57 protein-coding genes (2 of these 57 cut by a window edge) are annotated in these 56,048 nt (G+C 68.0%); 35 read left to right on the top strand and 22 right to left on the bottom strand.

Annotation, left to right across the window (positions count from 1 at the left end):
* Positions 1–308 carry the beginning of a vWA domain-containing protein gene (locus ABFT43_RS14130; protein WP_347960992.1) on the bottom strand. 961 nt of this gene lie to the left of the window's left edge, so only the first 308 of its 1,269 coding nucleotides appear in the window; it begins with the start codon at positions 306–308; its stop codon lies beyond the left edge, outside the window.
* A gap of 97 nt (positions 309–405) precedes the next feature.
* Here ABFT43_RS14130 and ABFT43_RS14125 point away from each other — a divergent pair, with 97 nt between their 5' ends.
* Positions 406–1,128, top strand: coding sequence for an NUDIX hydrolase (locus tag ABFT43_RS14125; RefSeq protein WP_347960991.1), 723 nt, complete (start codon positions 406–408; stop codon positions 1,126–1,128).
* A 213-nt stretch (positions 1,129–1,341) separates the two neighbouring features.
* Positions 1,342–1,779 (top strand): hypothetical protein, encoded by a 438-nt coding sequence (locus ABFT43_RS14120; RefSeq protein WP_347960990.1) that lies wholly within the window; start codon positions 1,342–1,344, stop codon positions 1,777–1,779.
* 37 nt (positions 1,780–1,816) lie between these two features.
* Here the strand turns inward: ABFT43_RS14120 and ABFT43_RS14115 are convergent, their stop codons facing one another.
* A complete protein-coding gene (locus ABFT43_RS14115) occupies positions 1,817–2,479 on the bottom strand; it encodes a M23 family metallopeptidase (protein WP_347960989.1) in 663 nt (220 codons plus the stop codon).
* Positions 2,480–2,935: 456 nt separating this feature from the next.
* On the opposite strand from ABFT43_RS14115, the gene ABFT43_RS14110 reads away from it, so the two are divergent.
* Positions 2,936–3,241: a hypothetical protein gene (locus tag ABFT43_RS14110; RefSeq protein WP_347960988.1), complete on the top strand. Its 306-nt coding sequence runs from the start codon at positions 2,936–2,938 to the stop codon at positions 3,239–3,241.
* Positions 3,242–3,253: 12 nt separating this feature from the next.
* Here the strand turns inward: ABFT43_RS14110 and ABFT43_RS14105 are convergent, their stop codons facing one another.
* Complete coding sequence (locus ABFT43_RS14105) at positions 3,254–4,048, bottom strand: SDR family NAD(P)-dependent oxidoreductase (RefSeq protein WP_347960987.1); 795 nt, start codon at positions 4,046–4,048, stop codon at positions 3,254–3,256.
* 80 nt (positions 4,049–4,128) lie between these two features.
* Here ABFT43_RS14105 and ABFT43_RS14100 point away from each other — a divergent pair, with 80 nt between their 5' ends.
* A complete protein-coding gene (locus tag ABFT43_RS14100) occupies positions 4,129–4,626 on the top strand; it encodes a nuclear transport factor 2 family protein (protein WP_347960986.1) in 498 nt (165 codons plus the stop codon).
* A gap of 13 nt (positions 4,627–4,639) precedes the next feature.
* Complete coding sequence (locus ABFT43_RS14095) at positions 4,640–4,927, top strand: hypothetical protein (protein ID WP_347960985.1); 288 nt, start codon at positions 4,640–4,642, stop codon at positions 4,925–4,927.
* Between the two features lie 3 nt (positions 4,928–4,930).
* Here the strand turns inward: ABFT43_RS14095 and ABFT43_RS14090 are convergent, their stop codons facing one another.
* On the bottom strand, positions 4,931–5,536 hold the full coding sequence (locus ABFT43_RS14090; RefSeq protein WP_347960984.1) for a TetR/AcrR family transcriptional regulator: 606 nt from the start codon (positions 5,534–5,536) through the stop codon (positions 4,931–4,933).
* Between the two features lie 347 nt (positions 5,537–5,883).
* Between ABFT43_RS14090 and ABFT43_RS14085 the strand changes: the two genes are divergently transcribed.
* From ABFT43_RS14085 to ABFT43_RS14075, 3 genes are read left to right on the top strand one after another with little or no spacing between them, the layout of a single operon-like run.
* Positions 5,884–7,122, top strand: coding sequence for an ABC transporter substrate-binding protein (locus tag ABFT43_RS14085; protein WP_347960983.1), 1,239 nt, complete (start codon positions 5,884–5,886; stop codon positions 7,120–7,122).
* A 54-nt stretch (positions 7,123–7,176) separates the two neighbouring features.
* On the top strand, positions 7,177–9,942 hold the full coding sequence (locus ABFT43_RS14080; protein WP_347960982.1) for a branched-chain amino acid ABC transporter permease/ATP-binding protein: 2,766 nt from the start codon (positions 7,177–7,179) through the stop codon (positions 9,940–9,942).
* Positions 9,939–10,667: an ABC transporter ATP-binding protein gene (locus tag ABFT43_RS14075; RefSeq protein ID WP_347960981.1), complete on the top strand. Its 729-nt coding sequence runs from the start codon at positions 9,939–9,941 to the stop codon at positions 10,665–10,667. Before ABFT43_RS14080 ends, ABFT43_RS14075 begins: the two co-directional genes overlap by 4 nt.
* On the opposite strand, the gene ABFT43_RS14070 is transcribed toward ABFT43_RS14075, so the two are convergent.
* Positions 10,637–11,203 carry a TetR/AcrR family transcriptional regulator gene (locus ABFT43_RS14070; protein ID WP_347960980.1) on the bottom strand — a complete coding sequence of 189 codons (567 nt, stop codon included), beginning with the start codon at positions 11,201–11,203 and terminating at the stop codon, positions 10,637–10,639. The genes ABFT43_RS14075 and ABFT43_RS14070 overlap by 31 nt on opposite strands.
* Before the next feature lie 69 nt (positions 11,204–11,272).
* Here ABFT43_RS14070 and ABFT43_RS14065 point away from each other — a divergent pair, with 69 nt between their 5' ends.
* Positions 11,273–12,712, top strand: coding sequence for a carotenoid oxygenase family protein (locus tag ABFT43_RS14065; RefSeq protein ID WP_347960979.1), 1,440 nt, complete (start codon positions 11,273–11,275; stop codon positions 12,710–12,712).
* Between the two features lie 6 nt (positions 12,713–12,718).
* Here ABFT43_RS14065 and ABFT43_RS14060 read toward each other — a convergent pair whose 3' ends face one another.
* The 5 genes from ABFT43_RS14060 to ABFT43_RS14040 are packed head-to-tail and all read right to left on the bottom strand — an operon-like array spanning position 12,719 to position 17,925.
* Positions 12,719–12,964, bottom strand: a complete 246-nt coding sequence (locus tag ABFT43_RS14060; RefSeq protein WP_347960978.1) for a hypothetical protein — start codon at positions 12,962–12,964, stop codon at positions 12,719–12,721.
* On the bottom strand, positions 12,961–14,112 hold the full coding sequence (locus ABFT43_RS14055) for an amidohydrolase family protein (RefSeq protein ID WP_347960977.1): 1,152 nt from the start codon (positions 14,110–14,112) through the stop codon (positions 12,961–12,963). Before ABFT43_RS14055 ends, ABFT43_RS14060 begins: the two co-directional genes overlap by 4 nt.
* Before the next feature lie 15 nt (positions 14,113–14,127).
* Positions 14,128–14,736 (bottom strand): MarR family transcriptional regulator, encoded by a 609-nt coding sequence (locus ABFT43_RS14050; protein WP_347960976.1) that lies wholly within the window; start codon positions 14,734–14,736, stop codon positions 14,128–14,130.
* Between the two features lie 22 nt (positions 14,737–14,758).
* Entirely contained in the window at positions 14,759–16,429 is a 1,671-nt protein-coding gene (locus tag ABFT43_RS14045; RefSeq protein ID WP_347960975.1) for an AMP-binding protein, read from the bottom strand.
* The gene (locus tag ABFT43_RS14040) at positions 16,426–17,925 is read right to left on the bottom strand and encodes a pyruvate, phosphate dikinase (RefSeq protein ID WP_347960974.1); all 1,500 of its coding nucleotides are present in this window, start codon (positions 17,923–17,925) and stop codon (positions 16,426–16,428) included. The genes ABFT43_RS14045 and ABFT43_RS14040 overlap by 4 nt, the downstream gene beginning before the upstream one ends.
* A gap of 135 nt (positions 17,926–18,060) precedes the next feature.
* Here ABFT43_RS14040 and ABFT43_RS14035 point away from each other — a divergent pair, with 135 nt between their 5' ends.
* Positions 18,061–19,506, top strand: coding sequence for an aldehyde dehydrogenase family protein (locus tag ABFT43_RS14035; protein ID WP_347960973.1), 1,446 nt, complete (start codon positions 18,061–18,063; stop codon positions 19,504–19,506).
* A gap of 3 nt (positions 19,507–19,509) precedes the next feature.
* Here ABFT43_RS14035 and ABFT43_RS14030 read toward each other — a convergent pair whose 3' ends face one another.
* Positions 19,510–20,736 (bottom strand): cytochrome P450, encoded by a 1,227-nt coding sequence (locus ABFT43_RS14030; protein WP_347960972.1) that lies wholly within the window; start codon positions 20,734–20,736, stop codon positions 19,510–19,512.
* Positions 20,737–20,885: 149 nt separating this feature from the next.
* On the opposite strand from ABFT43_RS14030, the gene ABFT43_RS14025 reads away from it, so the two are divergent.
* The 4 genes from ABFT43_RS14025 to ABFT43_RS14010 all read left to right on the top strand — a co-directional run bounded on the left by ABFT43_RS14025 (position 20,886) and on the right by ABFT43_RS14010 (position 26,714).
* Positions 20,886–21,083: a ferredoxin gene (locus tag ABFT43_RS14025; protein WP_347960971.1), complete on the top strand. Its 198-nt coding sequence runs from the start codon at positions 20,886–20,888 to the stop codon at positions 21,081–21,083.
* On the top strand, positions 21,080–23,365 hold the full coding sequence (locus tag ABFT43_RS14020; protein ID WP_347960970.1) for an acyl-CoA dehydrogenase family protein: 2,286 nt from the start codon (positions 21,080–21,082) through the stop codon (positions 23,363–23,365). Before ABFT43_RS14025 ends, ABFT43_RS14020 begins: the two co-directional genes overlap by 4 nt.
* A 71-nt stretch (positions 23,366–23,436) precedes the next feature.
* Positions 23,437–26,109, top strand: a complete 2,673-nt coding sequence (locus ABFT43_RS14015; RefSeq protein WP_347960969.1) for an NAD-dependent epimerase/dehydratase family protein — start codon at positions 23,437–23,439, stop codon at positions 26,107–26,109.
* The gene (locus ABFT43_RS14010; protein ID WP_347960968.1) at positions 26,106–26,714 is read left to right on the top strand and encodes an HAD family hydrolase; all 609 of its coding nucleotides are present in this window, start codon (positions 26,106–26,108) and stop codon (positions 26,712–26,714) included. The genes ABFT43_RS14015 and ABFT43_RS14010 overlap by 4 nt, the downstream gene beginning before the upstream one ends.
* Positions 26,715–26,727: 13 nt before the next feature.
* On the opposite strand, the gene ABFT43_RS14005 is transcribed toward ABFT43_RS14010, so the two are convergent.
* Positions 26,728–27,510 carry a FadR/GntR family transcriptional regulator gene (locus ABFT43_RS14005; protein WP_347960967.1) on the bottom strand — a complete coding sequence of 261 codons (783 nt, stop codon included), beginning with the start codon at positions 27,508–27,510 and terminating at the stop codon, positions 26,728–26,730.
* Between the two features lie 70 nt (positions 27,511–27,580).
* A complete protein-coding gene (locus ABFT43_RS14000; RefSeq protein ID WP_347960966.1) occupies positions 27,581–28,585 on the bottom strand; it encodes an LLM class flavin-dependent oxidoreductase in 1,005 nt (334 codons plus the stop codon).
* A 130-nt stretch (positions 28,586–28,715) separates the two neighbouring features.
* Here ABFT43_RS14000 and ABFT43_RS13995 point away from each other — a divergent pair, with 130 nt between their 5' ends.
* Complete coding sequence (locus tag ABFT43_RS13995; protein ID WP_347960965.1) at positions 28,716–29,498, top strand: enoyl-CoA hydratase/isomerase family protein; 783 nt, start codon at positions 28,716–28,718, stop codon at positions 29,496–29,498.
* Positions 29,476–30,672: an acyl-CoA dehydrogenase family protein gene (locus tag ABFT43_RS13990; RefSeq protein WP_457590154.1), complete on the top strand. Its 1,197-nt coding sequence runs from the start codon at positions 29,476–29,478 to the stop codon at positions 30,670–30,672. The genes ABFT43_RS13995 and ABFT43_RS13990 overlap by 23 nt, the downstream gene beginning before the upstream one ends.
* Positions 30,673–30,696: 24 nt before the next feature.
* Here the strand turns inward: ABFT43_RS13990 and ABFT43_RS13985 are convergent, their stop codons facing one another.
* The 3 genes from ABFT43_RS13985 to ABFT43_RS13975 are packed head-to-tail and all read right to left on the bottom strand — an operon-like array spanning position 30,697 to position 31,713.
* Positions 30,697–31,080, bottom strand: coding sequence for an acyl-CoA dehydrogenase family protein (locus ABFT43_RS13985; RefSeq protein WP_347960963.1), 384 nt, complete (start codon positions 31,078–31,080; stop codon positions 30,697–30,699).
* On the bottom strand, positions 31,008–31,361 hold the full coding sequence (locus ABFT43_RS13980) for a hypothetical protein (protein WP_347960962.1): 354 nt from the start codon (positions 31,359–31,361) through the stop codon (positions 31,008–31,010). Before ABFT43_RS13980 ends, ABFT43_RS13985 begins: the two co-directional genes overlap by 73 nt.
* Positions 31,330–31,713 carry a hypothetical protein gene (locus ABFT43_RS13975; protein WP_347960961.1) on the bottom strand — a complete coding sequence of 128 codons (384 nt, stop codon included), beginning with the start codon at positions 31,711–31,713 and terminating at the stop codon, positions 31,330–31,332. The genes ABFT43_RS13980 and ABFT43_RS13975 overlap by 32 nt, the downstream gene beginning before the upstream one ends.
* A 114-nt stretch (positions 31,714–31,827) precedes the next feature.
* Between ABFT43_RS13975 and ABFT43_RS13970 the strand changes: the two genes are divergently transcribed.
* The 19 genes from ABFT43_RS13970 to fadD5 all read left to right on the top strand — a co-directional run bounded on the left by ABFT43_RS13970 (position 31,828) and on the right by fadD5 (position 51,720).
* Entirely contained in the window at positions 31,828–33,399 is a 1,572-nt protein-coding gene (locus ABFT43_RS13970; RefSeq protein ID WP_347960960.1) for a class I adenylate-forming enzyme family protein, read from the top strand.
* A 3-nt stretch (positions 33,400–33,402) separates the two neighbouring features.
* Positions 33,403–34,284, top strand: coding sequence for a mycofactocin-coupled SDR family oxidoreductase (locus tag ABFT43_RS13965; protein ID WP_347960959.1), 882 nt, complete (start codon positions 33,403–33,405; stop codon positions 34,282–34,284).
* Positions 34,284–35,579, top strand: coding sequence for an FAS1-like dehydratase domain-containing protein (locus ABFT43_RS13960; protein WP_347960958.1), 1,296 nt, complete (start codon positions 34,284–34,286; stop codon positions 35,577–35,579). The genes ABFT43_RS13965 and ABFT43_RS13960 overlap by 1 nt, the downstream gene beginning before the upstream one ends.
* Positions 35,580–35,627: 48 nt before the next feature.
* Positions 35,628–36,227 carry a TetR/AcrR family transcriptional regulator gene (locus ABFT43_RS13955; RefSeq protein WP_347960957.1) on the top strand — a complete coding sequence of 200 codons (600 nt, stop codon included), beginning with the start codon at positions 35,628–35,630 and terminating at the stop codon, positions 36,225–36,227.
* Between the two features lie 122 nt (positions 36,228–36,349).
* Complete coding sequence (locus ABFT43_RS13950; RefSeq protein ID WP_347960956.1) at positions 36,350–37,252, top strand: MlaE family ABC transporter permease; 903 nt, start codon at positions 36,350–36,352, stop codon at positions 37,250–37,252.
* The gene (locus ABFT43_RS13945; RefSeq protein ID WP_347960955.1) at positions 37,253–38,110 is read left to right on the top strand and encodes an ABC transporter permease; all 858 of its coding nucleotides are present in this window, start codon (positions 37,253–37,255) and stop codon (positions 38,108–38,110) included.
* 1 nt (position 38,111) lies between these two features.
* The gene (locus ABFT43_RS13940; protein WP_347960954.1) at positions 38,112–39,512 is read left to right on the top strand and encodes an MlaD family protein; all 1,401 of its coding nucleotides are present in this window, start codon (positions 38,112–38,114) and stop codon (positions 39,510–39,512) included.
* Positions 39,509–40,552 (top strand): MlaD family protein, encoded by a 1,044-nt coding sequence (locus ABFT43_RS13935; protein ID WP_347960953.1) that lies wholly within the window; start codon positions 39,509–39,511, stop codon positions 40,550–40,552. The genes ABFT43_RS13940 and ABFT43_RS13935 overlap by 4 nt, the downstream gene beginning before the upstream one ends.
* Before the next feature lie 14 nt (positions 40,553–40,566).
* Positions 40,567–41,649 carry an MCE family protein gene (locus ABFT43_RS13930; RefSeq protein WP_347960952.1) on the top strand — a complete coding sequence of 361 codons (1,083 nt, stop codon included), beginning with the start codon at positions 40,567–40,569 and terminating at the stop codon, positions 41,647–41,649.
* On the top strand, positions 41,649–42,764 hold the full coding sequence (locus ABFT43_RS13925) for an MlaD family protein (protein ID WP_347960951.1): 1,116 nt from the start codon (positions 41,649–41,651) through the stop codon (positions 42,762–42,764). The genes ABFT43_RS13930 and ABFT43_RS13925 overlap by 1 nt, the downstream gene beginning before the upstream one ends.
* The gene (locus ABFT43_RS13920) at positions 42,761–43,882 is read left to right on the top strand and encodes an MlaD family protein (RefSeq protein WP_347960950.1); all 1,122 of its coding nucleotides are present in this window, start codon (positions 42,761–42,763) and stop codon (positions 43,880–43,882) included. Before ABFT43_RS13925 ends, ABFT43_RS13920 begins: the two co-directional genes overlap by 4 nt.
* Entirely contained in the window at positions 43,882–45,156 is a 1,275-nt protein-coding gene (locus ABFT43_RS13915) for an MlaD family protein (RefSeq protein WP_347960949.1), read from the top strand. The genes ABFT43_RS13920 and ABFT43_RS13915 overlap by 1 nt, the downstream gene beginning before the upstream one ends.
* A gap of 51 nt (positions 45,157–45,207) precedes the next feature.
* Positions 45,208–46,044 carry a hypothetical protein gene (locus tag ABFT43_RS13910; RefSeq protein WP_347960948.1) on the top strand — a complete coding sequence of 279 codons (837 nt, stop codon included), beginning with the start codon at positions 45,208–45,210 and terminating at the stop codon, positions 46,042–46,044.
* A gap of 97 nt (positions 46,045–46,141) precedes the next feature.
* Entirely contained in the window at positions 46,142–47,290 is a 1,149-nt protein-coding gene (locus tag ABFT43_RS13905) for a phosphotransferase (RefSeq protein WP_347960947.1), read from the top strand.
* Between the two features lie 187 nt (positions 47,291–47,477).
* Positions 47,478–48,470 (top strand): oxygenase MpaB family protein, encoded by a 993-nt coding sequence (locus ABFT43_RS13900; protein ID WP_347960946.1) that lies wholly within the window; start codon positions 47,478–47,480, stop codon positions 48,468–48,470.
* Positions 48,471–48,590: 120 nt separating this feature from the next.
* On the top strand, positions 48,591–48,875 hold the full coding sequence (locus tag ABFT43_RS13895) for an ArsR/SmtB family transcription factor (protein ID WP_347960945.1): 285 nt from the start codon (positions 48,591–48,593) through the stop codon (positions 48,873–48,875).
* Entirely contained in the window at positions 48,872–49,273 is a 402-nt protein-coding gene (locus ABFT43_RS13890) for a VOC family protein (protein ID WP_347960944.1), read from the top strand. The genes ABFT43_RS13895 and ABFT43_RS13890 overlap by 4 nt, the downstream gene beginning before the upstream one ends.
* A 180-nt stretch (positions 49,274–49,453) precedes the next feature.
* Entirely contained in the window at positions 49,454–49,981 is a 528-nt protein-coding gene (locus ABFT43_RS13885; protein WP_347960943.1) for a M15 family metallopeptidase, read from the top strand.
* Between the two features lie 134 nt (positions 49,982–50,115).
* Positions 50,116–51,720, top strand: a complete 1,605-nt coding sequence (gene fadD5 / locus ABFT43_RS13880; protein ID WP_347960942.1) for a fatty-acid--CoA ligase FadD5 — start codon at positions 50,116–50,118, stop codon at positions 51,718–51,720.
* A 121-nt stretch (positions 51,721–51,841) separates the two neighbouring features.
* On the opposite strand, the gene ABFT43_RS13875 is transcribed toward fadD5, so the two are convergent.
* The 6 genes in view from ABFT43_RS13875 to ABFT43_RS13850 are tightly spaced (at most 46 nt apart) and all read right to left on the bottom strand, a layout consistent with a single transcriptional unit that may run on beyond the window.
* Complete coding sequence (locus ABFT43_RS13875) at positions 51,842–52,498, bottom strand: hypothetical protein (protein ID WP_347960941.1); 657 nt, start codon at positions 52,496–52,498, stop codon at positions 51,842–51,844.
* Positions 52,499–52,544: 46 nt separating this feature from the next.
* The gene (locus tag ABFT43_RS13870; protein ID WP_347960940.1) at positions 52,545–53,687 is read right to left on the bottom strand and encodes an FAD-dependent oxidoreductase; all 1,143 of its coding nucleotides are present in this window, start codon (positions 53,685–53,687) and stop codon (positions 52,545–52,547) included.
* The gene (locus ABFT43_RS13865) at positions 53,684–54,589 is read right to left on the bottom strand and encodes a DUF1295 domain-containing protein (protein ID WP_347960939.1); all 906 of its coding nucleotides are present in this window, start codon (positions 54,587–54,589) and stop codon (positions 53,684–53,686) included. Before ABFT43_RS13865 ends, ABFT43_RS13870 begins: the two co-directional genes overlap by 4 nt.
* A gap of 29 nt (positions 54,590–54,618) precedes the next feature.
* Positions 54,619–55,095, bottom strand: coding sequence for a glutathione peroxidase (locus ABFT43_RS13860; protein ID WP_347960938.1), 477 nt, complete (start codon positions 55,093–55,095; stop codon positions 54,619–54,621).
* Between the two features lie 15 nt (positions 55,096–55,110).
* On the bottom strand, positions 55,111–55,827 hold the full coding sequence (locus ABFT43_RS13855) for an FAD-binding oxidoreductase (RefSeq protein ID WP_347960937.1): 717 nt from the start codon (positions 55,825–55,827) through the stop codon (positions 55,111–55,113).
* A protein-coding gene (locus tag ABFT43_RS13850; RefSeq protein WP_347960936.1) for a sulfite oxidase-like oxidoreductase crosses the window boundary here: on the bottom strand, positions 55,824–56,048 show its end. Its footprint extends 372 nt past the window's final position; 225 of the gene's 597 nt are visible here — the last part of the coding sequence; its start codon lies beyond the right edge, outside the window; its stop codon occupies positions 55,824–55,826. Before ABFT43_RS13850 ends, ABFT43_RS13855 begins: the two co-directional genes overlap by 4 nt.

The raw sequence follows: 56,048 nt of genomic DNA, 5'->3' as shown, positions 1-56,048 counted from the left end.
GCAGCCAGCGCGGCCGCCTTGTTCGACAGGGGAGTGGCCGGTACGACGACCTGCGCGTCATCGTCGAAAGTGACCACACCGAGCACGTCGTTCGGGTCCAATTTCGCGACCACACCGGCAAGCGCCTTCTTCGCGCCCTCCAGGGGAGCGCCGTGCATCGAACCACTGCGGTCGAGGACGACCTGCAGGGCGGCGGGGGAGCGCTTGGACTCGGGGCCTGCGGGCGCCTGCAGCTCCAGCAGCACGGTCACCTCGTCGGCCGACTCGTGGGCCACCATCTCGACATCAAGAGCAGCGGAGAGTTTCATCGTCATTCCTTCCTCCGCCTCGACGCCTGAGCGAGACGGTGACTTTGCGCGATAGTGAGTTTAGTACTTTGCGCAGACATTCGCATAGTCTTTTCCCATGACCGACCGACCGAGGACGCTCGCCGACTATCCGCGGCCGAACGTGGCCGTCGACATCGCCGTGCTCACCGTCTCCGATGGCGCGCTGAACGTCGTGATCCAGCGCGACGCCAAGGGGCGGGCCGCGTTGCCAGGCCGGTTCGTCCGGGAACGGCATACCGTCGAGCAGACGGTGCGAGAGGTCCTCAAGCTCAAACTGGGGCTGTCGCCCGATCACGTCCGACCGCATCTGCTTGCGGTGTTCAGTGATCCAGATCGAGATCCCCGGGGGTGGACGATCTCGATCGCGCACGCGGTGGCCATGCCGAGCATCGAGCTGTCCGACGTTGTCGGCGAACTCGCCCCCGTGGCACCCGCCGGGCGGCTGGTGTCAGGGGAGGCGCTCCTGTACGACCACGCCGAGATCATTGCAGCCGCCACCGACAATCTGCGGGAGCGCTACGAGGACCAGCCCGATCCGGACAACCTTCTGCGGCCGCCGTACACGCTGTCGGAGCTGAGACAACTGCACGAGGCGGTCCTGGGTCGACGACTCATGCGTGACTCGTTCAACAGGAGGGTGCTGCCGCTCCTGGAACCGCAGTTCGACACCGACGGGAAGCCGGCGACCAAGGTCGGAGGGGGCCGGCCGGCGCGGTTGTACGTCAAGAACGCGCCGCCGTCGGCAACATTCGGGTGGAAGTTGCCGAGCCCGCGATCGGAGCAGGATCCCGGGTTCTAGAATCACCGGAACCCATGGGGGTTATGAGGGGGGTGCACGACACAGCGTGGAAGACATTCCGGTAGGTGTCACGCGGGCCGGCGATCGGCTCGCGCGGGGAGTCCGTCGTCGGTGATCACACGACCCCTCGCCTTCCTGATGGGCGTGCTCGCCATCCTCGCGTGCACCAGTGGCTGCCAGACCTCGTCGGACTCCGGAGAGAAGTAGCCCGCGGTGGAGATGCCGCTCGAGGTGGCGTGGCGGACGGTCAACGAGCATCTCCAGGTGATCTTCCCGGAATGGGATGTCGCGCAACCCTTTCCAGAGAATCCGTCGTGGCGCGTCGACGTGTTGTACGGGTGTTCGACCGGAAGCAACTCGCTCGTTGACGGCCCGCCGTGGAGTGTGCGCAACGAGAAAGACATCGACTACCTCGGTGACCCGACCCTGCGAGCGCAGGTCGACCGCGGTTTCGACGCCCTCGTCGAGCGTGGCTTCGAGCCGGTCGACATCGGACCCGGGAAGGCGCCCGAGGAACGCAGCGTCCGCAACGACGCGGGGTTCAGTGTGGTGCTGATGGTGTCGTGGCGCGGCAGCGACATGTGGACCGTCCGCTCCTCGTCGCCCTGCATAACTTTCCCCGGGGATGAGGAGTATTCGCAGAGCAGGTGATCGTTCGACCGTTATCGGTCTCAGGGGTGAATGCTGGTCACGGGTGGACGCCGCGCTTGTTCAGCCACACCTGGGGGTCGATCTTGTTGTCGTTCGCATCCCAGACCTCGTAATGCAGGTGAGGTCCGGTGGACTGGCCGCGGTTGCCGACGGTCGCGATCTGCTGACCGGCGGTCACGCGCTGACCGGCGTGGACGAAGCTCTGGTCGACGTGTCCGAAGACGCCGGTGGTGCCGTCGTCCTGCTTGACGCGGACCCACTGGCCGAAGCCGGACGCAGGGCCGGACTCGAGGACGACACCGTCGGTCACGGCATAGACAGGGGTGCCGATGCTGTTGGCGATGTCGACGCCGTTGTGGTTGGAGCCCCAGCGTGGGCCATAGCCCGACGTGACGGTGCCGCTGACGGGCTTCACGGCCTTGCGGACGCCCGGAGCACCGGGGGTGTCGAACACCGACGGGGGCAGGACGTCGCGAGCGAACTTGTCGAGCTCGGGAGGCAGGGTCACGCCGGCCGGCAACTTGACGTTCTCCGGCAGGGTGATCTGCGGGGCCGGCGGCTGAGGCGCGGGCTGGGCCGATGCCTGTGCCGCACTGCCGACCGTCAGGCCGGCGGCGCCTGCAAAGGCAGCGAGCGCGATTGCCCGCACCGCCTTTCGGGTGCTGGTCTGGGGCGAGTGATGAGCGTTCAGGAAATTCAAGGGCACAGCTTTTCTGTTTCGGTAACGATTAGATCTCGGATCGGACACGACCACGCTAACGGCGGCGACCTGAACGGAGCCTGAGAATCACGCGTCGAGACGCCGGTTTTCGCAGGTGAATCGTCATTGGCCCAGTTCACACGGCGTGCCCGGACTCACACCCCCGATTTCGAACCTGGGATGCGAGTGGTCTTCTGTGGATGATGTGACGGCGCTACGCCCTCCGACGGGTGCTGTCACCAGGAGTCCCGCGTTGTCGGCCGTCATCATTCACCGCCCGACCGCGAGAACCGGGGGCAGAGCCTGGAGCACGGCCCGTCGTCGACTCGATGAGTCGAGCCCGACAACCGTGCGATGGTCATCGCGGCAGGGGTGGCCCACGCTTCTCGCTGCATTCCTGCCGGTGAGCGCCTTGCGCTCGGGTGGGTGTCGCGTTGCTTGTCGCCGGTGCAGCGAATGACCCTGCTGGAAGACCTCATGTCCGCATGTGCGGCAGCGCGAGTCCGTGAAGCCGCCAACCTCGACGTGCTGCGCGCCGCCGACGAGGAACGCCGTACGGTGCCCCAAGCTCGGCGGGGACACGGACTCGCTGCCGAAGTCGGCTTGGCCGGCAAAGCGTCACCACAAAGGGTTGGCCGGTGTCTGGGTTTCGCGCGGGCGTCGGCCTACGAGATGCCGCACACCATGGCGGCCCCGCTCACCGACGCAACCCTGACCAGCGAAGGAGAGACCTTCGCCTTACAACTGCTCAGTAGCGCATAGGTGCAACGGTCCTCACGTGCCCGACTGACGCCGCCTTCCGATCCTGCGCATCGCTCCGATCAGTTCGAGGCCGACACTGGGCGCGAGATCTCCGGCACGGCTGATGATTCCTCGCCAGCGCGGCAGGACACGGAAGACCTGCCGGCTGTCCATGAGTTCCATGCCGGCGCGGACCACGGCTTCTTCGTCGAGCGGCTTGGGGCCGGCGAAGAGCATGGCTGCGCCCGGGTCGTTTGCGCGCGAGGTGACCATCTGGGTGTTGACGACGTCGGGGCACAACGCGCGGGCCCGAATGGGCAGTCCCGCATGCCGAAGGTCGCCTTCCAGTGACGTCGTGTAGGACAGCACCGCCGCCTTGGTGGCGGCGTACAGCGCCAGCCCGGGCACGGGTGTGAGCGCCGACAGTGACGCGATGTTGAGGATGACCCCGCCACCCGTGCTGCGCATCTGCGACACGGCGGCAGCCGAGCCCGCCATCACACCGCGCACGTTCACGTCGAGGATGGACGCGATCTGCTCGTCGGAATGCTCCCAGGCATCCCCGGCGAAGAGCACACCGGCGTTGTTCACCCATACGCTCAACCGGCCGAGGGCGGCCGCCTCTTCGGCGACCCGGCGATGGGACGCGATGTCCCGCACATCCTGCTCCATACCGACCACGTCACCGCCGATCTCGGCGGCCGCGCGTCGAGCGGCCTCGCCGTCGACGTCGGTGAGGATCACCCGATGCCCCTCCCGTGCGAGACGACGGGCGAAGGCCAGTCCGATACCTCGACCGGCGCCGGTGACAACTGCTGTGGTGGACATGCCCGGACTCTACTGCGCGGACCGCAGCGGCCACGATGCAGATCGCCCCGGCCCGGGAGTCCGGCCTCTACTGTGGGGACATGGACACCGGTGCCGCTCGCCGCCTCGAGGAACTCGCGAACATCGAAGCGATCAAGCAACTCAAGTACCGCTACTGGCGGGCCTGCGACGCGAAGGACGTCGAGGGGTTCCGCTGCTGCTTCATCCGGAAGGGTGCGCGCATCGACTACGGTCCGCTCGGCACGTTCGACGACGCCGCGCCGATGGTGAAGGTCTTCGAGCACGTCGCACTCCACAAGGTCGACGGCCAGTACGCGATCTTCGACATGCACCACGGCCACCACCCGTCCATCACGCTCACCTCGGACACCACGGCAACCGGCCGCTGGACACTCGAATTCCGGCAGATCAACCTGATCGACAGCAGCGAAACCGTGATGACGGGGGAATACGACGACGAGTACCTCGTCGAATCCGGCGAGTGGAAGATCAGCGCCAGCAGGCTCACCGTCCGCTGGACCCTGCGCCGCCCACTCGGCAGCGCCGAGCTCCGGCCCGGAACCTTCCGGGACAACTGACCACAGCGATCCCATGAGCGAACCCGAGCACACCGCCGACGGCCACCACATCGTGGTCAACGGCCGCAAGTGGCGCGCGACGGATCCGCTCATCCCCGATGCCCGCCGGTCAGAGCTGCAGTCGATCCTCATGGCCTGGCGTCGCGAGGTGAAGCGAACCGATGGGGCACCCGAGGCGCGCGCCGGCGTACAGGCGGCGAAGGTCGCACTGGGGGAGCGCGGAACCCCGTGGTGGGAGCAGACCGAGGACGAACGACGCCAACGGTGGGAGACCCCTGTCCCGCACCCCGACACCGGCTGAAGCTCACCGCGGCGCAATCGACTCCGCCGCGAAACACCCTGCGCGCTCGAAGGTCTCGCCGAGGTCGAGATCGGGGTCGATGCGCCAGTAGCGCATCGTCTGCATGTAGATCGCGCCCACCATCCGCGCGAGGAAGTCCACGGGATGATCGGTACGGACATCGCCCTGCGCCAACCCCGGCTCGATCAGTCGCCGCACCTCGACCGTGAACAGGTGGCTCAGTTCGCTCTGACTCTCCGACGCCGCGTAGATCCGCTCGATCTCGCCCGTCACCACACGCATGTACTCCGGCTGGTCGATCGACGACCGCGCGAAGTCCGTGAAGACCCCCACCACCCGTTCGTAGGTGCTTATCGGCTGGGCCAGCATCCGGTCCACCACCTGCGCGAACAGTCCCATCAGCTCCCCGTACAGTGCGGCGATCAGGTCATCCTTGCTCGGGAAGTAGTTGAAGAACGTCGCCCGGGACACCTCCGCGCGCTCGGCGATCTCCTCGACCGTCGCGTCGGCCCCGCGTGCTCCCAGCAACTCACGCGCCGCCGCGAGCAGTCGACGCCGCGTCTCGAGCTTGTTCTGTTGCCGGCGGCCGATGGGCGCGATCCCGCTCATGGGGACCAATTCTTGCATTCGGCTCCACATTTCTGGATGGTCGTCTAACTTTTCATCAGTCATGTGACGCACGACACGTTCGGCGTCACACGGCCCGAGGATGGTGAGTGCCATGCGAGTGGCGTGGTCCGGCGGGGCGGCCTGCATGCCGACACCGCGTTCGGTGTGACGTCCGGCGCGCAATGACCGGTGCGCGCCGGAAACTGAGTGCTGAACAGGTTGTGGCACAGCATGTTTCGCATTCGCGCGAATCGCAGGAAACCGCCCATTCCCGACACCGGCCGTGGTTACAGTCAGCTCGACACCGGCCGCGCCGGCTTTCGCATCTCCAATCGAAGGGATCGCAGTTGAAATCACCGACCACTCTCAAGCGCGCACTCCGCGCGACCATTGTCATGGGGTGTGCAGGCGTCCTCGCCCTCGGCGGACTGACTGCCTGCGCCGACGACAGTTCCGACAGTTCGAGCTCCGGCAGCACCAGCGCACTCCCGAGCAATGCCGCCACCGGCGACCCGGTCAAGCTCGGACTCATCGTCCCCGAAGGCGGCGCGGTCACGACCCCGATGGTGCGTGAGGGTGCGGAAGCCGCGGTCGACTACCTGAACAACAACGGCGGCGGCCTCAGCGGGCACAAGATCGACCTGGTCGTCTGCAAGCAGCAGGAGGAACCCGCCTCGGCGACCAAGTGCGCCAACCAGATGGTCGAGGAGAAGGTCGCCGTTGTCGTGTCGCCGATGGGCGCACAGGGTGCGGTGATGGTGCCGATCGTCACCGGGGCCGGAATCCCTTATGTCGCACAGGCGCCGGTGTCCCAGGCCGAGATGGCCACCCCCAAGGCGTTCATGTTGTCCGGCGGCATCGTCGCCGTCCTCGCGGGGCAGGCGGCCACCGCTGCGCAGGAAGGCCTCAAGAAGGTCACCGTCATCCTCGGCGACTCGGGCGACGCCGCGGCGTCGGTGAAGGCATTGGGTGAGCCGATGTTCCAGCGCGCCGGCGTCGCGCTCAATGTCGTGACCGTCCCGGTCAGCGCCGCCGACATGACGCCGCAGATCACCGCGGGCCTCGCCGACAACCCCGATGCCGTCGGCATCCTCGGTGACCAGCGCCAGTGCATCTCGATTCTCAAGACCCTCCAGACGGTCGCACCGGACGTGAAGAAGTTCCTGATCGCCAGCTGCCTCGACAAGGCCGTGGTCGAGGCCACCGGCACCGAGGCGGTCGACGGCGCCAAGGCGTTCACCACGGTCAACGTCGATTCCGACGATCCGAGCGTCGAGCTCTACCGCAGCATCATGGCGGAGTACGCGCCCGACACCGACCCGGCCGGCCTCGCCTACATCGGCTACCAGTCGGTCGCCGCACTCGGTGAGCTCGAGGGGCTCGACGGCCCGGTCGACGCCGCGGCGTTCACCAAGGCGCTGTCGGGGTCGAAGAACGTCCCGCTGCCCGCCGCACCGGGAATCACGTTCACCTGCAACGGAACCGCGTTCCCGCCGCTGACCTCGCTGTGCAGCAAGGCCGTTCTCGTCAGCGACGTCAACGCCGAGGGCAAGCTCGAGAACACCACCGCCGTCAACAACAACTGACACTTCGAGGAGATCGGGGGTCGCGCACGCCGCGGCCCCCGATCGAGGAGTTCCATGACCGACCATCTCGCGTTCCTCGTCCTCGGCCTCGGCAACGGGGCCGTCTTCGCCGCACTCGGTCTCGCCCTGGTGATGACCTTCAAGAGCTCCGGCGTCGTCAACTTCGCCACCGGCGCCGTCGCGCTCTACGCCGCGTACACCTACGCATTCCTGCGCAAGGGCGAACTCCTCAATCCGATCCCGGGGTTCCCGACCACCATCGACCTCGGATCCGACGTCGGGGTCGCGGTCGCCCTGATCAGCTCCGTCATCGTCGCCGCGATCCTGGGTGTCATCCTCTACATCGTCGTCTTCCGGCCGATGCGCACCGCACCGGCGCTCGCGAAAGCCGTCGCGGCCATCGGCATCATGCTCGTCATCCAGGCGCTCATCGCCCTGCGGGTGGGGGAGAACGCCCCGAGCGTCGGCCCCATCTTCAAGATCTCGACGTTCAAGATCGGTACCAGCGCCGTCCCCACCGACCGCCTCCTGCTGGCCGTCGTCATCGTGGGCCTGTCGATCTGTGCCGCGCTCGTGCTGCGCTACACCAGGTTCGGCGTCGCCACCGAGGCCGCCGCCGAGTCCGAGAAGGGCGCCCTCGTCACCGGCCTGTCTCCCGACCGGATCGCGATCGCCAACTGGGCGCTGTCGTCGGCCACCGCCGGCCTCGGCGGCGTCCTCATCGCTCCGATCGTGCCGCTCAACCCGGTCGCCTACACGATGTTCATCGTCCCCGCGCTCGCCGCCGCGCTGGTCGGCAACTTCACCGCGATCTCGGTGACCGTCGCCGCGGGTCTGGTCATCGGCATGCTGCAGTCCGAGGCCACCAACCTGCAGTCCACCTGGGACTGGATGCCCGACGCCGGTGTCGCCGAGGCGGTTCCGCTGATCCTCATCATCGGCTTCCTCCTCGTCCGCGGCCAGCCCCTGCCCGGACGCGGCGCGGTGGTCCGCCAGGACCTCGGCCGGTCACCACGTCCGGAACGCCTGCTCGTCCCCGGGATCGTCGGCGTGATCATCGCGGTGGTCGCCCTCTTCGCCACATCGGGCAGCATGCGTCTCGCGGTCATCGCGTCGATGATCTACGGGATCATCGCGCTGTCCCAGGTGGTCGTCACCGGCTATGCGGGACAGGTGTCCCTCGCGCAGCTCACGCTCGCCGGGGTGGGCGCCTACTCGCTGAGTCGATTCACCGAGGACCTGAATCTGCCGTTCCCGGTCGCGCCGCTGCTCGCCGCATGTGCCGCCACGGTCATCGGCGTGATCGTCGGCCTGCCCGCCCTGCGTGTGCGCGGTCTCCCGCTGATGGTCGCGACGCTGGCGCTCGCCGTGTTCTGCGAGGCGTTCTGGTTCCGCAATCCGTCACTCAACGGCGGCCTGCAGGGCGCCCCCGTCGACCCGCCGGCGCTGTTCGGCCTCGACCTCGGAATCGGTGCGGGCGAGGGGTATCCGCGTCTCGCGTTCGGCATCCTCTGCCTGATCGTGCTCGTGATCGTCGCATATGGCGTCGCCGTGCTGCGCCGCAGCGGACTGGGTGCGTCGATGCTGGCCGTGCGTGCCAACGAGCGGTCGGCGGCCGCCGCCGGCATCAACGTCGGCGTCGTCAAACTCGTCGCGTTCGCGATCGCGTCGTTCCTGGCGGGCCTCGGCGGTGCACTGCTGGCATACCAGCAGACCCTGGCCACCGCCGGCACCTACGCGGTGTTCGCCGGCATCGGCCTGTTCGCCGTCACGTACGTGGCGGGCGTGACGTCGATCTCCGGCGCCCTGCTGGCCGGCGTCATCGCGCCGGGCGGCGTCATGTACTTCGTGGTCGACAAGTATGCCTCGTTCGGCGACTACTACATGCTCGTCAGCGGAATCCTGTTGGTGCTCACCGTCGTCACCAACCCCGACGGGCTGGTCGGCTACCTGCACAAGCTGCCGTACCCGGGCCGGCGCTCGACTCCGAAATCGGATCCCGCGCACGAGGCCACGACCACGACTCCGTCCGTCACGCCCACCACCGGACCGGTCGTCCTCACGGTCCGCGACGTCACGGTCCGCTACGGCGCGGTCACCGCGGTCCGCGACGTCGGGTTCAACGTCCGGGAGGGCGAGATCGTCGGACTCATCGGTCCCAACGGCGCCGGGAAGACCACGCTCATCGACGCGATCAGCGGGTTCGCCCGAGCAGACGGCACCGTCGATCTCGGCGGGACGACACTCGACGGTCTCGCCCCGCATCGCAGGAGCCGGGCCGGACTCGGACGCACCTTCCAGGACATCGAGCTCTACGGCGAACTGTCGGTCGCCGAGAACCTGGCCATCGCGGCCCGACGCGCTCCCGGCGAAACCTCGCAAAACGTCCGGAAGGTGCTGCGGATGCTCGAGATCGAGCACCTCGAGCACACCGCGGCCGCCGACCTCTCGCAGGGCCGGCGCCAACTGGTCGCCGTCGCCAGGGTCCTCGCCGGACAACCGAAGGTGGCGCTGCTCGACGAACCGGCCGCAGGCCTCGACAGCACCGAGAGCCGCTGGCTCGGCGACCGGCTGAGAGCCGCTCGCGCACACGGGGTGTCGATGGTCCTCGTCGACCACGACATGGACCTCGTGCTCAGCCTGTGCGACCGCGTGATCGTCCTCGACCTCGGCGCGGTCATCGCCGACGGCACACCCGAGGAGATCCGCACCTCCCCGGCGGTGGTGGGCGCCTACCTCGGGACGCCCGCATCGACCGTGGCCGGATCGGAACCGGGTGCAGCGCAGCAGAAGCCGGGTGTCCTGGAGGAGATGTCGTGACCGTTCTCGAATGTCGCAACCTCGACGCCGGGTACAGCCGAGGCGCCCCGTGCGTGCACGGCCTGGACTTCTCGGTGGACGCGGGCGAGGTCATCGCCCTGCTCGGTCCCAACGGCGCCGGGAAGACGACGCTGCTCACCACCCTCGCCGGCCTGCTCCCGCGTCTCGGCGGGGAGGTGACACTGGCCGGCAAGCAGCTCAAGTCCGGCGACGCCCGTGCCGCCGTACGTGCCGGGCTCGTCCTCGTGCCCGACGACCGGGCGCTCTTCCGACGCCTCACCACACGCCAGAACCTGCACCTCGCGACGCGCCTGCGCGGGAAGGCGCGTGCGACGGCCGTCGACGCGGTACTCGGCCACTTCCCATCGCTGACCAGGAGGCTGTCGGTGGCCGCGGGGGATCTGTCGGGCGGCGAGCAGCAGATGCTTGCGATCGCACGTGCCCTGCTGCAGAACCCGAAGGTGCTGCTCATCGACGAGCTCAGCATGGGGCTGGCGCCGATCGTCGTCGAGACGATCCTGCCGGTGCTCCGCGACGTCGCCGACACCGATCGGACCGCCGTCGTGCTGGTCGAACAGCACGTGCGGCTCGCCCTCGACGTCGCCGATCGCGCCGTCGTCCTGGCACATGGCGAGATGGTGCTCGAGGACTCCGCAGCGGCGCTCGCGTCCGACATCGGACGGGTCGAGGAGGCCTACCTGGGAGCGGTGGGGTCCGCCCGATAGATCGCATCCGTGATGCGGTTGGCGATGTCGGCGTGGGTCAGGTATCTCGCCGGCGACAGCAATTCGGCACAGACCGCGCTCACCATGAACTCGACCGCGGCCTCGGGATTCGGGGTCAGGTACCCGACGATCGGCGACTCCTTGATGAACGCCAGCGCACGGTCGGTGACGATGTCGATCAGCGTCGGATGACCCTCCCGCCGGATCAGCCATGGCGTGAGCGAGCCGGCGTCATGGCGGAGTGCGGCCTGCACGAGATCGTTGTGGGCGTTGTAGTCGAGCACCTCGCGCACCATCATGTAGATGGTGTCCCGCGGGTCATCGGCGAATCGCAAGCGGCCCACCATGACCCGTTCGAGTTCGTCGAGCTCCGACGCAACGATCGACGAGATCAACTGGTCCCGGGAGGCATATCGCCGGTAGATGGTGGCGCGGCTGATGCCGGCCTCCTTGGCCACGGCCGCGAGCGTGAGCGCACCGACACCGACGCGACGGGCCACCGCCCGAGCTGCATTGGTCAGGTCCTCGCTCGACATTCCGTCATCGTAGAACACCCGCATGCGACACTCTTGCGCGATTTGTCTCACTCGTGAGACGCTGCGGGCATGACTGTTGCAGACGTCGCCCGAACCTCCATCCGCGACACCGGCGGCGAGAATCCGTGGGACTCGCAGCACGAGGAGTTCGACTACGTCGTCGACGAGATCGACGGCCGGGTCCCCGACTCCCTGAGAGGCGTCCTCTACCGCATCGGACCCGGCCGCTTCGAGGTCGGCGGTCACCCGATGACCCACATCTTCGACGGCGACGGCATGGTGTCGCGCTTCGACCTCTCGTCCGAAGGCATCCACTACCGCAACCGTTACGTCCGAACCCGTGCGTTCCGGCGGTCCAACGAGACACAGCGGCCGCCCAAGGGGTTCAACACCCAGCGGGTCGGGGGACCGCTCGCCAACGTCCTGCGGTTCCCGGAGAACCTGTCGAACACCAGCGTCCTCGTCCATGACGACGTGCTCTACACACTGTGGGAGGGTGGCCGGCCACACAAGCTGGACGCCGAGACCCTCGAAACCTACGGCAGCGAGTCGTTCGGCGGTGCGCTCAAGGGGATCGGTGCGTTCTCCGCCCACCCGAAGGTCGACCCGCACACCGGTGACGTCTTCAACTTCGGCCTGGACTTTCTCCCGCGGCCGATGATCCGCTGCTATCGCCTCGACAGGTCCCGCCGCCTGCACACCGTCGGCACCGTCCCGATTCCCAAACTGGGTTTCGTCCACGACTTCGCGCTGACCAACCGCCACCTCGTGTTCGTCCTCGGTCCGCTGGTCGTCCACCGGCCCATCCCGGTCGCGCTCGGCCTCCGACCATTCGGCGAGGCGCTGTCGTACAAACCGGAGCTCGGCACCACGATCGTCCTGTTGCCGCGCGACGGCGGCAAGGCCATCCGCCTCGAGTACGAGTCGCTGTTCATGTTCCATGTCTCGAACGCGTTCGAGGACGGCCACGAGACCGTCGTCGACATCGTCGCGCACGACCCGTCCGGAGGGTGGTCCACGTGGAACGGCTACCTGTGCAACTACCGCGAGAACGCCGGACCCGCGTTCGGCGGCACGCTGACCCGGCTACGGATCAACCGCAACACCCGCGGGGTGCGGCGGGCGGAACTCAGTGAACGCGGATGCGAGTTCCCGCAGGTGGATCCGCGCGTCGTCACCGGCACACACCGGTTCACCTACATCGCCGAGGCCTCCGAACCCGGCGGTGACCCCGACTCGATCACCACGGTCGACACCGAGACCGGCGCCCAGGACCGCTACACGGTGAAGGGACACACGGTCTGCGAGCCGCTGTTCGCCGCCGACCCCGAACGCCCGGGTGAGGGCAGGGGATGGTTGCTCAGCCTCCAGCACCTGCCCGCCGAGAAGCGGTCGCAACTGCTCATCCTCGACGCCGAGCGCCCGAGTGCCGGGCCGGTCGCGACAGCGAGGTTGCGCCATCACGTCCCGATGACGTTCCACGGGGGATATCGGCAGGTCCGGGGATAGACCGCGCTACTCGCCCAGGTAACTCGCCCGCGCCGCCTTCATCGCCTCGATACGCCGGCGGATCATCTCGTCGGACGCCTTGCGATCCGACTCCGACAGCTCGCTGTGCGCCAGTCCGGCGAGACGCCGCTCCTCGGCCGCGATCTCGTCGCGCAGCAGGTCCGCGGACATCTCGCGGGTGAGCAGGTCCTGGTCCACCCAGTCCGCGGCCGGGATCTGCTCGACGAATTCGGGTTCGCGACGCCCGGTCATGACGCCCGCTCGAACCGGAAGAGCCTGCGGGCATTGAGTTCCACCATCTTGTGCACGTCCTCGTCGGGGACGTTGCGCATCTGCTCGGCGACCACCTTGCGACTGTTCGGCCAGTTGGAGTCGCTGTGTGGGTAGTCGCACTCCCAGGTGATGTTGTCGATGCCGACCGCGTGCCGGTTGTCGATGCCGTGCTGGTCCTCGATGAAGCACCCGAACATGTGCTCGCGGAACAGATCCGACGGCCGCACCGTCTGGTTGATGTTCTGGTAGTAGCGATGCTTCTCCCACGTGGCGTCGATGCGTTCGAGCATGTAGGGCACCCAGCCGATGCCGCCCTCGCTCAGCGCGAACCTCAGCTTCGGATGCTTGTGGAAGACCGGCGAGAAGAGCAGGTCGGCGGTGGCGTACATCGAGTTGCAGCCGAACAGCGCGATCATCACCGCCATCGGCGCCTCGGGCGCGGTGATCGGCGGTTTGCCCGATGTGCCGAAGTGGATCGACAGCACCTGCTCGTACTCCTCGCACGCCGAGAAGAAGCGGTCCCAGTGGTCGGTGTGGAACGACGGAAGACCCAGCGGGACGGGATTTTCCACGAACGAGATCGCCCGTGCACCCCGGTCGATGGTCCGTTCGATCTCCTTGATGCACAGGTCCACATCCCACAGCGGCATGATCGTCATGGGGATGTAACGATCCGGGGCGGTCGGGCACCATTCGTCGAGGACGTAGTCGTTCCACGCCTGCACACACAGGTGCGCCAACTCCTTGTCCTCGCCCTGGAGGAACACGGTGCCCGCGAACTTCGGGAACGACGGGAAGCACAGGGCCGCATGCACACCGTCGATGTCCATGTCGGCGAGACGCGCCTTCGGGTCGTAACAGCCGGGCAGCATGTCGTCGTAACGGACCGGTTCGGCGCCGTACTCCTCGGGCTTCTTGCCGGCCACCGCGTTGAGGCCGATGTATGGGTAGATCCGGCCCTCCCACTGCCACACCTGCGCCGGCGGGTTGCCCTCGTTCATGACCTTCTCGACGATCCGCGGCCCGCTCTCGCGGTATTTCGACGGCAATCGATCCTGCCAGAGCATCGGATGTTCGATCAGGTGATCGTCGGTCGAGATCAGCTGCATGTGGTCCTGCAACGGCATGGTGGATGCCACTCCTCACTGAGCGTGTCCCGCTTTGGCCTCGGCGTCACGGGTCAGGCCCGCGGCCACGATGAGTTCTTCGTGCAACTCGAACCACACCGTGTGGTAGGAGTCCGCGACCGGCTTCGCCAGCCAGGTGGTGTCACCGGCGTTGAGCTTGGCCAGCGCGTCGTCGAGCTTGGCGCCGTAGCGTGCCAGCCGCGGCACCTGCCGCGACGCCTCGGTGACCACGACCGATACGCGCTCGTGGATGCCGGGTAGTCGGGCCAGGACGCCGGCGTCGTACTCGGTGTCCTCATGGGTGTTCGGCTCCCCGTCCTTGAGTTGCCAGTCGGTGATGAGCGTCTTGAAGTCCGCGTTGACCTCCCGGAACGACGCATAGGTCGCGGCGAACGCGTCGGCGTCGATGTCCGCGCGCTCGGCGGCCAGCAACTCGGCGAGGCGATCACGACCGGTGTCGCTGATCCGCACCAGCGGCCCCTTCGCGATCACGTGCCCGGTTTCGGCCAGGTGGTCCAGCGTCGCGCGCAGATCGTCGCCGGGAATCCCGGTGGTGGCGCTCAACTGATCGGCCGTCACCCGCCCCTTGAGTCGAACCGCTTGCAGCACATCGAGTTCGGTCATGGTGAGTGGATTCTCCTCGGGTTCAGCGTTTGGCGATCCGGAGATCGGACGAGTCGATGACCCACGTGGCCGGGGTGACGCCCTCTTCGCGGAGCTGGTACTTGAGGACCTTGCCGGTCGCGTTCTTGGGCAGCTCGGAACGGAACTCAATGTAGCGAGGGACCGCGAAGTAGGGGAGCTTGTCGAGACACCAGGCGCACAATTGCTCCTCGGTGAGAGTCGACCCCTCGACGAGGATCGCGGTCACCTTGATGTCATCCTCGGTGAACTCCGACGGCACCGCGTGTACCGCGACCTCGGAGACGTCCGGATGGCTCCGGAAGGTCCGCTCGAGTTCGAAGCTCGAGATGTTCTCACCGCGGCGGCGCAGGTAGTCCTTCTTGCGGTCCACGAACCACAGCCAGCCGTCCTCGTCGAACCGCCCGACGTCACCGGTGTGAAACCACAGATTCCGGTAGACGGCCGTCGTCGCCTCGGGACGGCGCCAGTAGCCCTCGAACATGATGTGCGGGCGGCGCGGACGCAGGACGATCTCGCCCGGTTGGCCGTCGGGCACCTCGTTGTCCTCGTCGTCGACGATCCGCACGTCGAAGTCGGCATTCCGGCGGCCGGCGCAGCCCAGCGGTGCGGTCATCCCGGGCGGGGTGCTGGTGATGTAGGTGGCCTCGGTGAGGCCGAACACCGCACTGCCGGCGGACTTCACGCCGAAACGCGTCCGCCACGTCTCGATCAGTTCGGGCGTCCACGGCGCACCGCCGACCTGTTCGATCTGCCCGTGGCAGCGCTTCATCTCGGGGGTGTCCGGCATCGACGCGATGAGCGAGATCATCACGCCGAGGATCGAGACGCGCCGGGCGCCGGTGCGCTCCACCTCGGGCCAGAACCTCGACAGCGAGAACCGCGGCGCGATCGCCAGCATCGACTGGTTGACCGCGGTCGCCAGCACCGACGTCGCAGCGGCGTTCAGGTGGAACAGGGGGAGCGGGGTCCACAACGTGTGGGACCGATCGCGTTTCGCGGCGCTCGTGGCCGCCAGGTTGGCCGCGTAGTTGTGGCTGATCATGCAGCCCTTCGACGCCCCGGTGGTGCCGGAGGTGTAGATCAGCATGGACAGGTCCCGGTGGCCGACCGGGGTGGGGCTGAACCCGGCGACGTCGCCGGCGGCGTCCAACTCGGTGAGCGACAAGGCATTCAGGCGGCGGAACGACGGCCCGGTCTCACTGCGGTGGACCAGATGCACCAGTTCCGGCAACCCGTCCTCGATCTCGACGAATCGATCGGCGTAGTCGGCTTCGACGATCGCCACCGCGGCACCGGAGTCGGCCGCCTGATGTCGCAGGAACTCGGCTTTGAGTGCGGTGTTGACCGGCACCCAGATCGCGCCGAGCGCGTTTGCGGCGAACCACGAGACCAGCGCGTCGGCGTTGTTGTCCAGCACGCACAGCACCGTGTCACCGTGGCCTACCCCCAGCGAACGCAATCCGGCCGCACGCCGCAGCGAACGCTCCCAGACCTCGCGGTAGGTGAGTCGCTCACCGGAGAAGTCGAGAAACACCGTGTCGCCCGATTCGCGAACCGCACGTTCGATGATGTTCACCACGGTGTCGGTGCGCCCCGGTCCCCAGACGGTGAACCCGTCATCCGACGACGTCGCGCGGCCGGTGTAATCGGCGGGCTCGGTCACTGCGGTCATCGGGCATCCCCCTGGTTCTCGGCGTCGAGCGCGGCACGGGCTGCGGCCAGTTTGTCGACCAGTGGAATGCCCGGCTCCGACGGATGAACGGCGTCGACGATGTTCTCCAGTTCGATCAGTTCGGGGCTGTCGGAGATGTTCCAGGCCGACAGGTGGAGCTCCCCGGCCCGGACCTCGCCGGTGTTGCCGTCGACCGTCACCACCTGACCGGCGAACGACTCGATTGCGCCCTCACCGACACCCACCACCGCGGGCCGGCCGATCTCGCGGCTCACCACCGCGGCATGACTCGTCGCGCCGCCGAGTTCGGTCACGATCGCGGCGGCGGCGAGCATGCCGTGGATGTCGTCCGGACTCGTCGTCGCGCGGGCGAGCACCACGTCCCGCTCGTCGGCGGCCTCGACCACCTCGTCGGGGTCGGTGATGACCACTCCGCTGGCGACGCCGGGGCAGGCCGGCAGCCCTTTGGCGAGGAGCGTTGCGGCGAACCGGGTTTCGGGTTGTAGCGCAGGCTTGAGGAGGGTCTCGATGTGGCCGGGCTCGACGCGCCGGATCACCTCGCGGTCATCGATGACCCCCTCGGAACGCAGCGACAACGCGAACCGGACGGCCGCGGCCGCCGACCGCTTGGCGTTACGGGTCTGCAGGATCCAGAGCTTGCCGTCCTGCACCGTGAACTCGATGTCCTGGACGTCGGTACCGAGTCCCTCGAGGGTGCGTGCGCTGTGCAGCAGTTGACGATGGACGTCGGGAAGGGTCTCGCCGAGCGCGGCGATCGGCTCGCAGTCGTGGGTGCCGGCGACGACGTCCTCCCCCTGGCTCCGGGCGAGCCACTCGCCGAACGGTTCGGGCGCGCCGGTCATGGGGTTGCGACTGAACAGGACCCCGCTACCGGACCGATCGTTGAGGTTGCCGAACACCATGGCCTGCACGACGACTGCGGTGCCGGCGGCGTCGTCGAGGTCGTGATGGCGCCGGTATGCCCTGGCTCGGGCGGTGTTCCACGATTCGAAGACGGCTTCGATCGCGCCGCGGAGCTGATCCCACGGATCCGAGGGGACGTCCCCGGACCCGTCGAGCACGATCTCGGCGTACATCTCCCGGAAGCGACGGTGGGTGTCCGCGGCGAAGGCAGCACCGCACTCGGCGGCGAGGGCGGCGTGGACGTCGTCGTCGATGCCGAGGTCGAGGATCGTGTCCATCATGCCGGGCATGGACTGGGCTGCACCGCTGCGGACGCTGACCAGCAGCGGATGCGGTCCCCGGGCGAAGGTCCGCCCGGTCTCGGCCTCGAGCCACTTCAGCGCCTCGCCGACGTGCGGCCAGATGCCCGCCATGACGGTGTCCCGGTCCTGTTGCCAGGCACGGCAGGCGGCGGTGGTGAGGGCAAACGCCGGCGGAACCGGCAAACCGTGCCGACGCATCGCGTCGAGGCCGTACCCTTTGTTACCCACGACCGCGCGATCGAGCTGCACCGAGCCGTCGAGTCGGATCACGTGCGCCGATCCACTGTCACGGCGGTCCACTGTCGCGGTAAGTATCGTCCTCGCCTCCTTGAGTACCTGTATAACTATGTCATACAGGTGTGGCCGGTGTCACGAAGTCGATCACAGTGTGAGGCAGGAGTTTCGATGACCTTCAGTCCCTTCGTCGACGGCTGTTGGGTCGACACCGACGGCCCCGTCAACGAGGTCCTCGACCCGGCGAGCGGGGAGGTCATCGCGTGCGGACGGGACGGCACGGCCCGCGATGTCGACGCCGCGATCGGTGCCGCCCGTACCGCCTTCGACGACGGCCCCTGGGGACGGATGGCGCCGTCGGACCGCAAACGCCTCCTCATCCGGTTCGCCGACGCACTCGACAAGCGGCGCGCCGAGATCGCCGGCCTGGTCACCGACGAGACCGGCGCCATCCCGGTGTTGGCCGAACGTCTGCACGTCGGGGTCGCGCTCGACCATTTCGCCTGGGCGGTCGAACAGTCCGACGTCGACCGCACCCGGTCGCTACCCCCACTGCCCGGACACGCCCTCGGCTCAGGCGTGGTCGTCAAGGAGCCGTGCGGCGTCGTCGGCGCGATCAGCGCATACAACTTCCCGTTCTTCCTCAACATGGCCAAGCTCGGTGGGGCGCTGGCCACCGGTAACACCGTGGTGCTCAAGCCCTCGCCGATGACGCCGCTCGAGGCGTTCGTGCTGGTCGGCGCCGCACAAGAGGCCGACCTCCCGCCCGGTGTGCTCAACATCGTCTCCGGTGACGTCGAGGTCAGCCGGGCACTCACCGCCGATCCCCGCGTCGATGTCATCACCTTCACCGGATCCGAGCGGGTCGGGGGACTGGTGTGCGCCCAGGCCGCCCCGAACATCAGCCGGGTCCTGCTCGAACTCGGCGGCAAGTCCGCGCTCATCGTCCGTTCCGATGCGGATCTCGCCGACGCCGTCGGGTATGGACTCCGGCAGATCATCACCCAGGCCGGCCAGGGCTGTGCACTGTCGACCCGGCACCTTGTCCACCGGGACGTGTACCGGCAGTATGTGGACATGCTGGTCGTGGCCGCCGAACGGGTGAAGGTCGGGCCGCCGCGGGACGACGGCGTCGGGATGGGGCCGCTCATCCGCGAGCACCAGGTGCGACGGGTCGAGCACTACGTGGATCTGGCCCGTCGGGCCGGCGGCGTCGTCGAGACCGGCGGCACCCGCACCGCAGGCCTCGACCGCGGCTACTTCTACGACCCGACCGTCATCACCGGACTCGCCAACTCGGCGACGACCGCGCGGGAGGAGATCTTCGGACCGGTGGCCGTGGTAATGCCCTTCGACGATGACGACGAAGCGGTGCGGATCGCCAACGACAGCCCGTACGGACTCGGCGGGCACGTCTACAGCGCCGACACCGCAAGGGCATTCGAGATGTGCCGGCGAATCCGCTCCGGCTATCTCGCCATCAACGGCGGCGCCGGCGGAATGCACCCGGCGGCGCCGTTCGGGGGTTTCAAGCGAAGCGGACTCGGAAGGGAGTACGGGGAAGAGGGCCTGGAGGCATTCCTGGAGACGAAGTTCATCGGCTTCCATGCGGGGTGAGGGTCAGTCCGCGACATCCCACTCCAGCGGCAGGGACGCCAGACCAGACACCGACCCGACGTGATCGGTGATGACGGTGTCGCCGGGGATGCGGTAATCGGGGATGCGCTTGTGCCATTCGTCGACGACGATCTCCAACTCCAGTCGTGCGAGATGCGAACCGAGGCACCGGTGCCGCCCGGCCCCGAACGCGATGTGCCGATTGGGGGTTCGGCCGAACACGACCTCGTCGGCGTCCTCGAACTCGCCGCGATCCCGGTTCGCGGCCGCGGTCGAGAGGATCACGCGGTCACCGGCCCTGATCGGACAGCCGCCGAGTTCGGTGTCCGCCTTGACGACCCGGCTGGTGTTCACGACCGACCGTGCGCGCAGCATCTCCTCGGTGACCTCGCGCGGCGCGACCGTGCCGTCGACCACCAGCGCGCGTTGCCCCGGGTGTTCGGCCAGGTACCGGAACGTGTACCCGAGGGCGTTGGCGACGGTGTCGAGACCGGCCATCCAGAGCTGAAAGGTCATCGACAGCGCTTCCTCGTCGGTCATCGTGCGCCCGCTCTTCAGCGGTGCGGTCACGATGACCGACATCAGGTCGTCCCGCGGATTCGCCCGGCGGTCGGCGAGCATCCCGGCGAGATAGCCCATGACCTTCCTGCGTACGCCGAGTCGAATCGTGTGGTCGGGGTCGTCCTCCGGCTTGGTGTGCATGAGGGAGTCGATCCAGGCCAGCAGCATCGGCGCGTCGTCGACGGGCAGGCCCATGATGTCCAGGAACACCCGGGTGGGCAGGTCCTTGGCGAACTCGGCGACGAATTCGATCCGCCCCTTCGGGGCGAGCGCATCGATGAGGTCGCAGGCGAGTGCACGGATGTCGTCGGCGCGGTCGGCGACCGCCTTGGGGCCGAAGTGCGGCGAGATCAGCGCCCGGTACTCCGTGTGCATGGGCGGGTCGATCTCGACGGGGATCCAGCGCTTCTTCTTCTCGTACGCCTCGTCGGGTTCGAATGCCTCCACCGAATCGCTCGAAAACGTCTCCCAGTCCTGGAAGGCCGAGAGAACCTCGTCGTACCCGAGCACGTACCAGACCGGCCGCGCGGCCGCGGTGCGGTTGACCTGCACAGGGCAGGAATCGCGGAGCTCATCCCACCGGGCGAACTGGTCCTCGCGGACGGACTCGTCGGTGCGGTGGTCGAAGGTGGTCTCGAAGGTGCTGCCGGTCGGCGCGATCTCGGACATCGGTGATTGCCTCGCTGTCTCGTGGCACTCGTGCTGGCTGCCCCAAAGCTACCATCGGGATCGCTAACTTAGTTACCCTTCTCGCAACTGGTCGCGAATCCGTCCGCGCCATTTCGAGCCCGACCCCCGCGCCCGGAGGGAGCAACGCCGTGAGACTCCGACTCGACCGAGACCTGTGTGTCGGCCACGCCCGGTGCCACGCCACCGACCCCGAGCTCTTTCCGATCGACGACGAGGGTTTCAGCCTGGTCGACGACGTCGAGGTGCCCGACGATCGCCTCGCCGCGGCTCGTGCGGGAATCGCCGCGTGCCCCGAACGCGCACTGCGCCTCGAGGACGATCGATGAGCGACGACTGGCGCACCCGGCTCACCGCGCTCATCGCCGACTACAGGTCCCGCACCCCGGACCCGTCCAAGGATCGCTATCAGCGCGCCCGGGACTGGCAGGCCGAACTCGACGACCACGGGCTCGCCGCCCCGGCGTGGCCCAAGGAGGTCGGCGGGCTCGACCTGCCGCTCGAGGACCTGTTGGACTACTACCGCATCACCTCGGCCGCCAAGGTGCCGCCGCATCCGTGTCCGCTGTCGATGATCCTGGCGCCGACCCTCATCGCGCACGGCACGCCCGAACAGCAGGACCGCTTCCTCAAGCCGTTGTTGCGAGCGGACGAGCTGTGGTGCCAGGGGTTCTCCGAGCCCGGCGCCGGCAGCGATCTCGCCTCGCTGACCACCCGCGCGGTTCGCGAGGGCGACGAGTACGTGGTCACCGGCCAGAAGATCTGGACCAGCCAGGCCGACCGCGCGGACTGGATGTTCGCCCTCGTCCGCACCACACCGCTCGAACCGGGCAGCAAACGCTCCACGGCGGGGATCAGCTACCTCCTCATCCCGATGACCGGTGCGGGGATCACGGTGCGCCCGCTGCGCGACATCAGCGGCGCGGCACACTTCGCCGAGGTCTTCCTCGACGAGGTGCGCGTCCCGGTGTCCAACCGGGTCGGCGCCGAGGGGCAGGGCTGGTCGATCATGCGGACCTCTCTCGGCCACGAACGCGCCACCGCGTTTCTCGCCGACGAGTTCCGCTACCGCAACACCGTGGACCGCGTCTTCGCCCTCATCACCCGTCAGGGACTCGATGACGATCCGCTGATCCGTCAGGAGGTCGCCGCCCTCGAGATCGGGGTGCAGGCGGTCGCCCAGAACGGCGCCCGTGCTCTCGCCGCCGTGTTGCGCGGCCAGGACCCGGGGGCGGTCGCGTCCGTGAACCGCCTGGTCAAATCCGAGTTCGAACAGCGCCTGCATGCCCTGGCGCTGCGCGTGGCCGGCGAAGCCGCAGTGCTGGATTCACGTGCCGACGACGCCTTCGACGGCGGTCGCTGGACCTACGGCTACCTGATGAGCCGGGCCACCACGATCGGTGCCGGCACCGCCGAGATCCAGCGGAACACGATCGCCGAGAAGGTGCTCGGGCTGCCGTCGTCCCGCGGGGAGTCGGGTGAGGAGACCTCGGTCGTGACCGCCGGCGAACCGATGGCGGTCCCCGATTCCGACGAACGCGAGCTGCGTGAGGCGCTCTCGGGCGCGTTGAAGTCCGCGGTCGATGTCGCGCAGCTGCTGGACCGTGCTCGCCCGGCCGACGCCGTCGACCACCGGCTGTGGTCGGATCTCGTCGGGTTCGGCCTGCCCGCCCTGCACATTCCCGCCGAACGTGGTGGCGCCGGCGCCGATGTCCGCCTGTTGTGTGCCGCCATCGAGGAATGCGCGAAGGTCATCGCGCCCGTCCCGTTGATCCCGGCCGTGATCGCCGTATCGTTACTGCACGCCGCGGATGCGTCGGATGTGTTGCAGGACACGGGCTCCGGGCACATCGTGGTGTCCACGAGACCACCATGGGATCCGGCCTGGCGCAACGGCGGCCCCGCCCTGCCGAGCTGGCACCGGAACACGCTGCACGGACGACAGGACCTCGTCCAGGGGGCTCCGGCCGCGGCGTCGTTCCTCGTGCTCGCCGACCACGACGGCACACCGGTGCTGGTCCTCGCGGACGCGGCGAGGGAATCGGTCACCGTGACCGCCCGGCAGGCGTTCGACCGCAGCGCCACCGTCGGGACCGTCGCCTTCGACGGCACCCCCGGGACCGTCCTCGCCGAGGGGCGGGCCGCGACCGACATCGCGGCGGCCGCCCGGTCGACGGCACTGCTCGCACTCGGCGCCGACGCGGTCGGGGTCGCCGCCCGTGCCGTGCAACTCGCCGTCGAGTGGGCCGCTCAGCGCGAGCAGTTCGCCAGGCCGATCGGCTCGTTCCAGGCCGTCTCGCACCGCATCGCCGATGCGGCCGTGGCCCTCGAGGGGGCCCGCAACCAGATCCTCGGTGTGGCGGCCTCGACGGGTGACGGTCTCCGGGGCGAGGATCTCGACGCCGCCGTCGACCTCGCGGTGGCCTCGGCGCTCGACGCCGCGATCACCGCGACCGAGGGCGGCATCCAGGTGCTCGGCGGCATCGGGTTCACCTGGGAGCACCCTGCCCACCTCCTCTTACGCCGGGCCCGGGCGGATGCGGTCGTCGCGGGCGGTTCGGACGCGCTGCGTGATCGCGCGGCGCGGCATCTGCTCTCGCCGAAAACATGATCGCGACAACACCTTACGAAGTACACTTGGTAAACCTTGTGGGTTCGCCGCTGTGACGAGAGGGGCGCGTAGTGCGCGTATTGATCACCGGAGTCAGCGGTCTGGTCGGCCGGACCACGGCCGCCAGACTGGTCGGGGCCGGTTACGACGTCGTCGGGCTGAGCCGCAGCGCGCCGCAGGAGCCTCCGCCCGAGGTGACCCACGTCCGCGGGGACATCAACGGCGACGCCGTCCTGGCCGAGGCGCTCGAGGGCGTCGACGCGGTCATCCACTGCGCGTTCATGCTCGACGCGCGCGAAGGACTCGAGCTCATGGAACGCACCAACGTCGGCGGCACCCGCAAGCTCATCGCCGCCGCCGAGAAGGCCGGCACCCGCCGTGCGATCTTCCTGTCGTCGGTGACCGTGTACGGGCCTCGCTCGCGCCCGGACGAACCGCCACGCACCGAGGCAAGCGGTGCCACACCCCACCCGGATCAGCCGTACGCGGTGCACAAGGCCGAGTGCGAGAGGCTCTTCGAGCAGTCGTCGCTGTCGTCGGTCCTGGTGCGCGCCGCGATCATCCTGGGCCGCGGTACCGACAACCGCCTGCAGGAGAACCTGGCCGGACCCGCGCACATCGGCGCGAGCGGACCCGAATACCCCTGGCAGGTCATCCATCACGACGACGTCGCGGCCTTCCTGCAGCTCGCGCTCGAGTCGGAACACGAGGGCGTGGTGAACCTCGGGGCCGACGAACCGGTCAGCCAGAAGCGCATCGCCGAGATCCTCGACCGCAGGTTGCTTGCCCTGCCGCACGACGCGATGGTGAACGCCGCCAAGGTCGCCGGCGGGATGCTGCACATCACCGCGGGCGAGGTCGCGGCGGCGCTGCGGATGCCGATGGGCGACCTCACCGAACTGCACCGGAAATGGGGCTTCACCGCCGTGTGGAACGGTCCGGAGACCGTGCGGGACACCCGCCTCGCCGTCGTCGGCCGCACCACCAGGAAGGGCCGGGTCGTCGCGGCGAGCGGTCGCGTCCCGTACCTGCATCAGATCATCCCGGCCGACGCGCCCCCGCCGGACGGCGCGCCGCTGGGGCACTCGGGTCCACCGGACCTGCGCGGCGAGTTCGACACCCCGATCGACCGCCGGTTCCCGGTGTATTCGCAGACCAATCTCGCCGAGGCGCTGCCCGGTCCGTCGACCGCGCTCACCCTCGACGTGCAGGGCCGGGCACTGCGCGGCACCACCTCGGCGGTCGCCGAATTGCTCGGCCTTCCAGGCGTATTGAAGACCGAGGCGTCCGCACGGCTGCAGGCCGTCCACGCCCACCGCATGTACATCAACGCGTCGGCGACCTACCATGTGTCGCTCGCCATGCCGGGCACCAACCCGGACGAGCTCGCGGCGCAGTTCACCGGCACCCATGCCGACGAACTCCCCGGTGGACGGAAGGCGATCGAGGGCACCTATACGCCGCCGGCCCGATCCGCGGTGGGCAAGGCGAAGACCGCGGCCGCGGTCGGCAGGCGGGTCCTGTCGCTCGTGCGGTCGGTCGGCAAGGACGTCGACGAGGTGCGCGCGCAGACCGACCGTCTCGAATCGTTCCTCGCCGAACTCGACACCATGTCCGACGCCAGGCTCAAGCAGGTGCTCCTGCTGGCCGGCGACCTCCTCGCCTACGCGTGGACGGTACAGGGCGTGGTCAACCTCCTCGGTGGCGCCGCGCTCACCGTCGCGTCGAAGGGATCCGACGAGAACCTCGATCTCGGCGACGATCTCGAGAGTGGCGCCACGCTGCGCGGCGTGCGCGAGCTCGCCCGGGCCGCCGCAGCCGATCCCGCCCTACTCGAGTTGCTGTCGGACCGCTCGCCCGGCCTGCCCGACCGGGTCGCCGAGCACGCCCCGGCGTTCTGGGCCGAGGTCCGCAACGCACTCGACCGCTTCGGACACCGTGGACCCGCCGAATCGGAGTTCGACGCCAAGTCGTTCTCCGATGACGTGCACAGCTTCCTGGTCACCGTCGGGCGTGCGGCAGCCACCGTCGACACCACCTCGACGCACAACGGGACCGCGCGGGATCTGTCCATGCCCCAGAAGGTCGCCGCCAAGCTGCTGCGGCAGCGCGAACGGAACCGCGACCGGTGCGTCCGCCTGACCTGGATCATGCGACGCCTGGTCCGCGAGCAGGGCCGGCGTCTCGTCGAGCAGGGACGCATCGACGCGCCCGACGATCTGTTCCACCTGACCCTCGGCGTGCTCATCGACCCGCCCGCCGGGGTCAGGGAGACCATTACGCGCCGCAAGGCCGAGCGCGCGAAGCTCGCAGGCCTGCACATGCCGCCGATCTTCGCCGAGAAGTGGAAGGCCGCCGAGGTGCTCAAGCCCCTGGAGGCAGGGGAGAAGCTCGACGGCATCGGGATCTGCGGCGGCAAGGTCGTGGGCCGTGCCCGCATCGTCGAACCGCACACCATCGATCACGTCGAACCGGGTGAGGTGATGATCGCCCATGTCACCGACATCGGCTACACCGCGCTGTTCGGTCACGTCGCCGCGGTCGTCACCGACATCGGCGGCGTCATGTCGCACGCCGCGGTGGTCGCGCGTGAGTTCGACGTGCCCTGCGTGGTCGACACCCAGGTCGCCGCGTCCCGCATCCCCGACGGCGCGCTGGTCGAGGTCGACGGAACCGCGGGCACCATCACGGTTCTCGAGGTCGGGTCCGCGGATCAAGCCGCGCTCGTGTCGAACCCGGGATGAGGGTGCGCGCGGTCGTCTTCGACTGGTCGGGAGTCCTCACCGAGTCGCCGCTGTCCGGATTGCACCGGTACGCCGCAGAATCGGATCTCGAAGAGAACGCTCTCGACCGGTACGTGCGCGGCGACGAGGAGTTCGCGAAGGTCGAGCGGGGAGAGTCGTCCGTCAAGGACTTCCTCAGGGGAACCTGCATCAGGATCCGCGAGGACCACGGTGTCGAGGTCGACATCCGGCGGCTGGCCGCGGCCATGGCCGACACCCGCACGCTGCGGCCCGCAATGATCGAACTGATCGAGGAGCTCAGCGGCCGGTACACCCTCGCCGTGCTCACCAACAACGTCGTCGAGAACCGCGACCACCTCGCGACGACCCTGCCGCTCGAGCACTTCGCATTCATCCTCAACTCGGCGGATGTGGGTGTGCGCAAACCGGATCCGGAGATCTATCGGGAGCTGTTGCGGCGCCTCGACTGTGCCGGGTCCGAGGTCGTCTACATCGACGATTTCGCCGAGAACCTGGCGCCCGCAGCCGATCTCGGGATGACGACGATCGAGTTCACCGAGCCGGCGGAACTACGCGAGCGACTGGCCGAACTGGGCGTCGCCTAGTCCATCACGTCGCCTAGTCCATCACGTCACGGACGCGGGTGTTCTCGTGTCCGGCGAGCAACGCCTGGTTGGAGTTCTTCATGTGCCGCTGCCAGTGTGCCGCCGCCCCGGGGCCGTCGCCGGCGCGGACGAGGTCTACGAGCTTCTGATACGAGCGGATCAGCTTGGTGAACTGCGACCGCGGCATCGGCCCCTCGTGGATCGTGCTGGCGATGTGCCGCTCCGCGATCTCGTGGAGCATCCCGGCGATCATGGCCATCGCCGAATTGCCCGACAACTCGATCATGCGCCGGTGGAAGGAGACCGTGGCCTGCGCCAGGGTGTCGTTCTCGTAGGCGTCCTTCAGGTCCACGTCGATGATCTTCTGCAGCTCGTCGAAGGCCTCGGTGTTGCCGGTCTCGGCGAGCATCTCGGCGGCGGCCGGCTCGATCACCTCGCGGGCCTGCATGACCTCCTTGAGCGAGGTGCCCGACAGTTCCAGCAGCAACCCGGCGGGCCGGGCGACGATCTCGGGACCCGGGATTCGGATGCGCGCCCCGGTCCGGGACCCGCGCCGCACCTCCACGAGACGCTCGGACTCCAGGACGCGCACCGCCTCGCGCAATGTCGGTCGGCTGACCTGGAAATGCGCCATGAGCTCGGCCTCGTGCGGCAGGAAGTCGCCCTCTTTGAGCTGGCCGTCGACGATCATCCGGCGCAAGGTGCGTGCCACCAGTTCGGCGGTCTTGGGGGACCGGATCGCTCCCGAGGTCGTCGTGGGCACCATCATGGGAGCCAGGTTGACGGGTTTGGTCATCGTAACCGTCCTCAGGTTTCGCCGGGCATCTGATACACACAGTTGTCAAACCGAGTGATACAAGTGCAGTTTACCGAATCGCCGCGAGCCGGTCGGCGGCGAAGCCGATCGCCGTCTCGGTGAAGCGTGCCCGGGCCCTGCGTCCGACGAGGAAGCTCGGACACGAGAGGAAACCGACCTCGGGCAATTCGCTTCGGGTGGCGAGCATCTCGCGCGCCTGTGCGGTGTCGCCGCAGATCGCGATTGACCACAGCATCTCGTCGGACACGTGATCACCGATGGTGGCCGGAGACTCGCGGAAGGTCCGGCGGATCGCGGCGACCTCATCCTGCCATCCGTGCAGTTCGACCAGCGGGTCGTAGGTCTTGACCGTGAGATAGAAGGCGATCTGCCGCCGTGCGGCCGCGATCGCGCCCTCGGGATCGTCGTCGTCGACGGCGGTGATGATCCATCCCCAGCGCTTGAGGTCCGCGACGGACCGGCCGGCGTCGGCGGCCCCGATCGCGAGGCCGGGAGCCACGGACTCCGACCACCAGCGGTCGGTGAAGATGCCATGGCCGAGGATTCCGTCGGCGTCGCGGCCGACGACGCGAACCATGTGTTCGTTGAACGCACCGATGAGAATCGGGACATCGAGCCGCCCGAAGACCGGGGCGCGGACGTCGGCGTCGATCGAGTAGAAGCGGCCCCCGAAAGCGATACGTTCGCCGTTGTCCGCCGCGAGGAATGCGCGGATCGCACGGATGAGCTCGGACATGCGCGGCGCGGCATGCGACGAATCCACTCCGAACCAGTCACGATTCATGCGGAAACTACCCGCACCCAGGCCGAGGAACACCCGGTCCGGGGCGAGACGATGGAGGTGTCGCAATGCCGACGCGTGGACGAACGGGGAGCGGGCGAAGGCATACGCGATCCCCGGCCCCACGGCCGCCGACGATGTGCCCAGCGCCATCTCGGCGGAGGTGACGTACGCGTCGACGTCGGCGAACTCACCCGTGCAGAAGGCGACCGCTCCGGCCGACTCGGCGGTTCGGGCGAGTTCGGCGCCCGGCCAGGGAAGACCCCACTCCATCGCATCCTCCGCACGTCGCTGGGCCGGGCTGTTCGATCGAACCAACCCGTCGGTCAGTTACATGCAGGATAACTTAGTAATACAGGTAAAGTGCCAAATGGTGTCGATCCGTGAGACAGCGAGGAGAGGTATGGGCGTCGAAGGTTTCGAGACGGTGGAGGTGGCGCTGTCCGACCACGTCCTGACGATCACCCTGAACCGCCCCGAGGCGCTCAACTCGTTCAACGGGGCCATGCTCGACGAGTTCAAGCGACTGTGGGACTTCGCGGCCACCACCGATGACGTCCACGTGATGGTGTTGCGCGCCAACGGCGATCGGGCGTTCTCCACGGGAGTCGACGTCAAGGAGGGGTTCGAACTCCACCAGAATCCGTTCAGCCGCGTCGATCCCGGGGTCTACCTGTCCCCGAAGCTCAACCGCTGCTGGAAACCGCTCATCTGCGCGGTGCACGGTATGGTCGCCGGCGGCGCGTTGTACTGGCTCAACGAGGCCGACATCATCATCGCGGCCGATGACGCACAGTTCTTCGACCCGCACGTCTCCTACGGCCTCGTCGCCGCCCTCGAACCCATCGGTCTGGTGCGCCGCATCCCGATCGGCGAGGTGTTGCGGATGACGCTGCTCGGGCTCGACGAACGCATGTCGGCGCGTCGCGCACACGAGATCGGATTCGTCACCGAAGTCCTGCCGCGCGACCGGCTCTGGGGTCGCGCCGCCCAGCTCGCGGAGCGGATCGCGGCGAAACCGCCGGTCGCGGTCCAGGGTTCGGTGCGTGCGATCTGGGAATCGCTGGACGCGACGCGCTCGCACGCCCTCGCGACCGGCCTCTCCTACACCGACATCGGCAATCCGATCTCCACACAACAGGTCTCACGAGGCGAGGTTCGTCATGACGGTTTCGATGTCCGCTGAGCTGGAGGCCGTCACCGACGCCTCGTCCGACGAGGACTTCCGTCGGCGCGTCCGCGAGTTCATCGCCGCGCACGCACCGAGGATCCCGCGGCGGGCAGGGGTGCGCAGCGCCGAGAACGAGCAGGAGCTCGCCGAACTCAAGGCGTGGACCGCCGAGCTCTACGGCGCGGGCCTCGCCGGTGCCGACTGGCCCGTCGAATACGGCGGCAGCGAGGACTATTCGCCGCGCCGAGACATCATCGTGGGGGAGGAACTCGCACGGGCGGGCGTCCCCGGGGCCCCGAGTGCCGGCACCCTCGTCGCGCATGCCCTGATCGGACACGGAACCGACGACCAGCGTCGCCGGCATCTGCCCGCCATCCGCTCGGGCCGCGAACTGTGGTGTCAGCTGTTCAGCGAACCGGGCGCCGGCAGCGACCTCGCCTCACTGCGCACCCGCGCCACGAGGGTCGACGGCGGCTACCGGATCAGCGGCCAGAAGGTCTGGACGACCGACGGGCACTGGGCCGACCACGGCTATCTGCTGGCCCGCACGAATCCCGATGCGCCCAAACACCACGGCATCACGGCGTTCATCCTCGACATGTCCGCGCCGGGCGTCTCGGTCCGCCCGCTGCGGGAGATCACCGGCACGACGGACTTCAACGAGGTCTTCTTCGACGACGTGTTCGTTCCCGAGGACGCGATCATCGGCGAGGAGGGGCAGGGCTGGCGCATAGCGTCGGAGACCCTGAGCCGCGAACGCACGAACGTCGGCGCGATCGTGGTGAGGCTCGAAATGAATCTCGCCGCAATCACCGAACTCGCACGCACGGTCGAGATCGACGGCGCACCGGCCATCTCCGACGGCGCTGTACGGGAGCGCCTCGGGGCGTTCACCGCCGAGGCGACCGCGCTCGCCGCCCTCACCACCGCGACCATCGAACGCTGGCTGTCCGGCGCGGAACGGATCCACGACGCCGCGATGGGCAAACTCATGTTCTCCGAACTGAACCTGGCGATGGCCGAGTTCGCGCTCGACCTGTGCGGCGCCGCCGGTCTGGAGATCATGCCGGAGATGCACCGCTGGCAGGACGAGTGGCTCTATGCTCGCGCGTTCACCATCGCCGGCGGGACGTCGGAGATCATGCGGTCGATGATCGCCGAGCGCGGACTCGGAATGCCCCGTAGCTGAGAACGCCCCGTAGCCGAGCGGTCCTCACACGACGAGCGCGCGGCGCCGGGCGCGCACGGTGCCGTCGATGTTGCCGTTCACCTTGATCCGCCGCAGGAACAGGTGCAGGTCGTGTTCCCAGGTGAACCCGATGCCACCGTGGACCTGCTGCGCCAGCCCCGCAACCGAGTTCGCCGCATCCGCGGCATACGCCACGGCGGCGTCGACGGGCCGACGACGGTCCGCCTCGTTCGTCGACGACAGCGCGCGAACCGCGGCGTCGAGCGTCGCCTGCGCCGCGGACACCTTCACGGCCATCGTCGCGCAGTGATGCTTGACCGCCTGGAACGAGCCGATCACACTGCCGAACTGCTCACGCTGAGCGGCGTATTCGACGGTGCGATCGAGCAGTTCCGTGGCGGCCGCCACCGAGTCGAGGCCCGGTGCACGGCGACGGCATCGCGGTAGCGCGACGCCGTTCCCCCCGGCAGCGGAGCCCGGGCGGCCGAGTCGTCGATGTCGACACGGGCGCGGGCCCACGGCCGGGTCAGGTCGAGCGTGCGGATCGCCTCGACCTCGACACCGGCACCCTCGGGGGTAACCACGAGGCGGTCGTCGTCGCCGAGGATGACCACCGCACCCGCGACGGAGCCGGGAAGCGCGACGAAAGCGGCGGTGTCACCGGCGATCCGGCCGCCGCCGAAGGTCACGCGATAGGGGGGCGGTCAGGACCGTCACGTACCGTTCGCCCCTTGTGTGAGAGGCGACGAGCTCGTCGAGTCCCGCCGCCTCGAGCAGCCATGCGCCGAGTGCGAGGTCGGCCACCGGCAACGACGAGGCGGCACGGCCGTGTCGGACGGTCAGCACCGCGACATCGGCCTGGCAACCACCGGCGTCCGCGGTGAGGATCGAGGCCAAGCCGGACTCCGCGACGTGGACGAGCACACGCGGATCGATGGACTCCAGACCCTCCGGCGCGTTCGTGCGCAGATACTCGATGGGGTTGTTGCGCACCAGCCAGGCGCGTTCGGACTCGGCGAGGTCGCGCTGTTCCGCGGTCATCATCGGACCATTCCGTCTCACACTTTCTACGCTCACCTAGTAAACTATGTAATCTACCTAGGCGGCCACGCTACGCGGTGCTTCACAGGTTCTCACCCGAATAGGACTCACTCGATGACTTCGAAGAACGCGACGGCCGGGATCCCGCACTCGCTCGACCGGTTGTGGGAGGCCCCGGACGACGCCCGCATGGTGCACGCCGACGGCCGATGGTTCACCTGGGGGCAGATGCGTCGACTCGTCGAGGACATCGAGAAGGCGCTCGACGCCGACGGACTCGGCACCGGAGCCCGCATCGGGGTCGTGTCCGGCAACTGGCTCGAGTCCGTCGCCGCGGTCATCGCGGTGCTCCGCACCGAACGCACACTGGTCACGCTCAGCCCATTGCAGCCGACCGCTCGCCTCACCGCCGATCTGCGTCAGAGCGCCCCGGATGCGGTCCTCGCCCTACCGCGCCACTGGGACGAACCCGCGTTCGCCGCCGCGGCGAGCGACGCCAAGGCATTCGGCCACGTCCTCGCGTTCGACGCCCCGGTGGTCACCCGCCTGACGGGCACCGCGCCCGCAGCAGCCGAGCGCCGCGGCGTCGCGATCGAGATGCGAACCTCCGGAACCACCGGCACTCCCAAGCGAATTCCGCTGACCTACAAGCAGATCAACGCATCGCTGCACTCGGCGGTGGCCCATGCGGGTGTACGCGCTTCGCTGGTCCCGCCGTTCACCGGACAGCCGACGCTGATCACGTTGTCCATCGTGCACATCGGGGGCATGTTCGCACTGCTGCAGGGACTGGTGCAGGCCCGGCCGCTGGCGATTCTCGAGCGGTTCACGGTGGACGGCTGGACGGCCGCGATCCGTGACCACCGCCCGATCGTGGCGGGCCTGCCGGGCGCCGCGATCGGGACCGTCCTCGACGCCGACGTGCCTCCGGCCGACCTGTCGAGCCTACGGGCGCTCAACGTCGGCACCAGCCCGGTCGATCCCGCGCTGGTCGACCGGTTCTACGAGAAGTACGGCATCGCGATCCTCATCGTGTACGGCGCGACCGAGTTCTCCGGCGCGGTCGCCGGCTGGACGATCACGGACTTCCGGGAGTCGTGGTCGCAGAAGCGGGGAAGTGTCGGCCGGGCGTTCCCCGGTGTCGAGCTCGGCGTCGTCGACGAGGTCGGGAACGAGCTGCCGGTCGGCCGCACCGGCCGACTTCGCGTCCGCTCGGTCCAGTCCGGGCGTGAGGGGGAGTGGCTGACCACCAGCGACCTCGCCCACCTCGATCCCGACGGCTTCCTCTACATCGACGGCCGCGCCGACGACGTCATCATCCGTGGGGGCTTCAAGGTCTCGCCCGATGTGGTCGCCCGGGCGCTGAGGACCCATGAGAGCGTCGCCGACGCCGCGGTGGCCGGCGTGGACGACCCCCGGCTCGGGCAGGTGCCGGTGGCGGGCGTCGAACTCCGCCGGGACGCACCGCCGCCCACCGGAGACGAGCTGCGCGACCACTGCCGAACCCATCTCACCCCCTACGAGGTCCCGGTCGCCGTGCACGTCCTCGACGAGCTGCCACGCAGTCCCTCGCTCAAGGTCGACCGGCGACGCCTGCTCGAACTGTTCGAAAACGCCCGGCGCAATGGCGAACTCGCCGCGAACACGTCCACCCGGGACCTACAGTCGTCGATGGGAAAGGACTAGACGATGACCGACTCATGCACTGCATCCACACCGGCCGGCCGTGTCGCCGGAAAGGTCGCCCTCGTCACCGGCGCCGCGCGCGGACAGGGACGCGGCCATGCGATCCGCCTCGCCGAGGAGGGCGCCGACATCATCCTGTTCGATCTCTGCCACGACATCGACACCAACGGCTACCCGCTCGCCACGTCTCGCGATCTCAAGGAGGCCGCCCTCGAGGTGGAGAAGACCGGCCGTCGCGCGATCGCGACCGAGGTCGACGTGCGCGATCGCGCCGGCCTGGACACGGCCGTCGCCGCCGCGGTCGCCGAGTACGGCCGGCTCGACGTCGTCGTCGCCAATGCCGGCATCTGTCCGCTCGGCGACGGCCCGGTCGAGGCGTTCGCCGACGCGTTCGACGTCGATCTCGTGGGCGCCACCAACACCATCCACGCCTGCATTCCATACCTTCGGGAGGGTGCGTCGATCATCGCCACCGGCTCGGTCGCGGCCCTGCTGGCCGCGGGGTCGCAGGGCGGTCCGTCGGGTGCCGGCGGTGCGGGGTATGTCCTGGCCAAGCAGATGCTGACCACCTACATCCACACCCTCGCGAAGGTACTTGCACCGAAGTCCATCCGCGCCAACATCATCCACCCGACGAACGTGAACACCCCGATGCTGCAGAGCGCGCCCATGTACCGCCAGTTCCGGCCCGACCTCGCCGACCCGGGACCCGATGACGTCACGGCGGCGTTCGCGTCGCTGCAACAGATGCCCGGCGTGCCGTGGATCGAACCGGGTGACGTCAGTGAGGCGGTCGTCTATCTCGCCTCGCCCGAGTCCCGTTACGTCACCGGCCTCGACCTGACCGTCGACGCCGACGCGACCCTGGGCCGAGGAGTCCGCTGATGACCACCACCGAGAGGCCCGACACGACGGGCAGGATCACCGACGAGGACATCGAGCGGGCCAAGGCCCAGATCGGGATTCCGGTCCGCCAGCGCGACATCCCGTGGAACAAGGTCCCGCAATCGGATTCGATCAGCCACTTCGCGTTCGGCTGCGGCGACGACAATCCGCTCTTCCACGATCCCGAGTACGGTCGGAACACGCGCTGGCACGGACAGATCGCACCGCCGACCTTCCCGATCACCACCGGTATCGACCAGACGCCGCCGTTCACCGACGAGTACCACAAGAAGCTGTTCCGAGGCCTGTTCCGCGGGACCGGAAAGTATTACTCGGGCGTGAAATGGACGTGGTACCAGCCGATCTATCCCGGGATGACGGTCTATTCGGAGACCTTCACCCTCGACGTCGAGGTCAAGCAGAGCTCGTTCTCCGGCGGCCGGTCGGTGAAGGAGACCTACCGATACCTCTACGTCGACGCGTCGGGCCGGCCGGTCGCCACGCGCGACGAGTCGTACATCAACGCCGAGCGCAGCGGTTCCAAGAAGGCCGGAAAGCTCAAGAACATCGAACGCGAGCGCTGGACGCCGGAGAAGATGGGGGAGGTCGAGAAGGCCTACGAGGACGAGGTCCGGCAGGGCGCCGAACCGCGGTGGTGGGAGGACGTCGCGGTCGGCGACCGGGTGCCCGCCGTGATGAAGGGGCCGCTCGGCGTCGTCGACATCATCAGCATGCACATGGGTTGGGGCTGGGGTGGTTACGGGATCGGCCCACTCAAGTACGCCCACCAGGCCCGCAAGCGCATGCCCGCGTTCTACGTTCCCGACGAGTACGGCATGCCCGAGGTGGTCCAGCGACTGCACTGGGATTCCGCACGCGCCCGGGAGCTCGGGATCCCCGCCGCCTACGACTACGGCCAGATGCGCGCCGCCTGGGTGAGTCACCTGCTCACCAACTGGATCGGCGACGACGGCTGGCTGTTCGACATGGACCTGACCATGCGCGGCTTCAATTATCACGGCGACACCCATCTGTGCACGGGCCGGGTCGTCGAGAAGGGTGCGGGCCCTCGGGACCCGGTCACCATCGAGGTCGCCGCGACCAGTCAGCGCGGCGAGGCGACGACGCAGGGGACCGCGAAGGTGCTCTTGCCGTCCCGCGACCTCGGGCCCGTGATCCTGCCGGAACCCGACGAGGCGCTGCGTGTGCGCGCGGCTCAGGTCGTCAGCCGGATGGGCGGCAAGGTGGGCGAGTTCGTACGACAGCAGAACCTGGACCGGCTGGATCTGGACTAGCACCAGCCGATTTGCGTCGGGAAGGGGCTGTACGTGGTGGCGAGGCAGATGCCGCGGAAACTTCCGCGGCAGGAACGTTCGCAGCGCATGGTCGCCCGGATCCTCGACGCATGCGCCACCCTGCTCATCGAACGCGGCTACGACGGTGTGTCGACGCACCGGATCGCGCAGGAGGCCGAGATCAGTCCCGGGAGTCTCTACCAGTACTTCCCGAACAAGGACGCCATCGTCGCGGTGACGGTCGAGCGGATGATCCAGAAGATCGCCGGCGAACTGCTGGCCGCGCTCGAGATCGAGGCCGCCGCACCGCCCGCCGAACAGATCACGTCGATCGTGAACGCAGCTCTCACCGCGGCCGAACAGAACCGCGAGCTGGTGCGGGTGCTCGTCGAACAGATGCCACGCCTGGGCGGGTCCACCGAGATACGGCGAGTGGAGGATCGCTCGCGCGAGATGATCGCGCAGTATCTGCTGACCGGACCGGTCGGCGACGATCCGGACCGCCCTCCCACTCTGGTCTGGATGGCATTTCAGGCCGTGCAGCAGCTGAGCATTCGGTACGTTCTCGATCAGCCGGACATACCCCGCGACGAGTTCGTCTCCGAGCTGACCCGTCTGCTGGTCACGCTCGTCGCGCCGGAGGCGTAGCCGCACCGCAGCTGGGACAGGCGCTCGATTTCGGCAAATCATATACAAGAGTTGTCTAACTAGGTAATCTTTGCTCGTCCGCTTGCGAGTGATGCAGACAACAGTCGGGGTAGGGAGTTCGAATGGCCATGGCGTTCGATCCGCAGCGCGGGCCCGAGCACGGTGAGTCCGCCGACGAGATCGGAACCTCCCGGCCACACGGGGCCATCGACGAGATCGGGGACTGGAGCACCGGCTACGTCCGGCGCCATCCCAAGGCGTCACTCGAAACGGTCGGTGAGCAGTTCGTCCTCGGGGTCCGGTCGATCCAGTGGTTGTTCGTCGACCTGGCGACCCGGCGCTTCCCCTATCGGGAGTTCGTCGAACAGGCCGCGTTCATGGCGCGCACCGCCGTGCTGCCGACGCTGCTCGTCGCGATACCCATCGGCGTGACCCTGTCCATCCAGTTCGCCCTGCTCGCCGGGCAGGTCGGCGCGACGTCGCTCGCCGGCGCCGCCAGCGGACTGACCGTGATCCGCCAAGGTGCCCCGCTCGTCGCCGCGATCCTCATGGCCGCGGCGGTCGGGTCCGCGATCTGCGCCGACCTCGGCTCCCGGCAGATCCGCGAGGAGATCGACGCCATGGAGGTGATGGGCGTTCAGGTGGTCCGTCGTCTCGTGTCGCCGCGCCTGGCCGCCGGCATCGTCGTCTCGCTCGCCCTCACCGGGCTCACCTGCTTCGTCGGCTTCTTCGCCGGATATCTCTACAACACGTTCGTCCAGGACGGGACGCCCGGCAGCTTCGTGACGACGTTCGCCTCGTTCGCCACGGTGGGCGACTTCATCCTCACCATGATCAAGGCGGTCGTGTTCGGCGCCATCGTCACCATCGTGGGATGCCAGAAGGGGTTGTCCGCCAAGGGAGGTCCCGCCGGCGTCGCGAATGCGGTGAACGCCTCGGTGGTGGCATCGATCCTGCTGCTGATGATCGTCAACGTCGTCTTCACCCAGGTCTACGAGCTGGCCTTCCCACGGCAGGGGTTCTAGATGACGGTCGCTCGGTACTACCCGCCGGGAGTCGGGCCGGTCGTGGTCCGACTCCGCCGCCTGGGCGAGCCGATCACCCAGATCGGCCACATGATGACGTTCTTCCTGCGCGCGCTGTTCTCGATCCCGCAGATGCTGCTGCACTACAAGCGCGAATTCGCCCGCGTGCTCTCGGATGTCACGTGGGGCAACGGGTCGATCGTGGTCGGCGGCGGCACCGCGGGCGTGATCATCGTGCTCGGCGCGACCGCGGGCGCCGTGGTGGGAATCGAGGGATACAGCGCCCTCGAACTGCTCGGCATGGGACCGGCCACCGGCTTCATCTCGTCGTTCGCGTCCACCCGCGAACTCGCGCCGATCATGGCGGCCCTGGCCTTCGCCGCCCAGGCCGGCTGCCGATTCACCGCCCAGCTGGGCGCCATGCGCATCTCCGAGGAGATCGACGCCATGGAGGCGATCGCGCTCCGCCCGATCCCGTACCTGGTGACGACCCGGCTGCTGGCCTCGATCGTCGCGGTCATCCCGCTCTACATCGTGTGCCTCGGCGTCAACTACCTCGTCTGCCAGCTGGTCGTCAGCTTGTCCGGAGCCGGATCGTCCGGCACCTACCTGCACTACTTCACACTGGTGCTCAGCGGCACCGACATCGCCTATTCTGTCCTCAAAGCCGTTGTGTTCGTGTCGATCACAACGACAATCCAGTGTTACTACGGCTACTACGCCTCCGGTGGCCCGCAGGGCGTCGGGGTGGCCGCCGGCCGGGCGATGCGGACCGCGATCACCGTCATGATCATCGTCAACATGCTGCTCACCATGGCGCTCTGGGGCGTCAATGCGGGCGCGAGGTTCGGAGGCTGACATGCGGTTTCCGTACGAGAGCGAACGCCGGCTGGGCGATGAGCACCTGTTCCTGCGCGGGCTGGCCACGATCATCGTGGCAGCGGTCGTCGTGGGCGTGCTCATCGCCAAGTCAAACGGCGACCTCGACGAGTACGTCGAGGTGAAGGCGATGCTGCAGGAGGTCGGCGACGGCCTGCCGACGCGGTCGGACGTCAAGCACCGCGGCGTGCTGGTCGGTTCGGTCGAGGAGGTGCACCCGGCCATCGAAGGGGGCACCAATGTCGTCGACATCAACCTGAAACCGGGTTACGCCAAGGGTATTCCGTCGACGGTCACCGCGCGGGTGGTGCCGGGCAACGTCTTCGCCGTGTCGTCGATCCAGCTGATCGACAACGGTCCGGCACCGGCGATCAGCGACGGCGCCGAGATCCCGCAGGACGACAGCGAGGCGACGATCCAGTTCCAGACCGCGCTGACCAAGCTGCGCGACATCGTCCGGGCGATGAGCCGGGAGCGGTCGGACGACACCATCGGTGTCTTCACCGCACTCGCCGAGGCCACCGACCGACGCGGCGACGACCTCGTCCGTGCCGGACGCCAGCTCGAGCAGATCGTCACCGAGACGAACACCCTCATGGAACCCGGCGACGGTCCGTCGACCATCCGGGCGTTCAACGAGGCCGTGCGCGGCCTGGACCGATCCGCGCCGGATCTGCTCGAGGCCGTGCACAGCTCGGTTGTCCCGCTGCGCACCGTCGCCGAGAAGGAGATGGCGCTGACCAACTTCCTGGCCGCCGGCGCGAAGACCATCGAGACCGCCGTGACGGCGCTGGACAACAACACCGACCGGATGATCACCATCTCGACCAACCTCACCCCGGTGATCGGCGTGCTCGCCGACAACGCACCGTCGTTCGTGCCGATCACCACCCGGCTGGCCGACGTCGCACACCGGTTCAACGAACACGTCTACGACCCGGAGACCGGACTCGCGACGTCGAAGATGATCCTGTCCCTGTCACCCAACCGCACCTACGTGCGCGCCGACTGCCCGCGGTACGGCGAACTCGAGGGCGCCAGCTGCAAGACGGCACCGGTCGCCGCACGGCCCTATGGCTTCCCGAAGAAGCTCGACCCCAAGAACTACAAGCTGCCCGCCGGGTACGAACTGCCGCCCGGCCACAAGCTGCCCCCGGGCCTGATCGGCGGCAACGTCGGGCCGGTCGGCAGCAAGGCCGAACTCGAGCAGCTGCGCAAGATCCTGGGCAAGGACGCCACGCCGGCTGCGCTGATGATCCTCGCGCCGCTGCTGCGCGGCATGAACGTCGAGCTGCGCCCGGGCACCGGCGCACAGAAGCGGCCTGCACGCAAGCCGAACGCATCCGGCCAGGACGCGCCAGGGGAGGGGGCACCGCGATGAGCACGTTCAAGAAATCGCTGATCACGCTGTCGGTGTTCCTCGTCGTCTCGCTGGTCCTGAGCTGGTTCGTGTTCGTCACTCTCCAGCGCAACGTGAACGGCGAAACCCGCTCCTACCGTGCGGTGTTCACCGATGTGAGCGGCCTGCGGACCGGCGACGACGTCCGGGTCGCCGGTGTGCGGGTCGGAAGGGTCGACAAGATCGAGCTGGTCAAGGACGTCGCCCGCGTGACCTTCAAGGTGCAGGCCGACCAGACCCTTTACACCAACACCCGGGCATCGGTGACCTACCAGAACATCATCGGCCAGCGGTATCTCGGGCTGCTGGCCGGTCCGCCGGATCCGAACGCGAAGCCGTTGGAGGAAGGAGGCGAGATCCCGGTCGGACAGACCGAGCCGTCGTTCGACATCGCGGGCCTGCTCAACGGTTTCGAGCCGCTCTTCTCGGTGCTCGATCCCGATCAGGTGCAGAACATCTCCCAGACGATCATCACCGCCCTGCAGGGCGACAAGGGTTCGCTGACCTCGCTGATCGCCCAGACGTCCACCCTCGCCGAGTCGTTCGCCGGTCCCGACGACGTACTCGGCGACCTCATCGTCGGACTCGACGAGGTGACGGCGTCCCTCGCCGGCCAGTCGAGCAGCGTCGAGGTGCTGATCGGCCACATGCGCGATGTGTTCACCGCATTGAACAACCGGCAGGGTGAGCTCGTCGAACAGATCGATCAGATCAGCTCGACGATCGGACGAACCGCGGTGTTGTTCAACAACATCGAACCGAGCCTGTCGGCGCTGATCGCGCGGGAGCCCGGATTCACCGGCCACATGGTGAGCAACGCCGAGAAGTTCGCGTACCTGTTCTACAACGTGCCGCTGGCGATGAAGGGCCTCGCCAGGTTCTCCCAGGAGAGCACCGCGGCCAACGCGTACATCTGCAATGTCAACGTCACGATCATCCCCGGGTTGTCGCACCTGATCCCCGGCATCGTCGCCGGGGCCACCCCGGGCGGGAAGATCCAACAGTCCCCGATCTGCAGGTGACCATGCTGAACAAGATGAGTTCGTTCACACGCCCGTCGCTGCCGAGGTTTCCGCGGCCGGAGTCCTTCCTGCGCAACCCGTTCCGGGGCCGCCTCGAGGACAAGAGCAGGTTCAAGCTCGGCGTCGCGGCCATCCTGATCCTGTCCCTGGTGGTGCTCGCGATCGTCGGCGTCGGAAAACTCGGTTTCGGCGACAAGACCTACCGCGCCCAGTTCGCGCAGGCGGCGCAGATCTCCAGCGGTGATCAGGTGAGCGCCGCGGGCGTGCCGATCGGCACGGTCACCGGGGTGGAGCTCGCCGGCGACCACGTGGTCATTTCGATGAAGATCGACGGCGACGTCGCACTCGGCTCCGAGACCAGGGCCGCCATCAAGCTGACCACTCTGCTCGGCTCGCGCTACGTCGAGATCCAACCGGCCGGCGAGGGCGAGATCCCGGACAGGGTGATCGATCTCGCGCACACGTCGGTGCCCTACGACCTGCAGCAGGCACTGGCGAACGCCACCACCACCTTCGAACAGGTCGACGCCCGACGCATCGCGGACTCGATGAACGTGCTCTCCGACCAACTCGACGGTGCGCCGTATGTGATCCCACAGGCCTTGAAGAACATCGAGAACCTGTCGTCGATCATCGCCGACCGGCGCACGCAGATCGGGCAACTGCTCGACAGCACCAACGAGCTGACCACCGCAATCCGCGACCAGCAGGTCGCGCTGGGGCAGATGGTCATCCGCGGTGAACAGCTCGTGAACCAGCTCGTGACGCGGATCGAGGCGCTGCGGAAGCTGATCCGGTCCACCACGCGACTCATCGGGAACCTCCACCAGATCGTCGGGGTGCAGGGGCCGCAGGTGACCCAGCTGCTGCAGAACATGGAGACCCTGCTGGTCGCGGTCGCGAAGCGCGAGGACGTCCTCCGCAACACGCTGCAGATCCTCCCGGTGCCGATCCGCAACTTCGCCAACGCCACCGGCTACGGCAACAACCTCGAGTTCGGCGCTCCTGCAGGAGCCCTCGTGGACGCATGGATGTGTGCGGTCAGCGGGCAGGCCCGCATGATGTCGCTCGCCGAGTATTTCAAGGAGTGCAAGTGATGTCGGGGTGGATCATCTCGAGGTGCGTCACGCACCCGGTCCTCATCCTGCTGGCGGCCGCCGCCCTCGTGGCGACCGGATGCTCGATCTCGTCGAACCCCCTCGCCGAGAAGATCACCGTCACCGCCGAGTTCGACAACGCCAACGGTCTCTACGTCGGCAACGCGGTCGACGTCCTCGGGATGAAGGTCGGCACCGTCAAGGCGATCGAGGCCAAGGGCGGCTATGCGAAGGTCACCCTGGAGATCGACAAGGACATCAAGATCCCGGCGGACGCCGAGGTCGTCACGGTCTCCACATCGATCCTCACCGACCGCCACGTCGAACTGACGCCTGTCTACAAGGAGGGTCCGGTGATGAAAGACGGTGATCTGATCGGCCTCGAGCGGACCCGGACCCCGGTCGAGTTCGACCGGATCCTCGGCATGGTGGAGCGACTGTCGGCCGAGCTCGGCGGCAACGGGGAGGGTGAGGGGCCGATCGCGAACCTCATGGCCGTCAGCGTCTCGATGACCGAGGGCAACGGGCAGGCGATGCGTGACGCGCTCGGCGACCTCGAGCGCGCACTGCGACTCGGCGAGGACGGCGGCGCACGGTCCCGGGAGAACATCACCGCCATCGCCGAGAACCTCGCCAGACTCAGCGACGCCGCGGCGAAGAACGACGCGGTCATCCGCGATCTCGGTTCCGGTTTCGCGCAGTTGTCGTCCTTCCTGGCCTCCGAGGATCTCGGGACCGGCACCACCGGCAAGCAACTCAACGAGTTGCTGAAGGAGACCCAGGCGCTGCTGATCGCCAACCGGGACACGATCAAGAACACACTGGCCGGCACCAACACCGTGACCACTGCAATGGTCGACTACCGGCGCAACCTGTCCGAGTTCTTCGACATGGCGCCGATGCTCATGGACAACGTCTACAACGCCATCGACCAGGAGGCCGGTGCGCTCCGCGTGCACGGCCTGGTCGACAAGCTCCTGCTCGACGGTCAGGCCGTCAAGGAGGTGTGCAACCTCCTCGGTCTACGCGGTTGCTCCACCGGCACACTCCAGGACTTCGGCCCGGACTTCGGTGCCACGTCGATCCTCGCCGCGCTCGTGAGGAACGCGAAATGATCGGCCGGGCACGTAGGGTGAGGACACCCGTCGCGGCCGTCGCCGTCGGGGTCGCCGCGATCCTCGGCGTGAGCGGGTGCGGAGTCGGACTCGAACAGCTCCCGTTGCCGGCGCCCGGTGCATCCGACGCCACCTACACACTCACCGCGAAGTTCACCAATGCGCTGAACCTCCCACAGGGTGCGAAGGTCAGGGTGCTCGGTGCGGACGTGGGGTCCGTGGCGTCTATGAAGGCCGACGACTTCACCGCCGTCGTCGACCTCCGGATCCGGGAGTCGACGTCGCTGCCGGTCGGCACGCGTGCCGAATTGCGTTCGGCCACACCGCTCGGCGACGTCTTCGTGGCCCTAGAACCACCACCCGAGGGTCGGGACACCAAGAAGGGTTTCCTCCGCAACGGCGACGAGTTGACGGTGAACGACACCTCCTCGGCCGCCACCGTCGAAGAGGTCCTCGCCACCAGTGCACTGCTGGTCAACGGCGGTGCGGTGCGCAACATGGTCAAGGTGGTCAACGGACTCGGCGAGGCGGTGGGCCCTGACGGCCGATCGGTCGCCGACCTCGTCGACGAGTCCACCGACCTCATCGCCACGCTGTCGCACAGGTCCGGTGAGATCACCCGAGCAATGCGCAACACCGGCAGCCTTTCTTCGACTCTCGGTGCGCGACACCGGGATCTGTCCGACGCGATCAACGCCGCGGCGCCCGCGATGGGCGCGCTGTCGGCAAACACCGGGCAGGTCCTCGACATGGTCGCCAATGTCGAGCGGATCAGCGAACTGATCGGCCGGTTCCCATCGGTGAAGGGCACCGACCACCGCAGCACCGTCGCCGACATGAACAAGCTCTCGTACTGGTTCAACCAGGCGTCGCTGAATCCCGACGCCGACCTCGACGCGGTGAACTCGATCCTCGGCCCCCTGATCAAGGCGTCGAGCTCGACGTCGGCCCACGCCAACATCGACATCCAGGGCATCGCGATCGGCGTGGTCGCCGACCCGAACCACAAGGCCGACCCGGGGATGCGGGTCCCGGACGTCACCGACGTGGTCAACGTCATCGGGAGCATCAGCTACCTGCTGGACAAGCTCTACCAGCAGTCGACGGGAGGTCGCTGATGAACGTGGTGCGGAGAGCAGCCGAGCCCGTGGCCGCCGGCATCGTCGGAACCGTCCGGTGGGGCAGGACGCACCGACTCGTCCTGTCCGGCGTCGCATTGGCCCTGACGCTCGTGCTCGGAACCGCCTACATCCTCTTCGGGGCGCTGCGCATCGACCCCGGTGCGAGCCAGATGACCATCCGCGTCAACCTGCCGAACTCCGGCGGACTACTACCCGGGCAGGACGTGACCATGCGCGGCGTCTCCATCGGCCGGGTCTCCGCGGTCGACCTGAGCGAGGACGGCGTGGTGGCCGTGGTGCGGGTCGACTCACAGACGCGCATCCCTGCCGACACCGCCGTCCGGGTGTCGGGCCTGTCGCCGGCGGGCGAGCAGTATCTCGACTTCCGGCCGGACGACGACCAGGGTCCGTATCTGGCGAACGATGCGGTCGTCGACGCCGACCGGACCACCACGCCCCCGTCGATCGCCGATGTGCTCGCCTCGCTCGAGGGCACGCTCGACCAGATCGACCCGAAGGACCTCGAGATCATCGTGAACGAGCTCGGTGTGTCGCCGCAGGGTGTGGAGAAGCTCGACAGCATCGTCGACGGCGGGATCTTCATGCTGTCGACCCTGCACACCGCGTTGCCGAACACGACGTCGCTGCTGAAGTCGAGCAAGGTCATGCTCGCGACCCTCGGGGAGACCGCCCCGGCGATCCGACGGATGTCGGCGGACCTGCGCAACGTGTTCACCGGGGTCGAGAAGATGGAGGGCGGCTACCGGAAACTCGTCGACCAGGGGCCGGGGACGCTGGGCGCCGTCGACAACCTGTTCGCCGACAACTCGCCCACGATGGTCCAGTTGCTGGGCAACCTCGTGACGATCTCCAAGCTCTCCTACCTGCGTGTGCCCGCGCTCGAGGCGATCTGGCCCGAGCACCGCGGCTCGGTCCTCGAGGCCATCGGCTCGACCTTCCGCGACGGCGGCACCTGGGGCATCGTCGACGTTTACGAGCGCTACGTCTGCGACTACGACCTGCCGCGCAAACCGCCGGCCATCCCGGACTATCCGGAGCCGTACCTGTACACGTACTGCAACGACCCCGACCCGGCGATCCTCGTCCGCGGCGCGCGCAACGCCCCGCACCCGCCGGGGGAGGAGTACCTCTCCGGGCCGCCCGAGGGCGTCGACCCGACTGCGACCGCAGATCCGACCCCGCGTGGGCCACTGTCGATTCCCACGCCCTACGGAGGACCGAAGGTTCCGCTGCCACCGCCGCCGCAGTGACACCCGGCGACCCGATGCCCGCAGAGCCTCCGCCTCGAGAAAGGACCCACCATGAAGACCGACACCCAGACCGAGATCGACACCTCCGTCGAGACCGACTCGACCGAGAACGCCCCGCACACAACCGAAGTGGAGACGATCGATCCCGACGCCATCGACACCGAGGACACCGTCGACTCTGTCGACACCGAGGACACCGTCGACTCTGTCGACACCGAGGACACCGTCGACTCTGTCGACGAGGACGCGGCCACCGACGCCGCACCGGCCGAGTCGTCGTCGGGTGGGACCACGGTGAAGAAGACCGCGGTGAAGAAGAAGTCGATCGCGAAGAAGTCGCCGAAGACCTCCGACGCCGACGGCACCGACGACGCGGCGAATCGTCCGGTCGGCCGCAAGCCCACCGGATTCGGTTGGCGTCGCGTCGGTGTCGGCCTCCTGGCGGTGTTCGCGATCGCCGCGGCGACCCTCGCGATCGTCTTCGGGGTCCAGCTCAAGAACCGGGTCGACATCGAGAATGCGGGCCAGGAGGCGCTGCGGACGGCGAAGGACTACGCGGTCACCCTCACCAGCATCGACACCCGCAACCTCGACCGGGACTTCCAGCGGGTTCTCGACGGGGCCACCGGCGAGTTCAAGGACATGTACGCCAGCTCGAGTCAGCAGCTCCGACAGCTCCTCGTCGACAACCAGGCGACGGGCAAGGGCGTCGTCATCGACGCGGGCATCAAGTCCCAGGCGGAGGACAAGGTCCAGGTCATGCTGTTCGTCGACCAGACCGTCACGAACACCGCGACGCCCGATCCCCGGCTGGACCGCAGCCGCATCGTGATGACCATGGAGAAGGTCGACGGCCGGTGGCTCGCGTCCAAGGTCGAGCTGCCCTGACGCCTCGTCCAAACAGCACCCGCCGACATAGGTGACGAAGTAACCTATGTGAACCGGGGCGCCCGACGACGGCGCCGGCACACGGCGGGAGACGACGATGCAACAGACCCTCAAGGCCCTGGCCGAGACCTCACTGGCGATCTCTCCCTGGGCACCCGCGCCCAAACCCACGAGTTTCGCCGAGGTCGATGCGGCATTCGTGACCAAGGTGTTCGGCGCCCGGGTCCCCGGCGCCGTCGCCGAGGGCGTCACGCGGATCGGCGGCGATTCCGGGACCACCGACCGCAATCGCATCGCCGTCGATTGGAACCGCGTCGGCCGGGACGCCGGACTGCCGACCAGCGTCTTCGTCAAGTCGACACCGCTCAACGCCAAGAACCGGACGATGGTCGCCGCCCTCGACATGGCGGTCAACGAGGTCCGGTTCTACGACCAGATCCAGCCCCGGCTCGACGACACGATCGCACCCAAGGCGTACTTCGCCCACGCCGGCCACGGGGCGCGCCACCTCCTTCTCCTCGAGGACCTCGAGGCGGCCGGCGCGTCGTTCCCGTTCAGCATCGAGGAGATCACGCTCCCCGGCGTCGAGGCCATCATGCGGACCCTGGCACGGGTGCATGCGCAGTTCTGGAACAGCCCGCGCCTCGCGTCGGAACTTCCGTGGATCGCACCCGAATCGGGCCGTCCGGGATTCCCACTGTTGCTGTGGCAGTTCCGCAAGGTGCGCAAGACGATCCTGAACGACGACAGTTACGACATCCCGCCCGCGGTGCGCCGCATGGCCGAGTTCGCGAACCAGAACGACAAGGCGCTCCATGCCAGATGGGAGCAGGGCCCCCAGACGTTGCTGCACGGCGACTCCCACATCGGCAACACCTATCTCAAGCCCGACGGCACCGCAGGGCTGCTCGACTGGCAGGTCATCCATCGTGGTCCGGGCCTGCGCGAGGTCAGCTACATGATGACCCACTCGACGCCGGCCGCGATCCGGCGCGGCAACGAGGAGAAACTCCTCCGCGCCTATCTCGACACCCTGGCCGACGAGGGAGTCGAGAACCCGCCGACCTTCGATGAGGCGTGGGAAGGACTGCGGTTCTTCGCATTCGACGCCTGGGACTCCATCGCCATCTGCAAGGTGTGGCCCGGACTGCAGCCGCCGGACCGCGTCGAACTCGCCTTCGAGGCGGCCAATTCGATGGTCGAGGACCTCGAGGTCGACAAGGCGATCAAGCAGGCGCTGGCCTGATCGCCTACCGGGCCGGTGCCCGCTTGGCGAACCAAATGCGAGCACTTGTCGCGATCTCACCCTGGAGACAGTTCGTCGTGGGCCCAAATAGGTTGTGCCACAAGGTGATAACCAGCACTTCGCTGCACCGGACGACAGGCGAAACGCGAATGGAATGCGACTGATGTGTCGCGTTATTCTCGGTCGCATGGTGATCCAGGACACAGTGCGGCCGGTGGCGCAGACACCCACGACGGAGCCGGCGCCGCTCGGTGCGCCGCGCAAGCGAACCTTCTTCGACTGGGCCGTGGACAAGTCGTTCCAGGGCATCCGCGACGAGTTCTTCCGGAACGTCCAGTTCTCGGAGCCGAAGGGGGACCCGGGATGGTTCGGTCCCCGCTCCGCGGTCTGGTACATCCACGAGCACCTGCCGACGATCCAGATCGCCATGGGCGCCGCCGCGATGATGGAGACGCTGCACCCCGACATGGCATGGATGGCCTACGAACACACCCGGGCCATCGAACGCGTGAACGGCGTGCCCACCGGGCGTTTCGACGAGAAGGCGATGCAGTCCCGGTCAGGTCACACGCTCTCGTTCTTCTTCGGTGTGGCCATGGCATCGACGCCGGTCGCCGAGCGCGTCACCCGCACGGTACGGGCGATGCACGACCGCGTCGAAGGCGTTCGCCCGGACGGGCGTGCCTATCGTGCCGGCGATCCAGACCTGCTGACCTGGAACTACTGCACCCAGGCATGGGCCATCGCCGCGGCACACGAGCGGTATCACCCGAACCCGCTCGGCCCGGACCGGATGGCCGAGTTCTTCCGCGACTACACCAAGATGGGGCGCGAACTCGGCGGCGCGAACGTGCCGACGACCAAGGAAGGCGTCGACCAGTACCTCGCGGACTCACTTCCGTACCTCGGCGTGACCATGCCGACCGTCGAGTTGCTGAACCCGACCGCTCCCTGGCGGTACCCGGCCTGGCAGCGCCCCGTGATGTCCCTCGTCGACTGGGCGATCCAGGACCTGCACCCCGAGTGGGCTCAGCGGCTGATGAACACCAGGAAGTACCCGAAGCCGATCGCCGCGGCGCGTCGTCGGACGGTCAAGGCTCTCTTGAACGGCTTCCGCGACGGGAAGATCAAAGAGGTCTACGAGGCGTACGAACGGATGGGGGCGACTCCCCAGAGCTGAGCCGATCGGACGCGGAGCCGGTCGGGGCCGACGGGGCCGACCGGGGCGCTTCCGCGGTGATGTTGCTGCGGGGCGCGGCCGGCGTTGACATGCAAGTGGCGACTTGCCTATTGTCGGGCGGTGGCCGACGTGTTCCACGCACTCGACGATCGGACGCGGCGTGCGATCCTCGACGAACTCGCCGGCCGCGACGGTCAGACGCTGTTCGAGATCTGCGGCCGACTGACCATGCGCCACGGACTCGACCTGACCCGCCAGGCGATCTCCCAGCATCTCGCCGTGCTGGAGGAGGCCGAGTTGATCCACACCGAGAAGCGCGGACGTTCCAAGTTCCACTACTTCGACCCGACACCGCTGCAACTCATCGCCGAACGGTGGCCGGCCCCACGAAAGGACAATTCATGAGAATCGCGTTGACCTCGATCTTCGTCGACGACCAGCGCGAGGCGCTCGAGTTCTACACGGAGGTCCTCGGTTTCGGGAAACGCCACGACATCCCGTTGGGGGAGAACTCGTGGTGGCTGACCGTCGTGTCCCCGGAGTCTCCCGACGGACCGGAGCTCCTGCTCGAACCCGCGGGCCATCCGGCCGTCAAGCCGTACCGCGATGCGTTGGTGGCGGATGGAATCCCGCTGGCACAGTTCGCCGTCGACGACGTGTACGCCGAGTACCAACGTCTGCGTGAGCGCGGTGTCGAGTTCACCCAGGAACCGACCGATGTCGGCACCGCGGTGGTCGCCGTCTTCGACGACACGCAGGGCAACCTCATCCAGATCGCCGCGGAGAAGCCGTCGGCGGCCTGAATCGCGTCAGGGGGGCGGTCACCCCCGGATGCCGCGCCGGGTACAGACCGACCGCGCCGACGCCCGGCAACCGGAACCCGGTGAGGACCCCAACCCTGATCCGACACCTCGTCGAACCCGACGCCTTTCGCCAACGACGACTCCATCGTCTCCTCGAGGTCGGTGCGGTTTACTGGACGGATGAGACCCTTCCTCCCCGGCCGGGCGTCGGCGGCACTCGCCGGCGTCGCAATCGCTGCCGTCGTATCGGGTACCGCGCCGGCCGGCACGACCACGTCGGCGGCGCCGGCCGTGTTCGCGCCGGGCACCGAGGGCCTCGAGCCGGCCCTGGCCGGTGCGTATACGGTCGCCGCGAACGAGGCGCACGCACAGGGGGTTACGCTGTGGATCACGTCGGGGAAGCGATCCGACGCCGAACAGCGCCGGTTGTGGCGCGACGCGATCGCCGCCTACGGCAGCCCCGAGGCCGCACGACGCTGGGTGCTGCCGGCCGAGGAGTCCCCGCATGTACGTGGCAAGGCGGTCGACGTCGGACCGCAGGCGGGTGCCGCGTGGCTCGAACGCAATGGTCATCGGTGGGGGCTGTGCCGCACGTTCGTGAACGAGTGGTGGCATTTCGAACTCGCGACGACGCTGGGCGCAGCGTGTCCGCCGATGTGGCCGGATGCGGCGGTACGCGCCGACCGTCTCGCCGGACGCAACCGCTGAACCACAGGCGCAGCCATCTGAGACATCGGGTTTCCGAATTGTCCTGAAATCTGCGTGGCGTTCACGCCGCCCTGCGTAGGGTGTGATTCAGACAACATCTTGTCGATCACGCACGTCTGACACGGGAGCCGCTGATGACCGCCAGCACCGAAGCCGCCACCGATCTGACCGCCGAGCCGTACCGCTCGCGCCGCAACCACTGGAACAACCAGGTTCACCGGCACGCATTCATGACACCGGACAAGGTCGCGATCACCTACCGGGACCAGCACACCACCTGGAAGCAACTCGACGACCGTTCCCGCGCCTTCGGTGCGGCACTGCATCGGCTCGGGGTTCGGTTCGGTGACCGGATCCTGATGGCGCTGCTCAACCGAACCGAATACATCGAGGCGGTGTTGGGTGCCACGCTCATCGGCGCGATCCCGGTCCCGGTGAACATCCGGATGAGCCCGGCCGAGGTCGCATACCTGGTGTCGGACAGCGGCGCAAAGGTGATCGTCACCGAGACGATGCTGGCCCCGCTCGCCGACGCCGTGGCCTCCTCGACCGGCACCATCGAGAACCTGATCGTCGTCGACGGCAGCGACAACCCGAATCATCTCGAGTACGAGAGTCTGCTGGCGCCGGGTGACGCGGACCTGCCGCTCGTGGACGTCCCCGAGGACACCGTCGCGGCGATCATGTACACCTCGGGCACCACCGGAAAGCCCAAGGGCGCAATGCTCACCCATCTGAACTTCCACGCGCAGGCGGTCACGACGATGGCCACCACGGCATCCGCGGACTCCGACGACGTGGCATCGGTGGTGCCGCCCATCTTCCACATCGCGGGACTCGCGGCCTTCGCGCCGGTGTTCTATCGCGGGATCCGGGCGGTCATCCATCCGCTCGGCGCGTTCGATCCCGACGAGATGCTGGACACCCTCGAAAGGGAGGGCACCACATCGGTGTTCATGGTGCCGGCACAGTGGCAGGCGGTGTGTGCCGCCCAGAAGGCGCGTCCGCGCAAGCTCCGTCTCCGCAACATCAGTTGGGGTGCCGCGCCCGCGTCGGACACCGTGCTCAACGCCATGGCCGAGGCGTTCCCCGAGGCCGCGAACATGACCGCATTCGGACAGACCGAGATGTCGCCGGTGACCTGCATCCTCGAGGGGAAGGATGCACTGCGCAAGCAGGGATCGGTCGGCAAGGTGGTGCCGGCCGTCACCGCCCGCATCGTCGACCCGCTGATGAACGACGTGAGGCCCGGAGAGGTGGGGGAGATCGTCTACCGCGGACCCAACCTGATGAAGGGCTACTGGAACAAGCCCGAGGAGACCGCGGAAGCGTTCCGCGGCGGCTGGTTCCACTCCGGCGACCTGGTCCGCCAGGACGAGGAGGGCTTCCTGTACGTCGTCGACCGCGCGAAGGACATGATCATCTCCGGCGGCGAGAACATCTACTGCGCCGAGGTCGAGAACGTGCTCTTCGGCCACCCGAAGATCCGGGAGGCCGCGATCATCGGTCGCGCGCACGAGAAGTGGGGAGAGGTACCGGTTGCGGTCGTCGTTCTCGAAGAAGGTGTCGAGGACCTGACACTCGAAGAACTCGAGCCGTACCTGAACGAGAACCTGGCACGGTTCAAGCACCCGAAGGACCTGGTCATCATCGACGAGTTGCCGCGCAACGCCGGCGGCAAGGTCGTCAAGCCCAAGCTGCGGGAGAAGTACGGCAGCAAGGATGCCGGCCTGCGCTGATCGGCGGGCCGGCCGGCGCAGAGTTCTCCGAAACGACGTCTCATACGATGTGCTCGCCGATACTGGTCGGTGTCGCGTGCGACGTCGGTCGATGGGGTGAGGCGGTGGTTCCGGTGTGCGACTACTTCGCGAGCTTCGCCTTGGCCAACTGCCGTCCCTGGCGACGGTACCGCCAGATGAAGTAGGCGACGAGCGCGAAGACGAGGGCACCGAAGATCACGCCCCACAGCGAGGCCGCGCGGAATCCCGGCGCGTCTACGTCGAAGATGCGTTCACCGGCGTGTGCGCCGTTGCCGCCACCGGCGACGACGGCCATCGTCAGCAGGTTCGGGATGGCTGCGACCACGCCGAGCGCCGCGAACGCGATGGTCGGGATGTTCTTCAGGCGACTGCGGTTCAGGAACGACAAGGTGAAGAACAGCAACGGCAGGAACGTGCAGACGAACCCGATCACCAGGCCGGTCCATACTCCGCTGGCCATCGAACCGTTGACCCGGCGACCGATCTGTCCCGCCCACCAGCGGGGCAGGAACGCCTCGAGGATGAAGTAGGTGACCACCAGCAACGCGGCGATGATCAGGCCTATGACGACCTTCTTGACGACGGAGTTCGCCCGTTCGGCGACCGTCGGTCCGGGGGCGGTGCCGGTGGCCGGACCTCCGGTCGGCGAGGTCTCCGGGAAGGTCGACTCCGGCAACCCCGTGGAGGCCGGAACCGAACCCGCGGGCGTGTATCCGGTCGGCTCCGACCGAGGTGCCGAGAACTGCTCGTTGCTCATGTGCCCGAGTGTAGGCGCGATGTGCCACTCTTCACCCAAGTCGCCGTCACGGGGGTGTCGTCTCGCCCTCGACATCGTCCCTGACACCTCCGTAGATGCCGCGATCGACGATCCACGGCCGGAGCACCGAATCCACCGACCACCTCGGAAAGCGGAAGGCGAATCCGTTGGGGGCGAACACCTCGAGCCCGTCGTCCTGCACACCGAGAACCGAACCCCAGCGCCGGCGCGGCGCCCGATAGCGGCGAGCACGGTCGGGCCGGTCCGCGAGATCGACGCGGATGTTGTGGGCCAACAGGCGGTCCGCGCGGTTACGGGCAGAGGAACGCAGAGGATCGGTGGCGGCGATGTCACCGATGGCGTACACCCCGTCGTGGCCGGGAACGCGCATTTCCGGGGTGACCCGCACGAACCCCGCGTCGTCGACGATGTCGGCCGGCAGCCAGTCGGAGTTCGGGGTGACACGGCCGATCGCCCAGAGCACGGCGTCGGCGTCGACAGGGTCCTGACCGGTCGACCAGCGGACGGTCCCGGAGGTGATCTCGTCGCAATCGAATCCGGTCGGCACGACCGCGCGACGACCACCGTGGATGCCGACCCCGAGCCGTTCCAGTCGCTCCGAGATCCTGCGCCAGGTCCGCGGATGATGGCGGACAAGCGCACGGTCACCGGGGTGATAGAGGTCGACTCGGGTGTCGGGCCATGTCGCGGCGAGGTTCGCGGCGGCACCGACCGCGGCCGCGCCCCCACCGATGACGGCGATCGAGGCGGCGCCGGCCAGCCGGCGATGTGCCGCGCGGAGTTCCGCGTCGACGTCGGGCTGCGTCTGCAGATCCGGGCGCCGCCAGAAACCGTTTCGAACCCCGGTGCTGATCACGAGCACATCGAAGGGTTCCACGGCCTCGACGCCACCGGCGTCGGCGACGGTGACCGTGCGGGCACCGAGGTCGACCGTACGCAGTACCGCGTGAATTGTGCGGACGCCGTCGAGTTTCCGGAACCGCCGGAACGGGATCCGATGGTCGCGGGCCCACCGGTCCGGGCGAGTCAGGCGCAGTCCGAGTTCCTGTCCGCTGACCAGGCCCGGCTTCGACGAGATGCCGACCACCTCGGCGCTACGGACGAGATGCATCGCGGTGAGCACACCGGTGTCTCCGAGCCCGGCGACCACGACGCGGGGTCTGTTCATCGGGCGCGGCCCGGTGACCCGCTCGGGAGCCCGCGACGTGGCGGCCACGGGACGAAACGCGACACCCGCCGCGTCGCCTCCGCATATCCCGGGCGTCGGGACAGGCTGCGCTGCTCCATCATCGGGATGCTCGCGCCGAGGAACATCGCGAGCATGACCACCACGCCGACGAGCAGCCACCACCGCTCACCCGGTGCGGCCGCGATGCCGAACAGCGCCAACGCCACCCAGAAACCCCACTCGCCGAAGTAGTTCGGGTGGCGCGACCACGACCAGACGCCGGTGTCGAGCACGGCGCCGGGCCGGTGGTCGGCGACGAATCGATGCAATTGCGCGTCGGCGAGGTACTCCAGGACGATCGCCGCGAACCCGACGACCGCGGCCACCGCCGTCAGCCAGACGATCGACGGTCCGGGGTCGGTGACCGCGACGTAGACCGGCACCATGCCGAGGAACACCTGGATCGTCGGGATGACATGGATCGCGAACAGATCGACGACGAATCCGGCCCGGCCCGCACGTTGTTTGAGCATTCCGTAGCGCCAGTCCTCGTGGTCCAGGCCCGGCCAGCCGATCGCCCAGTTTGCGGTCAACCGGATCGCCCACACCCCGACCACCGCCGCGATCACCCAACAGTGCACGGCACCGACGCCGGCATCGCCGGCCACCCACCACCACACGAGCAGACTGGGCGGTACGACACTCCAGTAGGCGTCGTACATGCTCGAATTCGCGTACACGCGACTGAAGGCGAAGATCACCAGGGTCGCGAGGAGGTCGGCCACCAGCGTGTCCAGCCAGAGGCGTCCGGTGTCGGGTCCGGCGGCGAGCCAGGCCGCGGCGACACCGAACGCCAGCAGGTAGGCGATCAGCACTCGGAGGAACGACGACGTCCGGCTCATGGGTGCTCCCGGGAACGCCGCTGCCAGGCCTACAACACCTTCTCGACGGCCCCGGTGAGTTTCTCGGGAGTGGTTGCGGGAGCGAACCGTTCGACCACCTCGCCGTCGCGGTTCACCAGGAACTTGGTGAAGTTCCACTTGATCCGGCCGCCGAGGACACCCGGCTTCTGGGTCCGCAGCCACTCGAAGAGCGGGTGGGCGTCGGGGCCGTTGACCTCGACCTTCGCGAACAGCGGGAAGGTGACGTCGTAGGTGAGTGTGCAGAACTTCTTGATCTCGTCCTCGTCGCCGGGTTCCTGGTGCAGAAACTGGTCGCACGGAAAACCGAGGACGCGCAGTCCGCGGTCGGAGTATTTGCGATGCAGCGCCTCGAGACCCGCGTACTGCGGGGTGAAGCCGCACTTCGACGCGGTGTTCACGATGAGCAGTGGATCGCCCTTGAAGTCCGACAGGGAGACCGGGGTGCCGTCGATTCCGGTGGCGGTGAAGTCGTACGCGGAGGTCATGTGCCCAACGCTACTTCAGTCGCCGAAACGTTCCAGCCGAATCCGGTTTCGGTCGTGGCCGGCCTCGACCATCCATTCACTGCAGGCCTCGACGAACCGGTTCGGTCCGCAGATGTACACCGTCGGCGTCAGCGAGGGCGGCATCGTCAGTGCGGCAAGCTCCTCGGCGTCCACCCGGCCGGGGGGCGGGCGGGACCCCTCGGGGGCGACCCGGGTGTGCACGACGGGCAGGTCCAGCCGCCGGTGCTCGGAGAGCAGGAGCAGCTCGTCGCGGTAGTACACCCGATCAGGCGCGCGTACCGAGTAGACCAGCGAGAACGGTGTCTGTGGCGCCTCGATCTCGCGGGCGCGGATCATCGACATCAGCGGCGCCACCCCGGAGCCCCCGCCGATCAGCTGCACGGGCCGGTCATCGCCCGACGCCCAGGTGAACCACCACCCGTGCGGGCCGCTGATCTCGAGCGGGTCCCCGACCTCGACGACATCGCAGAGATACGGCGACACCTCGCCGTCGTCGACCCGTTCGACGGTCACTTCCAGCGACCGGGGCTCGCGGGTGTCGGACACCGAGTACGTGCGGGCCGTCGAGTAGCCGTCGGCGGCGGTGAGCCGGATGTCGACGTGCTGGCCCGGGACGATGTGCATGTCCTCCGGCAGCGCAAGACGCAGCGAACGCGCCGACGGGGTGACGTCGGCGACCTCGATGACCCTGGTCAGCAGCCAGTCGCTCACGAGTACCGCTGCTCGCGCCAGGGGTCGCCGTACATGTGGTAGCCGCGTTCCTCCCAGAACCCCGGGGCGTCCTCGGACATGAAACGGAGGCGCCGAACCCATTTCGCGCTCTTCCAGAAGTAGAGGTGCGGCACCAGGAGCCGGGCGGGGCCGCCGTGTTCGGGTGCGAGTGGCTCGCCGTCGTAGGTGTCGGCGATCCACCCGCGCCCGGCGACGAGATC

Origin of the sequence: Gordonia aurantiaca (genome assembly GCF_039939235.1) — a bacterium.
GTDB lineage: Bacteria > Actinomycetota > Actinomycetes > Mycobacteriales > Mycobacteriaceae > Gordonia.
Note: the sequence above shows the minus strand (reverse complement) of the source record. Positions and strands in the feature narration are given on the sequence as shown.

What these genes read in the sequence shown, in the direction of transcription:
- ABFT43_RS13990 (WP_457590154.1), top strand. Translation starts at nt 29,476, where the DNA reads ATGACGGTTTCGATGTCCGCTGAGCTGGAGGCCGTCACCGACGCCTCG.
- ABFT43_RS13955 (WP_347960957.1), top strand. Translation starts at nt 35,628, where the DNA reads ATGCCGCGGAAACTTCCGCGGCAGGAACGTTCGCAGCGCATGGTCGCC.
- ABFT43_RS14105 (WP_347960987.1), bottom strand. Translation starts at nt 4,048, where the DNA reads ATGTCCACCACAGCAGTTGTCACCGGCGCCGGTCGAGGTATCGGACTG.
- ABFT43_RS13930 (WP_347960952.1), top strand. Translation starts at nt 40,567, where the DNA reads ATGAGTTCGTTCACACGCCCGTCGCTGCCGAGGTTTCCGCGGCCGGAG.
- ABFT43_RS14000 (WP_347960966.1), bottom strand. Translation starts at nt 28,585, where the DNA reads ATGGAGTGGGGTCTTCCCTGGCCGGGCGCCGAACTCGCCCGAACCGCC.
- ABFT43_RS13960 (WP_347960958.1), top strand. Translation starts at nt 34,284, where the DNA reads ATGACCACCACCGAGAGGCCCGACACGACGGGCAGGATCACCGACGAG.
- ABFT43_RS13995 (WP_347960965.1), top strand. Translation starts at nt 28,716, where the DNA reads ATGGGCGTCGAAGGTTTCGAGACGGTGGAGGTGGCGCTGTCCGACCAC.
- ABFT43_RS13905 (WP_347960947.1), top strand. Translation starts at nt 46,142, where the DNA reads ATGCAACAGACCCTCAAGGCCCTGGCCGAGACCTCACTGGCGATCTCT.
- ABFT43_RS13945 (WP_347960955.1), top strand. Translation starts at nt 37,253, where the DNA reads ATGACGGTCGCTCGGTACTACCCGCCGGGAGTCGGGCCGGTCGTGGTC.
- ABFT43_RS14065 (WP_347960979.1), top strand. Translation starts at nt 11,273, where the DNA reads ATGACTGTTGCAGACGTCGCCCGAACCTCCATCCGCGACACCGGCGGC.
- ABFT43_RS13860 (WP_347960938.1), bottom strand. Translation starts at nt 55,095, where the DNA reads ATGACCTCCGCGTACGACTTCACCGCCACCGGAATCGACGGCACCCCG.
- ABFT43_RS14090 (WP_347960984.1), bottom strand. Translation starts at nt 5,536, where the DNA reads ATGAGCGGGATCGCGCCCATCGGCCGCCGGCAACAGAACAAGCTCGAG.
- ABFT43_RS14045 (WP_347960975.1), bottom strand. Translation starts at nt 16,429, where the DNA reads ATGACCGCAGTGACCGAGCCCGCCGATTACACCGGCCGCGCGACGTCG.
- ABFT43_RS13915 (WP_347960949.1), top strand. Translation starts at nt 43,882, where the DNA reads ATGAACGTGGTGCGGAGAGCAGCCGAGCCCGTGGCCGCCGGCATCGTC.
- ABFT43_RS14095 (WP_347960985.1), top strand. Translation starts at nt 4,640, where the DNA reads ATGAGCGAACCCGAGCACACCGCCGACGGCCACCACATCGTGGTCAAC.
- ABFT43_RS13920 (WP_347960950.1), top strand. Translation starts at nt 42,761, where the DNA reads ATGATCGGCCGGGCACGTAGGGTGAGGACACCCGTCGCGGCCGTCGCC.
- ABFT43_RS14080 (WP_347960982.1), top strand. Translation starts at nt 7,177, where the DNA reads ATGACCGACCATCTCGCGTTCCTCGTCCTCGGCCTCGGCAACGGGGCC.
- ABFT43_RS13885 (WP_347960943.1), top strand. Translation starts at nt 49,454, where the DNA reads ATGAGACCCTTCCTCCCCGGCCGGGCGTCGGCGGCACTCGCCGGCGTC.
- ABFT43_RS13950 (WP_347960956.1), top strand. Translation starts at nt 36,350, where the DNA reads ATGGCCATGGCGTTCGATCCGCAGCGCGGGCCCGAGCACGGTGAGTCC.
- ABFT43_RS14010 (WP_347960968.1), top strand. Translation starts at nt 26,106, where the DNA reads ATGAGGGTGCGCGCGGTCGTCTTCGACTGGTCGGGAGTCCTCACCGAG.
- ABFT43_RS14055 (WP_347960977.1), bottom strand. Translation starts at nt 14,112, where the DNA reads ATGCCGTTGCAGGACCACATGCAGCTGATCTCGACCGACGATCACCTG.
- ABFT43_RS13910 (WP_347960948.1), top strand. Translation starts at nt 45,208, where the DNA reads ATGAAGACCGACACCCAGACCGAGATCGACACCTCCGTCGAGACCGAC.
- ABFT43_RS13935 (WP_347960953.1), top strand. Translation starts at nt 39,509, where the DNA reads ATGAGCACGTTCAAGAAATCGCTGATCACGCTGTCGGTGTTCCTCGTC.
- fadD5 (WP_347960942.1), top strand. Translation starts at nt 50,116, where the DNA reads ATGACCGCCAGCACCGAAGCCGCCACCGATCTGACCGCCGAGCCGTAC.
- ABFT43_RS14030 (WP_347960972.1), bottom strand. Translation starts at nt 20,736, where the DNA reads ATGTCCGAGATCGCGCCGACCGGCAGCACCTTCGAGACCACCTTCGAC.
- ABFT43_RS14005 (WP_347960967.1), bottom strand. Translation starts at nt 27,510, where the DNA reads ATGACCAAACCCGTCAACCTGGCTCCCATGATGGTGCCCACGACGACC.
- ABFT43_RS14050 (WP_347960976.1), bottom strand. Translation starts at nt 14,736, where the DNA reads ATGACCGAACTCGATGTGCTGCAAGCGGTTCGACTCAAGGGGCGGGTG.
- ABFT43_RS14020 (WP_347960970.1), top strand. Translation starts at nt 21,080, where the DNA reads ATGAGCGACGACTGGCGCACCCGGCTCACCGCGCTCATCGCCGACTAC.
- ABFT43_RS13925 (WP_347960951.1), top strand. Translation starts at nt 41,649, where the DNA reads ATGTCGGGGTGGATCATCTCGAGGTGCGTCACGCACCCGGTCCTCATC.
- ABFT43_RS13940 (WP_347960954.1), top strand. Translation starts at nt 38,112, where the DNA reads ATGCGGTTTCCGTACGAGAGCGAACGCCGGCTGGGCGATGAGCACCTG.
- ABFT43_RS14100 (WP_347960986.1), top strand. Translation starts at nt 4,129, where the DNA reads ATGGACACCGGTGCCGCTCGCCGCCTCGAGGAACTCGCGAACATCGAA.
- ABFT43_RS13970 (WP_347960960.1), top strand. Translation starts at nt 31,828, where the DNA reads ATGACTTCGAAGAACGCGACGGCCGGGATCCCGCACTCGCTCGACCGG.
- ABFT43_RS14125 (WP_347960991.1), top strand. Translation starts at nt 406, where the DNA reads ATGACCGACCGACCGAGGACGCTCGCCGACTATCCGCGGCCGAACGTG.
- ABFT43_RS14035 (WP_347960973.1), top strand. Translation starts at nt 18,061, where the DNA reads ATGACCTTCAGTCCCTTCGTCGACGGCTGTTGGGTCGACACCGACGGC.
- ABFT43_RS13865 (WP_347960939.1), bottom strand. Translation starts at nt 54,589, where the DNA reads ATGAGCCGGACGTCGTCGTTCCTCCGAGTGCTGATCGCCTACCTGCTG.
- ABFT43_RS13890 (WP_347960944.1), top strand. Translation starts at nt 48,872, where the DNA reads ATGAGAATCGCGTTGACCTCGATCTTCGTCGACGACCAGCGCGAGGCG.
- ABFT43_RS13900 (WP_347960946.1), top strand. Translation starts at nt 47,478, where the DNA reads ATGGTGATCCAGGACACAGTGCGGCCGGTGGCGCAGACACCCACGACG.
- ABFT43_RS13875 (WP_347960941.1), bottom strand. Translation starts at nt 52,498, where the DNA reads ATGAGCAACGAGCAGTTCTCGGCACCTCGGTCGGAGCCGACCGGATAC.
- ABFT43_RS13975 (WP_347960961.1), bottom strand. Translation starts at nt 31,713, where the DNA reads ATGACCGCGGAACAGCGCGACCTCGCCGAGTCCGAACGCGCCTGGCTG.
- ABFT43_RS13870 (WP_347960940.1), bottom strand. Translation starts at nt 53,687, where the DNA reads ATGAACAGACCCCGCGTCGTGGTCGCCGGGCTCGGAGACACCGGTGTG.
- ABFT43_RS14060 (WP_347960978.1), bottom strand. Translation starts at nt 12,964, where the DNA reads ATGACCGGGCGTCGCGAACCCGAATTCGTCGAGCAGATCCCGGCCGCG.
- ABFT43_RS14110 (WP_347960988.1), top strand. Translation starts at nt 2,936, where the DNA reads ATGACCCTGCTGGAAGACCTCATGTCCGCATGTGCGGCAGCGCGAGTC.
- ABFT43_RS13965 (WP_347960959.1), top strand. Translation starts at nt 33,403, where the DNA reads ATGACCGACTCATGCACTGCATCCACACCGGCCGGCCGTGTCGCCGGA.
- ABFT43_RS14070 (WP_347960980.1), bottom strand. Translation starts at nt 11,203, where the DNA reads ATGTCGAGCGAGGACCTGACCAATGCAGCTCGGGCGGTGGCCCGTCGC.